The organism is Mesorhizobium sp. M8A.F.Ca.ET.218.01.1.1 (assembly GCF_004791165.1).
GTDB lineage: Bacteria > Pseudomonadota > Alphaproteobacteria > Rhizobiales > Rhizobiaceae > Mesorhizobium.
Window position 1 is genome coordinate 1 of record NZ_SRUZ01000010.1, and the last position, 54,473, is coordinate 54,473.

Here is a 54,473-nt window from a genome sequence, read left to right on the forward strand (position 1 = left end):
AACAAACCGTAGCCGCTCGTCCATGATCCCAGTTTCTCGCCAAACCATCGCCGGTCCTCCCGGCGGACAAGAAAACTGTCACCCATGCTATCGGTCCATTCTGTTACCTATCTATCCGGTTCGGACACCGGGACCTTCTCCCCGTATAGTGACGGGGAGAGGGGCGCTATCCCTGGTGGTTTCGCCAACCTCCGACGTTGCAAAAAAGCGCGGCTTTGCGGACGGCTTCTTTCTCCCCGTCTACGGGGAGAAATGTCCGGCAGGGCGATGAGGGGCAGCGCAAACCCCGGCAATTGAGCAGCCATTGCAAAAGCCGCCTAATCCCCCAGCACCACCGTATCCATGATCTCGAAGCGCTCGGACACACCAATGCGGATCATGTTGAGTTTGCCTTCCCTGGTGAAGCGGAAGTCGCTGCCGGCGTCCGAGCTTGCCGGCAGGCCGGCATCGAAGGAGATGACGCGGCTGCCGCCATCGGGCCAGGTCACGGTCACGTCGGCCTTGTCCGTGCCCTTGCGCGTCACGTTCGCCGCGCAGAGCGCCATGGGCTGTCCAACGTAGCGGGCGCAGGGAATTTGCAGGGTTCCGTCCGCCGCCAGCGCCAGGCCATAGGCATCCTGCATGGCGATCTCCGCCGCGGATTTCGGCTTGGTTTCGGGGCTGGCCGGCTGGGTCGTGCTGCCCAGCCGAGCGGTCAGGTCGGGTGCATCTGGCGTCGCGCCGGTACCTCCTTCGGCGGGCGCGACGGCAGACGTATCCGCGGCCTGGTCGGGCACCGTCGCCGGATTGAGGGGAACGAGATAGCGTGCTGGCGTCCAGCCGGTTGCCTTGGGATTGTCCGATTCGATCTTGCACCAGGGGTGGCCGTCAATGTCGTTGCAGCCGAGGTTTCGGACGCTCGCACCGGCGGCCAGGCGGGCCTCGGTCTTGCCGATCGGCGATGGCTTGGCGCGGACATTGAGCAGGTCGTCGGGAGCGAGCCCGGTGACAACGGAGATGAACGGCGCCTCCTCGGCGACAGCCGGCCACGCCGCCATCATCAGCGGAGCGGCAATCAGCGCATGCAAACTTTGTCGGAGCGTAATCGTGCGCCTCATCATTTGGCCGTGCGCCGTACTCAAATCACCCTGCCGCGGCGGTCTCGCCGCATGCCCGGCCGGTTTTATAAGGGACGACGCGCCGCCATGTAAGTCGGAAAATTCAGGCTAACCATGGTGCTGGGCGGCTTCCGGCATGAAGCCGGTGCGCAGGCCGTGCGCCCATTCGGCGCGTCCCGCCTGTTCGGCCTGACGCGCCGCCGCCTCGTGGTCGTAGTCCACCGCGATCATCTCGAAACGATCCTGCCGACCGGCGTCGCCCAAGGTGACGATCCCGTAGCGGGCGTGCGGCGAGCCCTGTTCGGAGACATGCGCCGGAGGCGTGTCGTCGTCATAGGCAGGGCAGCCGATGCTGCCCGGATTGAAGATGACTGGGCCATTCGGGATGCGGATCAATTCCGCCCGGTGGCTGTGGCCGCAGAGCGCGATGCGGCAGGCCGGGTCGAGTGCCTTCAACCGGCGCCGGATCGCCGCCAGCGGCGCGCGCACCAAATGGCCATCGGTCACGGTATCGAGCAGATATTTCTCGTCATGGTCGGGGCGGGCATGGAAGGCGATGACGCCAGGCGCGATCTCAAGGGTCAGCGGTTGGGCGAACAGCGCATCGCGCTGCGCCTGCGTCAGTCGCTCCTGCGCATAGACGTCGGACGCCCACATGGTTTCGTCGGGGGGATCGGCGGCGACGCGGCGGTCATGGTTGCCGCGCACCGTCGGCAAGTTGAGCGCTTGCAGCCGCTCCATCGTCTCGCGCGGCCACAGCGGCCCCGAAACGCAGTCGCCGAGATTGACGGTGAGGTCGGTGCCGCCGCGCCGCGCCAGGTCCTCGAGCACGGCGTCCAGTGCGAGAACGTTGCCGTGGATGTCGGCGAGGACGGCTATGCGCATGAGGAGGTTCCCGGTGGGTGGCAGGACCTGGTCTCCTCACCCCGCTTCGCGACTGAGAGGAAAAGTTCAGGCCGGCATTTCCAAATCATGGCCGCCGACCGCGGGCAGGGCGGTGTCGTCCGCGGCCGCGGCGATGACACTGTCGAGCAGGCCGGGGAAGCGGGCGTCGAGATCGGCCCGGCGGAGCGTGATCATGCGGTTGGTGCCGACCACCTCGGCGCGGGTGACGCCCGCCTCGCGCAGTTTGGCGAGGTGGTAGCTGAGATTGGTCTTGGAGGCGAGGTCGAGGAAGCGGCTGCAGTTCAGTGGCAGGCCTTCCTTGCTGGCCAGATAGCGCACGATGGCGAGCCGCGTCGGGTCGCCGAGCACGCCGAGCACGATGGGCAGGCTGATCTGGTCCGTATTGGGGTGTGGCAAGGTCATGGCAGGAACCTAAGCACAGTTCGGGCCGATTTCAACGCGTCGATCCTGCTCGGCCCATACACACTGTTTCTCCTTTCGCGTGACCGTCCTGACACAGGGCTGTCAGCATGGTTCAGCTATTTTGCCCTGGCTTCATTGACATCATGGCCTGTTATGTCCAATTGTTCAATAACTTTTGAACTAAGGACGCATCCCCATGGACAAGAGAATCTTCTGGCTGGCGCTTGGATCGTTCGCGATTTCGACCGAAGGCTTCGTCATATCAAGCCTTCTGCCCGACATCGCCAGGGATGCCGGCATCTCCGTGCCGCTCGCCGGCTCGCTGATCACCGCCTTCGCGCTTGCCTACGCGATCGGCACGCCGATCCTGGCAACGCTGACCGGCGAATGGGACCGGCGCCGCGTCATCCTGTGGACGCTGGTGTTCTTCGTCATCGGCAATGTCGTCGCCGCCCTGAGTTCGTCCTTCGAAGTGCTTCTCGTCGCGCGCATCATCATGGCGCTGTCGTCGGGCCTGTTCGCGGCGACCGCGCAAGGCACGGCGGTAGCGTTGGTCGATGACCATCACCGGGCCCGCGCCATTGCCGTCGTCGTCGGCGGCACCACGGTGGCGGTCGCCGTCGGCGCGCCGCTTGGCGCGCTGGTCGCGGCCATCGCCGGCTGGCGCGGCACTTTCTACGCCATTGCCGGCCTTGGCGCGCTGTCCGGCGCCATCCTGTGGTACCGGCTGCCACGCGGCATCATAGGCACCAGGCTGCCGCTGAAGCGCCGGCTGGCGGCGGCGATGCGTCCCGGCGTTATGCCGATCCTGGTGACGACGGCGCTTGCCCTCATCGGCGCGTTCACCGTGTTCAGCTTCATCGCGCCGCTGGCCATCGAAGGCGCCGGGCTGTCGCCGATCGCGCTTCCGGGCATGCTGCTCGCCTTCGGCGCAGGCGCCGTCATCGGCAACATTGCCGGCGGCCAGGCCGCCGATCGTTTCGGCGCGACGCGTACCGTCGCCTGGTCGCTGGCGCTCTCCGCCGCCATGCTCGTCACCTTCTCGCTGATCCCGACCTTCCTGCCGCATCACCTCGCCGGACCGGCGCTGATGGGCATGATGGTGCCGTGGGGCATCGTCGGCTGGGCCTTCCCGCCGGCACAGGCGAGCCGCATCATCAAGCTCGCGCCGGACGCGGCGCCGATCGTGCTGTCGCTCAATGCCTCGGCGCTCTATCTCGGCGTGGCGCTGGGTGCTGTGGTGGGTGGAGCGGTATTGCGCTACGGCGCGCCGGCCGATCTCGGCCTGATCGCCGCGGCCTTCCCGGTCATCGGGCTCGGCATCGTGCTGGCGGGGCGGATGTTTGCCAGACCGGTAGCGATGCCGGCGGAGTAAGACTGGCCCCAGACTTCGATCTATGTTTTTACGCGGCCGCTTCTTCAGCTGGAAGGAGTGGCCGCGGGCAGTTCCAGGTTCAACGCGGCCACTTCATCGAGCGTGGCCCGCAGTTTCGCGGCCTGCTCGGCGCCGATCATGGCCTCGAATTGCCGCTGGGCAACGCTCCATAGCTTGATCGCCTCGTCGAGCTTGGCCTGGCCGGTCGGCGTCAGCCGCACGCGCTTGACGCGGCGATCGTCCTTGTCGGCGAAGGTTTCGACATAACCGTCGCGAACCAGAGGCTTCAACGTGTGGCCGAGTGCCGAGAGATCCATGATCAACGCCTCGGCAATGGCCCCCATCGCCGGCTCGCCGCCGACACTGATCTGGAAGAGCAGGCCGAACTGCGTGCCCTTCAAGCCGGAAGGCGCCAGCGCGTCGTCGTAGAAGCGGCCGAGCCTGCGCGCGGTGCGCCGCAAGGTGGCATTGTTGCACCGGCTGAATCCCGGCTCCTGAACGTCGGTCATGTCAACTCCTTGCCGGAGCATTTCCGGCGAAAACGGCATCGCCTCCAATGCTCTCGCTCTCTTCTTACGCAATTCCGGGCGAAAAACCGCTGAGCGCTTTTGCTGGAATTGCTCTGGCAGGGGCGCCGGCCCTGTCGCAGAAATAGTTTTCGCGGCTGCCGTTGACAAGATAGTGGCATATACCTATTTCGCCGAAAGTGGTATATGCCACTAATTGATATCAGGACAATGGGCTCGACCGCCGGCGCGTTCGTCGAAGCCGAATAAGAGCCAACAGAAGGAACGTGACAATGAGCAAGAACGACAACAAGGGGACAGCTGTGGTAACAGGCGCTTCCTCGGGCATCGGCGCCGTCTATGCCGACCGGCTGGCGGGGCAGGGCTATGACCTGGTGCTGGTGGCGCGCCGCGCCGATCGGCTCGGGGAATTGGCCGAGAAGCTGCGCCATGCCTATAGCCGCAAGGTCAGCGTGATCGCGGCCGACCTGTCCGACGACGACGATGTGCGCCGCGTCGAGAAGGCGATATCAGCCGACGAGAGTGTGACGCTGCTGGTCAACAATGCCGGCCTTGGCGGTCAGGCAGTGGTGGCAACCGCCGACGCGGATGCCGCCGAGCGCATGATCAAGGTCAATGTCGTGGCGCTGACCCGGCTGACCCGTGCAGTGCTGCCGGGGCTTTTGGCGCGCAACCGTGGCGGGATCGTCAACATCGCCTCGGTACTGGCTTTCGACACCTCCTTCGGGGGCATCTACAGCGGCACCAAGGCCTATGTCGTCAACTTCACCGAAGCGCTGCATCGCGAGGTCGCGGGCACCGGGGTGACGGCACAGGCGGTGCTGCCGGGCGCGACCCGGACCGATTTCTGGGAGCTTTCCGGCAGCGATATCGACCAGCTTCCGAAGGAAATCATCATGACCGCCGACGATATGGTCGATGCCGCCCTTGTCGGCCTGGCGCGGGGCGAAGCCGTCACCGTGCCGGCGCTTGCCGATACGGGAAAGCTGGATACGTTCCTCGGCGCCCGGCAGGCCTTCTATGGCAGCTTGCACGCCGACAAGCCGGCAGCCCGCTACGCGGCTTGAGGCCACTTCGGTCTGGGACTCTGGCGCTTGTGCACATCTTCCGCGACTAGCGTGGCCGATCGGCCCGAGGCTTGATTGCCACGTGGTTCCCCCAATCCGTCGCGGCTTCGCCGCGCCACCTTTCCCCCCTCCGGAGGGAAAGGAAGGGAGCGCTACTGGGCGAGCATTGACGGCAAAAAGCCTGGCGCTTTTCCTCTCCCCCGTCGATCGGGGGAGAGGTGGCTCGGCGAAGCCGAGACGGAGTGGGGGTCGACCAGCGCGGCACAAGACAATTCACGCGCTAAGCCGTCATGCCACGCGATCGCCGCTACCAGCCGCCTGGAAATGCGCGCGTCCCGTAGCGCTATGGCGGGGCAAGAAACCCAACTCCTGGAAGGCCGACGCTTCTAATGCGGCTGCCACATCGGGATGATCGAGGCGGCCAGCACCAGCGCCAGCACGATGTTGAGCGCGCGCCATTGCCATTCGGTCTTGAGCAACCGTGCCAGCACCATGCCGGCCGCGCACCAGGCAGACAGCGAGATGGCCGCGGCAAGGCCGAAGGTCGAGCCGAGCAGCAGCGCCAGTTGTCCTGGCCCGTCGGCAAGCGCGGCGAAGGAGGCCGCCGCGCCCAGCCCCATCGCCCAGCCCTTCGGGTTCATCCACTGGATGCCGGCGCCGCCCAGGAAACTGTTGGGCCTGGCCATCGCCACATCGAGATTGGGTGGGCCGGCACGGCCGATCTTGATCGCCAGCCAGACAAGATAGAGCGAGCCGATGATTTTCATCGCCACCTGTAGCGACGGCATGGCCAGCAGCAGGCCGGCCAGTCCAGCGCCGGCCGCGCCCGTCACCGTTGCGAGGCCGGTCGCACTTCCGACCAGCAGCGGAACGGAGCGGCGGAAGCCGAACCGCGCGCCTGAAGCGGTCGACAGGGTGGTGGCGATGCCCGGCGTGGCGGTGGCTACGAAGGCAAACAGTATCAGCGGCAGAATAGGCTGGAGCATGGGGCATCCTCGTCGGGAGATCCATGGTAGACGCGGGCTTGCATCAGTAAATGCAATGTTTGCGATGGTCCGCATTAGCGTCTATAATGCAACATGATCCGCAATCTCGACACCAGCCTCGTGCGAACCTTCGTCACCGTCGCCGACAAGGCCAGCATGACGGCGGCGGCGAACGCGCTGCACCTGACCCAGGGCGCGGTCAGCCAGCAGGTCAAGCGCCTGGAGGAGACGCTCGGCTGCAGCCTGTTCGAGCGCGACCGGCGCGGTCTGCGCCTGACCCATTCCGGCGAGCGGCTGTTCGACAAGGCCAGGCGCCTGCTCAGCCTCAATGACGAGATCTGGTCCGAGATGGCGGGGAGCGCTGTCGCCGGCCAGGTGCGGCTCGGCGTGCCCTACGACCTTGTCGGCACCTTGCTGGCGCCCGTCCTGAAAGCCTATGCCGAAGCCTATCCGCAGGTCGAGATATCGCTGCTCTGCGCCTCCTCGCCGGAACTGGCGGCGGCACTGGCGGCGGGAACCATCGACCTCGCGGTGATCGAGGAGCGGGTCGGCCCGACCTCGGGCGAATGCCTGGCCGTCGACCGGCTCGTCTGGGTCGGGGCGAGGGGCGGGGCGGCCCGCGCCAAGCGGCCATTGCCGGTCTCGATCGTTGCCGACACCTGCGCCTTCCGGCCGGTGGTGCTGTCTGCACTCAACGCGCATGGGCTGGAATGGCGCAGCGTGTTCGAGAACGGCAATATCGACGCGACCACGGCGACGGTGCGCTCGGACCTGGCCGTCACCACATGGCTGGCTTCCACCGTGCCGGCGGATCTCGACATATTGCCGTTCGACGCCGGCCTGCCGCCGCTGCCGAATTTTGCCATCAACCTGCATCTGCCGGGGCATGGCGTGGGTACGGCTGCGCGGGAGTTCGCGCGGCATATCCGTGAGGGGCTGGGGCGGCGGGCGCAGGCGCTTGATGGTGCGCCCCTTCTCCCCGTATAGGGACGGGGAGAAAGAACCACTCACTTCCAGTTCTTGCGGCGCTCGAGTTCGGCGTCGGATGGCTCGCCCGTGACAAAGGAGCCGACTTCGATTTCGCCCGCGCGCTCATAGGTCGCCATGATGACGCCGGTGGTGGAAGCCTGCGATTTGACAAGCTTGAAGGCGGCCGGCATCGCGGCATCGCCGAACAACCGCTTGCCCTTGCCCAGCAACAGCGGGAAGGTCATCAGCCGGATCTCGTCGATCAGCCCGTTGGCGAGCAAGGTCTGGATCAGATTGCCCGATCCCTGGATGAGCAGGTCAGGTCCATCTTCTTGGCGGAGGCGGCGCAAAGCCGCGATGATATCAGGCCCGAGCGCGTGCGTGTTCTGCCAGGCCAGGGTATCCGGCCGATGCGTCGCCACATATTTGGTCGCGGGGTTGAAGGCATCCGCGATCGGATCTTTCTGATACGGCCAGTACGCGGCGAAGATGTCGTAGGTTCTGCGGCCGAGCAGCAGGGCGAACGGTTTGGAGAACAGGTCCTCAATTGCCGCGCCCGCCACCTCGTCAAAGTAGTGGAACGTCCAGCCGCCGAATTTGAAGCCGCCGACCGGATCTTCTTCCGGCCCGCCCGGCGCTTGCATGACGCCATCGAGACTGACGAAGGTCGCGGCGATGATTTTTCTCATCCGTCTTCTCCTTTTTGCGATCCGCGCCGTCACGGCCGGGTTCAGCCTTATGACGAACGGCAGGCTTCCTTTTCGACACGCGACGACAAATTTCTAGCCGTTGTCGCCGGCGTGAACGGGGTCGGAGGAGAACCAGACTTCGCCGAGGATTGCCGTGGCGGTGCTGTCTGGCTGCCTGTCCTCAATCAGCCAGACAGAACGGCTGCGCGTGGCTTCTTCGCGTGTCGGGATCTTCGCCTCAGGAGGGATCGCCGAGGCGCCGACGCAAGGGATGAACCACGAGCGCATGAAAGGATGGCAGGCAAAGCCCTTTTCGCTGTGGGTCACCATCACCGCGAACGGAATGCTCTCGGCCGGACGCCACGGGAAGATCATGCGGCCACCGGGGCGCAGCGCCCTCAGCCATCCGGCGGGAGGAGCCACGACGCCGGCATTGACATAGATGATGTCGGATGGCGGCAGGGGCGAGGTCACGGCATCGCCATGGACAACAGTCGCATTGCCATAGGCTTCGAGATTTCTGCGCGCCAGTTCGGCCATCTGGTCGTCGACCTCGAAAGCGGCGACGGTGCCGCCCGGCGAAACCAGCATGGCCAGCAAAGCCGTGTAGTAACCGCTGCCGGCGCCGATATGCGTGACGGCCTCGCCGGGTCTTGGCGCCAGCTTTCCGATCCACATGGCGTGCAGGAACGGCTCGCCATTGTTGATGCCCTTTTCGGCGTCGAGCGTCACCAGCACATTCTGGTAGACATGGGCCGGGTCGGCGCTCGGCGTCGTGATCTTGGCGTTGCCGGCAATGACCGTCCATGGCCCCGGACCGAGAAAGGCCTCGCGCGGCACGCTGGCGAACACCTCTTCCAGGCGGGGATCCGATGAAGCGGCGTTGGCCGCCATCAGCCGCGCGTAGAATCTCCTGATGTCTTCGATGTTGCTCATGGCATCGGGAAAGATAGAGCGATCTGGCGGTTTGTCCCGGGATTAGACGGAGCTTCAACCAACCCCGGACATGGTGTCGTAGAGCAGCTTGAAATTGAGCACCAGGATGATGGCCGCGACCACCCAGGCCAATGCCGCCACGCCGCGCGGGATGGCGAGGTTGCCCATCTTCTTCTTGTCGGAGACGAACTGCACCAGCGGGATGACCGCGAAGGGCAGTTGCATTGACAACACCACCTGGCTGAACACCAGCAGCTGGCCGGTGCCCTTCTCGCCATAGAGCGCGGTGACTACCACCACAGGGACGATAGCGAGGCCGCGCGTCAGCAGCCGCCGTGCCCAGTTAGGGATGCGCAGCCGCAGAAAGCCTTCCATGATGATCTGGCCGGCGAGCGTTGCCGTCACCGTCGAGTTGAGGCCCGAGGCGAGCAGTGCCACGGCAAACAGGATCGAGGCGATGCCCAGGCCAAGCAGCGGCGACAGGAGCTTGAAGGCCTGGTCGATCTCGGCGACATCCTGGTGGCCGGTGTCGTGGAAGGCGACCGCCGCGACGATCAGGATGGCGGCGTTGACGAACAGAGCCAGCATCAAGGCGATCGTGGAGTCCGCCGTCGCCCATTTGATGGCATCGCGCTTGCCCGCTTCGGTGCGTTCATAGGCGCGGGTCTGCACGATCGAGGAGTGCAGATAGAGATTGTGCGGCATGACCGTGGCGCCGATGATGCCGATGGCGATGTAGAGCATCGCCGGGTTGGTGACGATCTCGGAGGATGGCACGAACATCGAATGCAGGATCGTGCCGGCCGGCGGGGCGGCAACGAAGATCTGGATGGCAAAGCAGCTGAAAATGATGATCAGAAGCGCGACGACGAAGGCTTCGAGATAGCGGAACCCCTTGTTCATCAAGAGCAGCACGAGGAAAGCGTCGAGCGCGGTGAGTATGGCGCCTCCGATAAGCGGGATGCCGAACAAGAGTTGCAGCGCGATCGCGGTGCCGATCACCTCGGCGAGGTCACAGGCGATGATGGCGAGCTCGCAGGCGATCCACAGCACGAAGTTGACCGGGCGCGGGTAGTAAGCGCGGCAGGCCTGGGCGAGGTCGCGGCCGGTGGCGATGCCAAGCCGCGCCGCCAGCGCCTGCAGCAGGATCGCCATCAGGTTGGACAGCATGATGATGAACAGCAATGTGTAGCCGAACTGGGCGCCGCCGGCGAGGTCGGTCGCCCAGTTGCCCGGGTCCATATAGCCGACCGAGACCATGTAGCCGGGGCCCATGAAGGCGAACAGCCGGCGGAACCAGACGCCCGAACTCGGCACCGCGACGCTGGAATTGACCTCGCGCAGACTGGGCTGATCGTCCTCCTCCCGTTTGGCGAACCGCCATGCGGACCGGGGGGCTGTGACGTCTGCTTCTGACATGAAAAGGCTTTCCGCAGGTTCCGGAGAATGCCCATAAGCTATGCCATGGCTCAACATTATGCAATAGGCTATATTTCATTGTCGGTGCTTGTTGTGACGGGCGGGCAGCCGGAGACGCTGGTTGCACCTCTCGCGGAATGCAAATAAACGGCCTGAAGAATCAGAGCCTGTGCTATAAAAGCAGCGACGGCTAAACTTCCGAGGAGGAGCGCGCATTGGCGCTGAAGAACAGACCGGTCCCGCGTGAGCCGCTGCTCGATGCCGATGTCCATTCGGAAGGGTTCCGGCAGACGCGCGAAGCGCGCCGCAGCGCGCTGGTCGAGGATTATGTCGAGCTGATCGCCGACCTGATCGAGGATGGCAACGAGGCGCGGCAGGTCGACATCGCCGCGCGGCTCGGTGTCGCCCAGCCGACGGTGGCCAAGATGCTGACGCGGCTGTGCGCCGACGGGCTGGTGTCGCGAAAACCCTATCGCGGCGTGTTCCTCACCGAAGCCGGCCGCAAGGTCGCACAGGAAAGCCGCATCCGCCACCAGACGGTGGAAGCCTTCCTGCGCTCGCTCGGCGTCAGTGCCGAGACGGCGCGCATCGACGCCGAGGGCATCGAGCACCATGTCAGCGCCGAGACGCTGGACGCGTTCCGCAAGGCGATGACGGCGCGCTGAGGCGCGTCATTGCCGGGTTGCCCGACAGCGTTAGCCGCTGGAACCGCCGCCGCTCATGCGCGTTGCATCTCATCGCGCGCTTGTTGCGCGCCAGGGAGGAAGCAATGGGCGTCGAGCAGGCACCGACCGCGAAAGGCAAGCAGGCAGCCACAGGACTGAAACAGGCGGCGGCCAGGGATGAGCGCAAGACCGAGGCCGAAATGGGCCATCCGCTGAAGAAAGGCGCCGATCGTTTCGAGGAACGCTCGAAAAGCTCGGACGGCAAGAGCGCCGGCGCCAAGCAGAAAGAGTAGGCCGGCAGCAATTCTGGATCGATGCTGATGACGATCGAGTGGCGCCCGCCCGAACGCTTTGTCTTTCAAGGACATTCAATTGCCTGGGGCGTGATGGGGGAAGGACCGCCCGCCGTCGTTCTTCACGGTACCCCATTCTCCTCGGTGGAGTGGCGCCGCATCGCGCCATGGCTCGCGAAGCAGCGACGCGTCCACTATTTCGACATGCTTGGCTATGGCTGGTCGGACAAACCTGACGGCGACGTGTCGCGCGGCATCCAGAACGAATTGTTCGCGGCGCTCTATGCCCACTGGAAGCTGGAACGGCCCGACGTGGTCGCGCATGATTTTGGCGGATCGACCGCTCTGCGCGGTCATCTGCTCAATGGGTTGGAGTTCCGCTCGCTGGTGTTGATCGATCCGGTGGCGATCAGCCCGCAAGGTTCGCCGCTGGTCCAGGCAGCCAAACAGAACGAGAAGGTTCTTGCCGAGCTGCCAGCGTATGTTCACGAAGCGATCCTGCGCGCCTACATCAACGGCGCGACGTACAATCCGTTACGCGAAGACGAGATGCAGGCCTATCTGCGCCCATGGCTTGGCGACGAAGGCCAGAAGGCATTCTGGAGGCAAGTCGCGCAGATGGATGACAAGTACAGCGAGGAGGTGGAGTGGCGATATGGCGAGGTTCGATGCCCGGTCACCATCCTCTGGGGCGACAATGACGATTGGATCCCGGTAAAGGACGGCCGGGAACTGGTGCGGCGCATTCCCGGCGCGACGTTTCAGACAGTCCCCGATGCGAAGCATCTCGTCCCGGAAGACGCGCCAGAAGCGATCGCCGCTACGGTCCTTCAGTTCTGGCGGAGCATGGAAGCCGGCTAGGGGACCGATCAACCCTTTGTTTTGGCGTAATTCCCGTGCTCCTATCGGGTCTCCGCGTAGGCCGTCTGCTGGACGGTCGTCACGGTGCCTGTCGTCAGCGATGACACCAGCGGTTCGCGGCCGCGGTGGCCGGGCACCAGCCGCACCACCTTGTAGCCCTTGGCTCTGAGGTCGGCGAGCAGGTGCGGCAGCATCTGCGCGGTGCGCGGGTGGATGTCATGCATCAGGATGATGCCGGAGCCGCGCTGTTCGATACCCGCCATGGTGCGCTTGCGCAGCTGGTCCGGCGTCGACGGGAAATAATCCTTGGAATCGATATCGGCGTCGATGACGACGATGCCGCGCGCCGCGAGTTGACGGCGCAGCGTCGCCGTCGAGGCGAGATAGGGGAAGCGGAAGAAGGGCGCGACGCCGTGCATGGATGGCACCAGCGCTGCCGACACGCTCTTGATGCCGCCGTCGATCTGCGCTTGCGCTCCCGTCGCACTCATATGCGTCAGGTTGGCATGGTTCTGGGTGTGGGTGCCGATCGTGTGGCCGTGCGCGGCGACCTCGCGCACCAGGGCAGGGTAGGAGCGGGCCATCTGGCCGACCATCATGAAGGTTGCCTTGACGCCGGCATTGTCGAGGACTTTCAGGATGTTCTCGGTGCGGCCGGGCATCGGGCCGTCATCGAAGGTCAGCACCACTTCGTGGTTGCGCAGCCTGAGGTCGGCGATGCTGTTGACGGTGACGCTGCGGCCGGCAAGGCCGCTGAAGGAATGCGAGGAGAAGAAGCCGCCGGCGCCGGTCTCCTTCGGCTCTGTCGCATAGGCGAGCTTGCCACCCTTGGCGTCGGTCGCAGGTTTCGCCGTCGTGCAACCGGTGGCCAACGCGCCCAAGGCGACAATACCAAACAGCTGCGCCAGACGGCGCCCGGACACGAAAGCCATGGCGGAAGGATCCCTTTGAATCGCTTACGCTTTTATTCCGCTTATGGTTAATGAAGGTTTACTTCCGGGCTTGCCCAGTCCGCCGACAGCTCACTCGCTGACATCCTGCTTCCAGCTGCGCGGATGGCCGTCGACGCGGAACTGGAAGATGAAGTAGGGCGGGATGCAGGTGCCTTCGCCAGGCTTGGCCTCGGGCAGATCGTCATATCCGGCGGTGCAGATATAGTCCTCGCGGCAGGGATGCGCCTTGTCGCAGGCGCGCAGGCCGGCGGTCTTGGTGAATTCCTTCGTGCAGAATTTATGGTCCTTGCCGGACGCGATACAGTCGTTGAAGCCCGTCTTGGCGAGGCGGCCGCAACTTGCCTCTTCTGGAAGTTTGTCGCAGCTCGCCTTGCGCAGCATGCCGCCGGGAAAGCCGCCGGTCTTCTGCTCGGGGTTGTCGTAGCGCTGGCGCGCGGCGCCATAGCCGGCGAGCTTGACCACCGGCTTCCTGTCGCGCACCGGGTCGATGCCACAATCCTTGGCGGTGGCGGGCGACAGGCGGCAATACCGGTCGCTGCCCCAGGTCGACATCCTGATCTCGCCGAATTCCACGGGGTCGCCGACCGCGGTGCCTTTCTCGCTGACGCAGGTGCCGAAACCAGGATGGATGGCGCTTTCGTGGACCCCGGCGCAGCGCAGGCCGGTGCCGCAGGTCCAGTCCTTGAAGCTTTCATCCTCGCCGCGATAGCAGATCGAGCCCCAGCCATTGTAGAGATCGGTGCCTTTCAGCGCGTCAGCGTATTTCTGGTCGGGACGGGCGGCGAAACCCCTGGTGAAATCGGGATGGCCGCCGGCGGCGAATTCCTCGACGATGGCGCGGCGGCGCGGCAGGTCGGCGAAGAAGACGGCCGAGCCCGGCACGAAGACGGCATTGCGGCGCGGCTCGCTGGCCGGGTCGGCGCCGGTATAGTGGAAGCCGGCAATGCCATGCGTCTGGTGGCAGCCGGTGCAGGACATCTCGTTGAGGCGCAGGTTGAAGCCTGCGGCCGACCTGATGGTGGCGAGCGTGTTGCCGCTGGCGACATAATCCTTCAACGCCTTGTCAATGTCGGCGTCGTCGACCAGCCCATACACGATGTTGTTCTGCGAGCGGCTCAACCCGCCGGGTGCCACCGAGACGGCGCTCTTGGCCAGGAATTTCTCGTCGACGACCAGCCGGCCATGGTCGAGATCGTAGATGTTGCGGTCGGTGAGCAGCCATTTGGCGAAGGCTGGCCTGTCGGCCAGCACCGTCGCCCGGTCGATCTCGTTTTCCATCCTGGCTTCATAGAAGCTTGAAATGGCCGGATCCCATTTGAAGATCTTCAACAGGTACTCGGCATGGCCGCCGAAATCGCGCCGCGTCGACGCCGACAGCCTGAGCACCTGCATGTTGAGCTCGAGCCGCATGATCTGCGAGGAATTCAGCATGGCGCCGGACAGCGGGCCTTCGTCGGAGCGCAGCCAGGCGGCCAATTGCTCGGGTGGCAAGTCCTTTCGACCGGCGGCCAGCCAGCGCCGGGCGACGTCCGCGCAGGACGCGTCGGTGGCGCTGGGAAGGTCCTTAGAAGCGCGGGCCTGCGCCTTCCCAGGCTTGGCGTTGAAGACCAGGCTCATGGTCAGCGGCAGGCGCGATGAAATGCGCTGGCCGGGCTTGCCGTTCGCCGGTTTTTCCTGGACCGAATAGTGGAAGCGGTAGATCAGCCGGATCTCGCCGCATTCGGTGTGGCCGAGATAGCCTCGGTCCATGCGGTTGACGACGCCGGTGAGGTCGAGCGTCGAGCCGTCGTCATCGATGTATCTGGGATTGAATTTCTGGCTGGTGTCGTTCGATTTCGCCATGGCCGCGACATAGGGGTCGGGGCTGGTCTTCGGCTCGTCTGATATCTCGCGCTTGACCGTGTCGCGCACCGTGGCCAGTGCCGGCACCGAAAACAGGCCGCGATTGTCAACGTCGCGGGTGAGGCCGAGGGCGGGGCCGAGCAGGCGGCTGATCGACAGGCCGCCACGCTCCAGCGCTTGCAAGGTGGCGGGATCGGTGACCGCGACGCTGGAATCGAGCGTCACCGCGCCGGCATTTGCAAGCCCAAGGCACAGCACCAGCAGCGACAGGAAACCTGCGATCGTCCTCAAGCCTCGAACCCCTCCGATCCCGGCGATGCTACAGGCCTCGCGCGCTCCCGGCCAGTGCGGTGAAACGGCCACCCAGCGCTGCCGCCCTCACGAAAAATGCTGTGACTTGGCGCAACCATTACGATAATTGTTTGTTGGATTGAGCCGGCCTGCCGGAACAACGGGAAAGTTTGCAGCGAGGAGTTGCCATGCTCTGGAGAGGCCGTCGTCAGAGTGACAATATCGAGGACGACCGCAGCGACAGTGGCGGCGGCGGGATCGGTGGCGGCGGCGGTCAGTTCCAACTGCCCATCGGCGGCCGGACGGGTGGCGGCGGCAGTATCATCCTCGTCATCCTTGTCGTCATCGCCGGCTGGTATTTCGGCTTCGATCCCTCGGCGATCCTGGGCGGTGGCGACGGCGGCCTGCTGCCGGGCGGCGGTGGCCAGATCACGGACAACAGCGGCGGTGGTCAGGATAGCAGCGCGGGTAGCCCGGCCAATGACGAGATGAAGCAGTTCGTGGCGACCGTGCTCGCCGAGACCGAGGACACCTGGACGGGCATCTTCAAGTCGCAAGGCCTGACCTATGAGGACCCCAAGCTGGTGCTGTTTTCCGGCCAGGTCCGCTCCGCCTGCGGTTTTGCTTCCGCCGCGGCCGGACCGTTCTATTGTCCTGGAGATCACAAGGTCTATCTCGACATGACCTTCTTCCAACAACTCGACCAGCAGTTCGGCGCTACCGGCGAGTTCGCCCGTGCTTACGTCATCGCGCATGAGGTCGGCCACCACGTACAGAACCTCACCGGCATCATGGGCAAGTTCGACCAGATGCGCCAAGGCATGAGCGAAGTCGATGCCAACCAGCTGTCGGTGCGCATCGAACTGCAGGCCGACTGCTTCGCCGGCGTGTGGGCGCACTACACCGGGCAGAAGGGCATATTGGAGCAGGGCGACTTCGAAAGCGCGCTGAACGCGGCCAAGCAGATCGGCGACGACACGCTGCAGAAGAAGATGCAGGGCTATGTCGTGCCGGAAAGCTTCAACCACGGCACCTCGCAGCAGCGGCAGACCTGGCTGACGCGCGGCTACAAGAGCGGCAAGCTGTCGGACTGCAACACCATGAGCGGGCCGCTCTAAGCAGTCGTTTTCGGAAAAAGACCTGACGGCGAGACGCCGTCAGGGAGTGTCAGGATCAAAGCTTCCTGCCTGTTCCCTCATTGTTCCTTTTTGCTTGCTCGCCTATAAGGTGCGTCCGCCCGCGCCCCAGGGCGGCCAGAGGAGCTTGACCATCATGATCGACCCCAAAACCGCCAGGCGGGGCCTCGCGCTCGTCTTCACGACGCTGCTGCTCGACATTATCGGCTTCGGCATGATCATGCCTGTGCTGCCGGCCTTTCTCAGGGAGTTGACTGGCGTCGGCATCAGCGAAGCGGCGATCGAGGGCGGTTGGCTGTTCTTCGTCTATGCGGCCATGCAGTTCTTCTTCGCGCCCATCATGGGCGGCCTGAGCGACCGGTTCGGACGGCGGCCGATCCTGCTCGCCTCGGTGCTGACCTTCTCCATCGACAATCTGATCTGCGCCATTGCCTGGTCCTATCCGATGCTGTTCATCGGACGTGTGCTGGCCGGCATTTCGGGCGCCAGCTATTCGACGACGTCGGCCTTCATCGCCGACATTTCGAACGACGAGAACCGGGCGAAGAATTTCGGCCTGCTCGGCATTGCCTTCGGCGTCGGCTTCGTCATCGGGCCGGTGCTGGGCGGCCTGCTCGGCACGTTCGGCCCGCGCGTGCCGTTCTTTTTTGCCGCCGGGCTCGCCTTCGTGAACTTCCTGATCGCGATGTTCTTCCTGCCCGAGACGCTCGATGAAAAGCATCGCCGCCGCTTCGAGTGGAAACGCGCCAATCCGGTCGGCACGCTCCTGCAGATGCGCCAGTACCAAGGCATAGGCTGGATCGGGCTGGTCTTCTTCCTGATGACGCTCGGCCATATGATGTATCCGGCGGTGTGGTCGTTCGTCTCCAACTACCGCTATGGCTGGAGCGAGCAGCAGATCGGCTTCTCGCTCGGCGCCTTCGGCCTGTGCGGCGCGATCGTCATGGGCACGGTGCTGCCGCGTGTCATCCCCAGGCTCGGCGAGTGGAGAACGGCGGTCATCGGCCTGACCTTCACCGCGGCCAGCGCCTTCGGCTATGCCTTCGCCTCGCAAGGCTGGATGGTCTATGCGGTGATCGTCGTCGGTTGCCTGGAGGCGCTGGCCGATCCGCCGCTGAGAAGCCTCGCCGCCGCCAAGGTGCCGCCTTCGGCACAAGGCGAGCTGCAGGGCGCGATGACCTCGATCTTCTCGATCACCTCGATCATCACGCCGCTGCTCTATACCGCGATCTTTTCCTGGTTCACTGGACCCAGCGCGCCCGTCACCTTCGGCGGCGCGCCCTATCTGGTCGGCGCGTGCTTCCTGGTGCTGGCGGTCATCGTCTTCGTCACCAAGGTGACGAGACCGGCGACAATCGGAAACGCCGCCGCCGATGTGGCTGAAGACGGAGCACTGGCATGAGCCATGACGGCCGCATCGCGCTGACCAGTGACGGGCTGTCGCTGTCGCGCCTGGTCTTTGGCGCGTGGCGCCTGCTGGATGGTGGCGTGCGCTCGGACGCCGGTGCTCGGTTCGATGAAGCCGGAACGTCTGGCTTCCATGGCCAAAGCACTGAATATCGTGCTCGACCGCCAGCAATGGTTCACTATCCTGGAAGCCAGCGAAGGCCGGCCGGTGGCGTGAGGTTGGGGATCAGGCTTCAATCCATTCGCCGGGGACATCCAACGCCTTTGCCAGCATCGTGCTGGTTTGCGCGGAGGGTTTGCGGCGATTGGATTCAATGTCCGACAGGAAGCCCTGACTGACCCCAATGGTCCGCGCCAGGTCGGCTTGCGTCAGCTTGCGCCAGTTGCGCAGCGCCTTGAGGCGGCTGGAACCTCGCAAAATATCCATGGTCACCTCGGCGGGCAGGGCCTTTTCAGCTTTGAACTCAGACTTCCGCTCATCGTAGATAGCCACATCCGCAGCGTCTTCCTGGGCTTCTTCGGCCGCATGCAGCAATGCCTCGTAATCCGCCTTCGGGATAACGACCAGTTCTTCGCCGGTCGAGGTCCTTATGATTTGAGGGGCGTTCATGATGTCCTGTCCCATGGCCTGCTGTAGGTCGTCGTTTCACGCTTGCCGATATAGATCGCAAGGATCGTGGTGCGATCTTCATCGAATATGACGCGGTAGCGGCCAATCCGGAGCCTATAGCCGTCCCCGCCGGAAAGGCGCTTTACATCTCCACGGCCGCTGGCCGCGTAAGCGATCAAACCCTCGGAAACCTGCTCGCGGACATCAGCCGGCAGGTTGTCGAGATCGCGAGCCGCCGGTGCCGAAAGAACGATCGTCTTCACGAGTACAAATATCGCATAAATATCGCTCTTTGTTAAGCGATATTATCGCAGCCGCCGATTTTGCGGGATCAGGCCCGCTCGGCCAGCAATTCCTCACCGCGCTTCTGGCGGATCAGGTTGACGAAGCGGCGGAACAGATAGTGCGAATCCTGCGGGCCGGGCGAAGCCTCGGGGTGGTGCTGGACGGAAAATACCGGACGGCCGGTGAGCGCGATGCCGCAATTCGAGCCGTCGAACAGCGAGACATGGGTTTCCTCGACACCCGCGGGCAGCGAGTCGGCATCGACGGCAAAGCCATGGTTCATCGAGACGATCTCGACCTTGCCGGTTGTGTGATCCTTGACCGGGTGGTTGGCGCCGTGATGGCCCTGATGCATCTTGGCGGTCTTACCGCCCAGCGCCAGCGCCAGCATCTGATGGCCGAGGCAGATGCCGAACACGGGGATGTCGGTCTTGAGCAGGTCCTGGATGACCGGCACGGCATAGTCGCCCGTGGCTTCCGGATCGCCGGGGCCATTGGAGAGGAAGATGCCGTCGGGCTGCATGGCGAGGATTTCCTCCGAACCGGTGCTGGCCGGAACCACCGTCACCTTGGCGCCGAGGCCGGCGAGCAGGCGCAATATGTTGCGCTTGACGCCGTAGTCGATGGCCACGACGTGCAACGAAGGCTCGTCCTGCTCGCCAAAGCCTTCGTTCCAGACCCAGGGCGTCTCGCGCCAGACCGAGGACTGGCCCGACGTGACCTCCTTGGCGAGATCGAGCCCGATCAGGCCCGACCATGCGGCGGCGCGCCGCTTCAGGTCGGCGAGGTCGAAGACGCCGTCGGGCGCGTGCGCGATGACGGCGTTGGCCATGCCTTTTTCGCGGATCAGCGCGGTGAGCGCGCGGGTGTCGATGCCCGAGAGCGCGACGATGCCGCGCTTCTTCAGCCATTGATCGAGATCGCCGGCGGCGCGGTAATTGGACGGGTTGGTGACATCGGCCTTGAACACGGCGCCGACGGCGCCGGCGCGGGCGGCCGGGTTGAGGTCTTCGATGTCCTCGCCATTGGTGCCGATGTTGCCGATATGCGGGAAGGTGAAGGTGACGATCTGGCCGGCATAGGAAGGGTCGGTGAGGATTTCCTGGTAGCCGGTGAGTGCCGTGTTGAAGCAGACTTCGGCCACCGCCGAGCCGGTGGCGCCGAGGCCGCGACCCTCGATGACGGTGCCGTCTGCCAGCACCAGAAGGGCGGTCGGCTTTTCAGTGGCCCAGGGTGGGGTCAGCGCGGGCGTCATCTCGGCCATGGCGGCACTCCTATCAGGCCGCGCTGCAACGACCCTGGCGGGCATTCGCGCGGCAAAGGGCGCGAAGCAGCGATTTCGCAGCCTCCACGCAGTCAAGCTTCAGTTCATGCAAGGCCCAGTACATAGGGGAAGGGGGCAGGGCGGTCAATGATCATGCGAAACGCCGCCGCGATTTATTTCATTGAGGAATATCATAGGCTTGCCCTGGCATATGAGGGTTTGCGTTGGCCTGTCCCCGGCGCTATTGTCCGCGCCGACCGAAGGAGAGAGATCAATGCGCGCGAAAATCGCCGAATCCCTGAAGACCGCGATGAAGGCGCAGGACAAGCACCGGCTGCCGACATTGCGGCTGATCCAGGCCGCCATCCACGATCGCGACATCGCCAATCGCGGTGCCGGCAAGGACCCTGCCAGCGACGAGGAAATCCTGCAGATCCTGGCCAAGATGGTGAAGCAGCGCGAGGAATCGGCCAAGGCCTTCGAGGACGGCAAGCGGCCGGAACTGGCGGCTCAGGAGCGCGGCGAGATGGAGATCATCCGCGGCTTCCTGCCGACGCAGCTTGACGATGCGGCGGTCACGGCGGCGGCGCGCGAGGCGATTGCCGCCACCGGTGCGGCCAGCCAGAAGGACATGGGCAAGGTGATCGCCGCGCTCAAGCAGAAATATGCCGGCCAGATGGATTTCGGCAAGGCAAGCGGCATCGTCAAGGGGCTGCTGCAGTAGGGCTTTTACCCGCGCGTCGGCAGGCGTCCAACACGGCCACTCACGGCAAAGCCGTAGCTTGCTATTGGGTTGATTTCCCAGGCTCCAACGCACGGCGCAAAGCCGGCGCTTCCTGCTGGATATGGTTCCACAGACGGTGGGCGACCGGCCCGTGCGGCCGGTCGCGGCGGCGCGCCACGACCAAGTCGTCGGTGCGGCCCGGCAGATGACTGCCGGCAATGGACAGGAGCTGCCCGTCGCGCAGCTCTTCCGCGATCAGGAAATGCGGCAGGTGGCCCCAGCCGAGGCCTTGGAGCATGATTTCCTTCTTCATGGCTTGATCGGGGACCAGACATTGCGGCGCGCCTTCGACCACGAAGTAGTCCTGTCGTGGTGAATGCAGGGCGGTGTCGCGCATCACGCATTGGGTGAATGCCTGCATCTTCTCCAGTGTGATCGGTCGTTCGATGCACTCGGGCAGGAAGCCCGGCGCCACCACGGGAATGAAGGGCACCTTGCTGAGGTCGATCCATTCGATCCGTGCGTCGCCCTTGTCGATCCAGTGCAGGATCAGATCGGCTTTGTCGTCGAAAAGACGCTCCGACGGGCCGCCGACGGCTTCGAAATGGAGATGCAGCCGGGTGCCGGGGCATTGGGCGAAGAACCGTCCGAGCATGCCCAGCACCCGCGGGCGCGGGCAGAGGTCGCCGATCACGACATGGATTTCGCTTTCCTCGCCCATCGAAAGCTGGGCGGCATGGACGCGCAGGCCGTCCAGTTCGCGCAGCAGCTGCTGCGCGCGCCGCTGGAACGACAGCCCCGCTTCCGTCGCACGAACGCGATAGCCGCTGCGGTCAAGAAGAACCAGATCGAGCTGCCGTTCGAGCTTGGCGACAGCGGCGAACACCGCCGGGTGCGAGCGGTGCAGCATGGCCGCGGCCGGCTGAAAGCCGCCGGTGCGGATCACGGCTTCGAAGCACTGAAGATCGTGCAAGGTGAACTCGGCCATGTCAGCTTTGATTACAGAGATTGTCCTATCTTTGTAATATCACTAAAGCCCGACCACGGCTACGCTTTGCCTCATTCAACGTTCCAAGAGGATCTTCAACATGAGCGAGCTGAATTTCGTGACTGTCGGCGACGGCACGCGCATCGCCTATCGCTTCGACGGCGACGCCGGAAAGCCGGTGCTGGTGCTGTCCAACTCCATCGCCACCACGCTGCATATGTGGGATGGGCAGGTCGGCGAACTGTCCAGGCATTTCCGCGTTCTGCGCTACGACTTTCGTGGTCATGGCGGGTCGAGCGCGCCAGTCGGCGCCTATTCCCTCGACCGGCTTGGCCGCGACGTGATCGAACTCATCGATGCGCTCGGCCTCGGGCGCGTGCATTTTCTCGGCCTGTCGCTCGGCGGTTTCGTCGGGCAGTGGCTTGGCGTTCATGCGCCCGAGCGGATCGACCGGCTGATTCTGAGCAACACCTCGTCTCACCTTTCGCCAGCAAGTTATTTCGACGAGCGGATTGCCGTCGTGCGGCAGGCGCCGGACATGTCGGAAACGGCCGAAGTGTTTCTCAACAACTGGTTCCCGGCGGACATGGTGGCGGCCAACGAACCCGTCATTGAGGAATTCCGCACTATGCTGCTTGCGATCGACCGGCAAGGCCTGGCCGGCCTGTTCGCGGCGGTTCGTGATGCCGATCTTCGCCGCACCATCGCGCTGATCTCCCGGCCGACGCTGGTGATCGCCGGCGAGCACGACACGGTGACGGCGGCGAGCCATAGCGAGCTGATCGCGGCCGCGGTGCCCGGCGCGAAGCTCGTCGTGCTGCCCGCGGTCCACTTGTCGAACGTGGAATACCAAGCTGAGTTCATGAAGGCCGTGCTCGATTTCCTGCACTAAGCCGGTGCAGGGCGCCGTGGGTACCGTCTCACGGCTCCTTGCAGATCGGCAGTGGCTGCGCAGGTGGTGCGGGATGATCCTGCTTATATTGGGCGATGACAGGCTCGAGGGTTTTTCGCGGCCAGAATTTCGGCGTACCGATCTCCTTCAGGCAGGATGCGTTCCAGTAGGTGCCTGAAGCGGAATGGCCGCTCGCAATGGCGGCGATGTCGCGCGATTCCGGGTAGATGTAGAGCGTCGTCGGATTGTCCTTCACCATCGAGATGAGTTGCCTGGCATCGGCCGGGGACCAACTGGTGCAGCCATTGCTGCGGCCGCCGGCATAGTCCACCAGCTTGCCGAACGGCACCATGCCGTCGTGGTCGGCATAGGCGCTGTTCGGGGTCTTGCGCATGCACATGGTGCGCAGCACCTGCGCCGCGTGGCCGCCGATCACGCGCTGCCTGGCGTTGGCGGCCTCGCCTTCGCCGTCGAACTGGATGAAAGTGCGCTGGAAAGCCACGTCCTGTTTCGCGCCGGTGCGATAAAAGCCCTTGAACGAGGTTTTCGCTTCGCGGGTCATGTAGGCGCCGCCGGCGGTCAGTTCCGAATCCATGGCGTTGCCGAAGTTCTTGGCGCAGCGCCTGCCGTTCGAAAAGTTCACGGTGCCTTTCAGGTTCCGGCCGCCGCCATGGCCCGCCGAAATCGCGCGAAACGACTGGCTGGCTTCGCACACGACATAGTAGCGGCGTCCCAGCACGCCATTGCCGAGATCGCCGGGACGGGTGGCGTCCATGGCGAAATAGCAGGGGTTCCGGACGGCGCCCTGCGCCACTTTCTGCAGGTAAAGCGAGCGCGCCCGCTCCAGCACCACTTGTGAAATCTGGCCGTCGGCGTTGCCGACGTGGGCCTGCAGCCAGGCGGGAACGGCCGATGGCGCGGCAAAGGATCGGGCCGATGCCGTCAGGGCAATGACGACGACGAGGAGGCCGAGGAGCGTAACGACACCCAACGGGACAGATCTCAACCGCACCGGACCCATTCTCCTGTCGAAGCCGTTCGTGATTCCCCACGATGAATCACCCAAGCACAATCATAAAACGCCGCGCGCCATCAGGCGAAACACATCTTGTTTAGCGCGCCGGCAAGTATGCGCGAAAAGCCGAGGGAGACGCGCAACCAGCCATGCCGGCCCAAGGCGGCTGTGGAAGCCTGAAAAACGTCCCCCGATTTTCGATCCGCCGAGATCCGCTTTCAGGCGGCTTGAGCGCTCTGCTGTCCAAGGGTATGCCTGCTTCGTTTTTCAGGAAGCATCGACCATGATCGAGATCGTCAAACCCCCGCTCGAACATCTGCCGTCCTACAAGGCGGCGCTCGAACGCGGCTGGTCGCCGGACAATGTGCGGCTCATGGAGGCAACACGCGCGGAGCTTGCGGCGATCGACGAGGACCCCATGGCATTCCTCGCCAGCCTCGACGATCCCGAGGCCAAGGGGCCGCGCATCGCCTTGCCAGACGGCACACAAGTGCCACGCCTGCCGGGTTTCCGCCGCTGGATCTGGGACGGCGAGGCGTCGGGCTCGATCGGCTTTCGCTGGCAGAAGGGCACGGCGGAACTGCCGCCGCACGTGCTTGGCCATATCGGTTATGCCGTGGTGCCGTGGAAGCGAAAGCGCGGCTACGCCACCGAGGCGGTGAAGCTGATGCTGGACGAGGCGAGGGCGGTCCGCCTGCCCTATGTCGAGCTCACTGCCAAGCCGGGCAATCCGGCCTCGCACAAGGTGATCCTGGCCAATGGCGGCAGACTCGTCGAGCGCTTCTTCGAGGACGCCGCCTATGGCGGGGTAGAGAGCCTGCGGTTCCGGATCGATTTGTAAGCCTATCGCCTTTCAACCTGATCGCCGAACCAGTCGGCGAGCGATGCGCGGTGCGTGCCGGCCCGGCCGGTGAAAGCGTCGGCGGAAAGCATGGAGTTCAGCACCGCCTCCTGCGTCGCTTCCGCCGCCGCCCTGAAAAGAATGTCGATGCGCGCTTCGTTGAGCGCGAGCAGCGGCACCAGATCGCGGTTTTCATCATGGTCGATCAGGCTGCCGGTGCTGAAGGCGATGGCGATGTCCCCGCTGCCATTGCCCCAGAAGGAGCCAAGCCTGGCGATGCCGGCCCCGGTGCGGCGCGCCACGCGCTCGAGCTGGCGGTGTTCGAGCGGCACATCCGTCGCCAGAACGATCATGATCGAGCCGCGTTCGGGCTCGGCGTGCCGCCTGGGATCGGGCCGGCGCCCGTCGGGCAGGACGAGGTCGCCGGGCCTGCCGAAATTCGACAGGACCAGAACGCCAAGATGATGTCCGCCGCCAAGCGCGATCTTCCTGGAGGCCGAGCCGATGCCGCCCTTGAAGCCGAAGCAGCTCATTCCCGTTCCGGCGCCGACATTGCCCTGTTCGACGGCGCCCTCACGCGCATCGGCGAGCGCGGCAAGGGCATGCTCCTCCGATATCGCCAGGGCTTGGATGTCGTTCAGCGGGCCGTCATTGCACTCACCGACCACCGGATTGACGGTTCCGGTGGTGCGGCCGATATCGGGGTTCTGGCGGATGGCGTCACGGATCAGCGCCGTGGCGCAGATGCCGACCGAGAGCGTGTTGGTCAGGAGAACAGGCGTCTCGATGGTGCCGAGTTCCTGCACCTGCATCAGCCCGATGGTCTTGCCGAAGCCGTTGATGACATGGCTTGCCGCCGTCACCTTTTTGCGGAACAGATTTCCGCCATGCGGCAGGACCGCGGTCACGCCGGTGTTGATGTCGCCGTCGCGCAGCGTGCAGTGACCGACGCGCACGCCAGGCACATCGGTGATCGCATTGTGCGTGCCCGTCGGCAAGGTGCCGCAGGTCAGGCCGAAATCAGCGACAGTCCTTGCCATGTTATTCGGCGGCCACCGGTACCGGCGGGCTGATGTCGCTGCGCCGTTCCCAGAGATGGGAAATGACAGCCACGATGACGGCAACCGCCATCGCGAAGGCGCCAACAACCGGCAGGCTGCGATAGCCGTAGCCGGCATTGAGCATGGCTGCTCCGAGCGACGCGGCCAATGCGATGCCGATATTGAAGCCGGACGGGATGAGCGAAGCGGCGAGACCGGAGGCATCCGCCGTCCAGGCCAGGATGCGGGTCTGGATGGGGGTGCCGATGGCGAAGTTGAGACCGCCCCAGACGATGATCGCGACAACCATCGGCAGGGGGTAGGGGCTGACGAGATAGATGATGGCCAGCGTCACCGCCTGCAGGGCGAGCATGGAGATCAGCGACGGCATCAGTTTCCAGTCGGACAGTTTGCCACCGAGGAAGACGCCAAGCGTGGCGCCGACGCCGTTGAGCAGCAGCACCCAGGGCACCAGGTTTTCGTCGAGCCCTGTGACCTCCAGCAGCGTTGGGGTGATGTAGGTGAACAGGCAGAACTGGCCGAGCATCAGCATCAGCATCAGGATCAGCGAGGTCCAGACCTGCTGGCGCGCCAGCACCCGAACCTCGCTGGCAAGGCTCGCCGACTTGGCCTGATATCCGGTAGCGCGCGGCAACAAAGCCGCCATGGCAAGAGTTGCCGCCACGCCCAGTGCGCCCATCACCCAGAATGTCGCGCGCCAGCCCCAGATGTTGCCGATGGCGGTGCCCGCCGGCACACCGATGACGTTGGAGACGGTGAGGCCCGACAGGATGACGGCCACCGCCATGCCGCGCTGATCCTCGCGCACCAGGCCGACGGCAACCACCATGGCAACGCCGAAATAGGCGCCATGCGCGACGGCCACGGCAATGCGCAGCAACAGCATGGAGGTGAAGTCGGGCGCCAGCGCGCAGGCCGCCTGACCGATGGTGAAGGCGACAGCGAGGCCGAGCAGCAAGGCCTTGCGCGACAGGCTCTTGGTGGCGAGCGCCAGCAGCGGCCCACCGATGGCGATGCCGCAGGCATAGCCGGAGACGAGGTAGCCGGCGGAAGGAACCGAAACGCCAAGCCCTTGCGCCACCTGCGGCAGCACGCCGGCGATGACGAATTCGGTGGTGCCGAAAGCGAAAGCGGCGATGAACAGGGCGATGAGCGGCAGCGACATGAGAAACAAACCCTCGAAATGGAAGGCTCAAACCATGGATGGCCGTGGCGGGCAATCCAGAAATTTTTGTCGCCGGTTTAGGTTTTCTTGAGCGGGGTGCAGCGATGAAGCACCAATGTCCCCCCCGAGGGGGAGATTGGCAACTTTGTCAGCTCGCCTTCAGTCTGGATCCAAAAAGCAGGCCGCGCTCTTCCAGCACGGGATAGGCCATCGACGCCAGCAGCGAGTTGATCTGCTTCAGGTCGCGGATGGTATCGAGGTGGATCGAGCTGGTTTCGACGCTTCTGGCGGTGCCTTCGCGCAGGCGCAGGAAATGGCTGGCGCTGGTTTCCTTCTCGCGGTCACGCAGCCGGTCCTTCTCCAGCACAAGCTGGCGAGCGGTCTCGGGGTCTCGCGACACCAGCACGTTGAAGGCAAGACGGGCATTGGCCAGCACCGAGCCATGGAAGGCGCACAACTCGCTCCAGCCTTCGTCGGTGAATTCCAGGCCGCGCTCGAATTTCTTCTTCACATGCACAAGCATGTTACGCACGATGATGTCGCCGACCTGCTCGAGCTTGACACAGGCGCCGATCAGCTCCTGGCAGCGCAGCGCCTCGTCTTCGGTCATCGGGTTCCTGGTCACCTTTGCGAGGTAGAGCTTTATGGCCGCGTGCCTGCGGTCGACACGGTCGTCGAGGGCCGCCAGCGCCTTGATCTTGTCCGAGTCGGCGTCCTCATAGAGTTCGATGATGCGCTTGAGCATGATCTCGACCGTCTCGCAGACCCGCACCACCTCGCGTGTGGCGTTGGCCAGAGCCTGGCTCGGCACATCGAGCGCGCTTTCGTTGAGCGCCGACAGTTCGACAACCTCGAGCGTGGCGGCAGGCGCCGGCTTGGCGCCGAGGGCCACGATCCTTTCGGAGGCTCGGTAGACCAAACCGGCCAGAGGCAGGCCGGCGAGCAGGATGATCACATTGAACAGGATATGGGCGTTGACGATCTGATCGGCCGCCGTCGAGCCGAGGAAGGCGACATGCGGCCGGAAGATCATGAACAGGATCAGCATGACCAGCGAGCCAAGCCCGCGCATCAGGAGGTTGCCGACCGGCACGACACGGACTTCGGGGCTGGCCGAGCGTGTCAGCATCGGCGCGATCAGCGACGAACCGAGATTGACCCCGAGGATAAGGACGAGGCCGAGTTCAGGGCTGATCAGGCCGCGGCCGGCCAGCGTCGCCATCAACAGCACCGCCGCGATGCTCGACTGGAACAGCCAGGTGATCATTGCCGCCAACAGGTAGGCGGTGATGGAATCGCTGGAGAAATAATTGAGGATGACCGGCAGCAGCTGGCTGTTGCGCAGCGGCTCGGACGCCTGGCCGATCATTTCCAGGGACAGGATCAAGAGGCCGATGCCGACCAGGATGCGGCCGGTCTGTCGCCAATCGCGCCGCTCGGTGGCCATGAACATCACCGTGCCCGATATCAGGCAGAGCGGCACCAACAGCGTGAGATCGAAGGTCAGCAGCTTGACCACCAGAGCAGAGCCGATCTCGGCGCCACGCACGGCCAACTGGCCGGCGGCGCCCGAGACGATGCCGGAACCGGCGAAGGAGCCGACCAGCAGCGTGACCGCGGTCGAGCTTTGCAGCGCGATCGCGAGGCCGGTGCCGGCCAGCACCGCCATGATCGGGTTGCGCATGGTGGCGCGCAGGCGATGACGCAGCACGTCGCCATAGGCGCGCTCGACGCCGGTCTTGACCATGCGGGTGGCAAACAGCATCAGCGCGACGGCGCCGGCCAGATGCAGGAGGACGACGGAACCGCTCATCGCGGCGCCTGCATGCGTGCATGGCGCTCGCTGCGGCCGGCATGGCGACGGGGGGAGAAGGCGAGGGTACGAATCATGGTCATGACAGCCTTGGAATATAGCCGGAATATTTTAGCCGAATAATAAAAATTTGTCGATTTCAAGGGGCCGCCGCGAGGCGACAGCCGGTGTCAGAAAATGGACGGGTCCGCTAGGGGTTGCACCGGCTTGAGCGGGGATCGGCCGGATCTGCGATGTTTTGGCGCCGATCTTTGTGATGATGTTCAAATCTTTTTTATAAGCAGAGGAATTCATTACACAATTGTAATGCTGCCGTTCAGTTTCGGTTCATCCCCTGGCCGTTATCCCTCCCGGCATCGACAACCAAGGAGACCTCTGATGAAACGCATTGTTCTTTCCGCCCTCGCTTTCTCGATTCTGGCCGCCACCTCGCTTGCCGGCCAGGCAGCGCCGATGAACGCGCCAGTGGCGCCGCAGTCGAACTACACCAAGGTCGACTGGCAGAAGCCTACCCACCGGGACGCCAAGAAGCGCGTCATCCAGAAGCGGTTCGTCCAGAAGAAGGTCGTCGTGAAGCGGAACAACTGGCGCAATGGCCAGAAATATTCTGGCTGGAGGCGGTACCAGCCGATCCGCGACTATGGCCGCTATGGCCTGCATCGTCCCGGCCGCGGCCAGGAATGGATCCGCGTCGGCAATGACTATGTGCTGGTCGGCATCCTCTCCGGCGTCATCTTCGGCGCGCTCGCCGCGCAATAATCATTGACGATGGCCGGCATCTCGCCGGCCCTTCGATAGAAGGCGGCCCGCGAGGGTCGCCTTCTTTTTGACTATCCGGTCTCATGCCGACCCGCCTTGCTGAAAATATCACAATATGCGATATTTAAACGGTGAAGAGGGTCATACTTCTGCCCTTGGCGGCAAAAGCGTTGCGAAAGCATCGGGTCGATGCCGAGAGGATTTTATCGAAGATCGAAACCTATGCCAGGGACGCGAGTACGCTTGCCAACAGCGTCAAGGCCTTGCAGGGATCGTCGGCGCTGCGCTTAAGGGTCGGCGACTATCGCGTGATCTTCGAAGAGACGGATCAAGAGATCATCGTGACCAAGATCGGACCGCGTGGATCGGTATATGATTGAAGGAATGCCGGGATGAACAACATCGCCTATGTCACGACGCCAGGTGGCGAGGAACTGGCCATCCTGCCGCGCAGCGAACTGGAAGCCCTTCGTGAATCGCTGGAGCATGCGCAGGCGCTTGGCGGGTTTCGTGCCGGGCAGCTTCCCGGTCTTACGCCCGATGAAGCACGAGCACTTGTTGGCGCGGTCTCTCCGCTGGCCTTCTGGCGCAGATACCGCAAGCAGACCCAGGCCGTTCTCGCTGCCTCCGTGGGCGTGACCCAGAACTATCTTTCGGATATCGAGAACGGAAAGCGCGGTGGGGACGTCACGCTTTGGCTGCGGATTGCCCGTGCTCTCGAATTGCCGATCGAGAGTTTGGTCGACGACGGCGACTGATCAGCGGACCGCGGAGTGGCCTTGCCCTGTGGAAACCGGGTATGGCCTCTATTGGGGGTCGTCTGAAATCGCGGGCATGATTATATGGTGGCGAAACGAGTTCCCCGATGCGATTTCCGCCTGCCTTCCTCGACGAGATACGCGACCGCGTGCCGATTTCACAGCTTATCGGCCAGCGCGTGGCGTGGGATCGCAAGAAGACCAACGCATCGCGCGGCGACTATTGGGCGTGCTGTCCGTTCCATGGCGAGAAGAGCCCGTCCTTCCACTGCGAGGACAAGAAGGGGCGCTATCACTGTTTCGGCTGCTCGGTCTCGGGTGACCATTTCAAGTTTCTCACCGAACTCGAAGGACTGAGTTTTCCCGAGGCGGTCGAGAAGATCGCCGACATGGCCGGCGTGCCGATGCCGGTCCGCGACGAACGGGAGGAACAGCGCGAGAAGGAACGCGCCAGCCTGACCGATGTCATGGAGATGGCGACCGCCTTCTTCCAGGAGCGTCTGCAAGGGCCGGAGGGCGCCAAGGCCCGCGCCTATCTCAGGGATCGTGGGCTGACGCCGGCGACACAGCAGTCGTTCCGGCTCGGCTTCGCGCCCGACAGCCGCAATGCGCTGAAGGAGCATCTGGCGGCCAAGGGTGTGCCGAAAGCCGATATCGAGGCCTGCGGGCTGGTGCGCCATGGCGACGACATTCCGGTCTCCTATGACTGGTTCCGCGACCGCATCATGTTCCCGATCCCGGATTCGCGCGGCAAGATCATCGCCTTTGGCGGCCGCGCCCTGGCCCCCGATGCGCTCGCCAAATACATGAACTCGCCCGACACCGAGCTCTTCCACAAGGGCAATGTGCTCTACAATTTCGCCCGCGCCCGCAAAGCCTTGGCGAAAGGCGGCACGGTCATCGCCGTCGAAGGCTATATGGATGTGATCGCGCTGGCGCAGGCGGGTTTCGAGAATGTCGTGGCGCCGCTCGGCACAGCGCTCACGGAAAACCAGCTCGAATTGTTGTGGCGCATGGCGCCGGAGCCGATGCTGTGCTTCGACGGCGACAAGGCCGGGCTGAAGGCGGCATGGCGGGCAGCCGACATGGCGCTGCCGTCAGTGCAGGCCGGACGCTCGGCGCGCTTCGCGCTGCTGCCGGAAGGCAAGGATCCCGACGATCTGGTCAAGGCCGAGGGGCCCGACGCCTTCCGCGCCGTGCTGGCCGATGCGCGGCCGCTGGTCGACCTGTTGTGGATGCGCGAAACGGCCGGCGGCGTCTTCGACACGCCGGAGCGGCGGGCCGAACTCGAGAAGACGCTGCGCGAACTTACCAGCCGCATCCGCGACGAAAGCCTGCGCTACCACTACCAGCAGGAGATGCGCGAGCGGGTGCTGAGCTTCTTCGGCTCCCAGCGCAATGCGCGGCAAGGTCGTCAGGATGGCGGCCGGCCCGGTCAACGCGGCCAGGGCAAGCCCGCGCCCGGCGGCCAATTCGCCAAGGCCGGTGGCGGCCGGATGCCGATCACCGAAAGCCTCGGCCAGTCGGCGCTGGTCAGGCGCGGCGAGGGGATGTCGGTGCGCGAGGCGACGATCATCGTGGCACTGGTCAACCACCCGGCACTGATCGACGAGAATTTCGCCCATGTCGAGTTCCTCGACCTCGCCAATTCCGACCTGACGCGGCTGCACGCCGCCATTCTCGACGCGATGGCGCATGACATGGCCAATGACCGCCACGCCGTGGTGGCGACGATCGAACGCGCCGGCTGCGCCGAGATCTGGGAGCGCGCCGTCGGCCTGATCAAGCGGGCGCGGCAATGGCCGGCGCTGGAGACGGCGGCCCTCGAGGATGCCCGCGACGCTCTGAACCAGGCGTTGCACTTGCAGCGCAGCGCGCGCACCTTACATAAGGAGCTGAAACAGGCGGAAGCGGCCCTCGAAGCGGACCCTTCGGACGAAAACTTCCGCCATCTGATCGAAATTCAGGCGCAATTTCAGGATGTACAAGCGACGGAAGCGCTGATCGAAGGATTCGGCGTTTCGTCGGGCAGGGCTGGGCGAGCCTAAGTGCAGCTGAGTGCGGGAATGAAGGCGCGGCCACGCTTCCCTTGGGGGCGAGGCGCGCTAAGTCGGGTAATTGATTCGCTTTTTTCATGCGAATCATGCCAGAGGCGCTTGACCTTCGGACAGAATGGCGGAATCAGGACGATTCGAAACGTTAACCCGCACCCGCATCGACGGGAAACAAGCGATGCAAGGTACTTGATCACTGGACAGGCGGCCCGCCTGCCACAGATATTAGGGTTAATCTGGACTTAATGTATGCTGCCCAAGAGTGGAACCCGGTTTTGGGGCAACGGCATGCACCAAACAAAAGAGTGGATGCAGTTCATGGGCCGGGTAAAGCGCGTTTAGAAAAACGGGCGTATCCGATTTGACTGGTCCGACAGCTTACGCGGCCCCGATGGCCGGCCGCTAGGAGAAGATAAAGACTATGGCGACAAAGGAAAAGGAAGAGGTCGAGACCGAACGCGAAGGCGCCACCGATGGGCCCTTGCTCGACCTTTCCGATGATGCTGTCAAGAAGATGATCAAGGCCGCCAAGAAGCGCGGCTATGTCACCATGGACGAGCTGAATTCGGTGCTGCCTTCCGAGGAAGTGACCTCCGAGCAAATCGAGGACACGATGGCGATGCTGTCCGACATGGGCATCAACGTCGTCGAGGATGACGAGCAGGGCGAAGAGGCCGAGGCGGGCGACACGGCCGCCGATGCCGAGGAAGACGCCAACGAGCTGGCCGAGCAGACCGGCACCGCCGTCGCCGCCACCACGACCAAGAAAGAGCCGACCGACCGCACCGACGATCCGGTGCGCATGTATCTGCGCGAAATGGGTTCGGTCGAGCTCCTGTCGCGCGAAGGCGAAATCGCCATCGCCAAGCGCATCGAGGCCGGCCGCGAGACCATGATCGCGGGGTTGTGCGAAAGCCCGCTGACCTTCCAGGCCATCATCATCTGGCGCGACGAGCTCAACGAATCCAAGATCCTGCTGCGCGAGATCATCGATCTCGAAGCCACCTATGCCGGCCCCGAAGCCAAGCAGGCCCCCGTTGTCGAACGCATCGAGGAAGCGCCCAAGGCCGAGGAAAAGCCGCGCCGCGGACGCGACGATGAAGACGACGTCACCAACGTCGGCGCCGACACGCGCGGCATCGGCGACGACGACGAGGAAGACGAGGACGAGGCGAGCCTGTCCCTGGCGGCGATGGAAGCGGAACTGCGCCCGCAGGTGATGGAGACGCTCGACGTCATCGCCGACACCTACAAGAAGCTGCGCAAGCTGCAGGACCAGCAGGTCGAGAACCGTCTGGCCGCCGCCGGTACTTTGTCGCCCAGCCAGGACCGCCGGCTGAAGGAACTGAAGGACCAGCTGATCAAGGCGGTGAAGTCGCTGTCGCTCAACACGGCGCGCATCGAGGCGCTGGTCGAGCAGCTCTACGACATCAACAAGCGCCTGGTGCAGAACGAAGGCAAGCTTTTGCGCCTCGCCGAAAGTTATGGCGTGCGCCGCGAGGAGTTCCTGAAGGAATATCAGGGCTCCGAGCTCGATCCGAACTGGACGCGTTCGATCGCCAATCTGACCTCGCGCGGCTGGAAGGAATTCACCAAGAACGAGAAGGATGCGATCAAGGACCTGCGCGCCGAGATCCAGCACCTGGCCACCGAAACGGCGATCTCGATCCTGGAATTCCGCAAGATCGTCAACCAGGTGCAGAAGGGCGAGCGCGAAGCCGCGATCGCCAAGAAGGAAATGGTCGAGGCCAATCTGCGCCTCGTCATCTCCATCGCCAAGAAATACACCAATCGCGGCCTGCAGTTCCTCGACCTGATCCAGGAAGGCAATATCGGCCTGATGAAGGCGGTCGATAAGTTCGAATACCGCCGCGGCTACAAGTTCTCGACCTACGCGACATGGTGGATCCGGCAGGCGATCACGCGTTCGATCGCCGACCAGGCCCGCACCATCCGCATTCCGGTGCACATGATCGAGACGATCAACAAGATCGTGCGCACCTCGCGCCAGATGCTGCACGAGATCGGCCGCGAGCCGACGCCAGAGGAACTGGCCGAAAAGCTTGCCATGCCGCTCGAAAAAGTGCGCAAGGTGTTGAAGATCGCCAAGGAGCCGATCTCGCTCGAAACGCCTGTCGGCGACGAGGAGGATTCGCATCTGGGCGACTTCATCGAGGACAAGATGGCGATCCTGCCGATCGACGCCGCGATCCAGGCCAATCTGCGCGAGACCACCACGCGCGTTTTGGCCTCGCTGACGCCGCGCGAGGAGCGCGTGCTCAGAATGCGCTTCGGCATCGGCATGAACACCGACCACACGCTGGAAGAAGTCGGCCAGCAGTTCTCGGTCACCCGCGAGCGTATCCGCCAGATCGAAGCCAAGGCGCTGCGCAAGCTCAAGCATCCGAGCCGCAGCCGCAAGCTGCGCAGCTTCCTGGACAGCTGAGTTCATTTTTGTCGCGAAGAGTTAAGGGCGCCGGTTGGCGCCCTTTTTCGTTTCAGGTGTCAAAGCAGCGGCACGTTCAGCCGCGCGCCCTTGATGATGATGCCGCCCCGGTCGCCGATCTCTATCGAGCCATAACGCTGCCGGAAGCAGTCCGGCAGCGGCCGGTCGCCGGGGATAGACAGCCACAGGCGCAGCATATGGCGCCGCTTGCCCGGTTCAGGCCAATCGCGAAAACCCGTGCGGTCGTGAAGCAGCGAATGATTGTAGACGAACTGCATGTCGCCGGGCCGAAGCCGCATCGACAGGTTCAACCGGGGATCATTGGCGAGGCTGTCGAAGAGATCCAGCGCTTCGACATGGGCGGCGGTGAGTCGCATGGCATCGGGAAAGCGTTGCGCGCTGTCGACGTACTGGCGCTGATAGATGCCGGTCAGCAGTCCGGCATGCCAGTTGAGCACCGGGATTTCGAAATAGGGCTTTTGCCCTTCCGGTATTTCGCCGCGCCGGTCGGTGGCGATCGGATCAAACAGCATGCGGACGAGATCAGGCCGTCTTTTTCGCATCTCGTTGTAGATCCTCACCGTGCTGACCAGCAGGGACTCGCCGCCTTGCATGGCGTCTTGCAGGCAAAGCAGGCCGACGACATCGGCGGAATCGGTGTGAAATGTCTGGCGCTCCGCCGTCTGGTAGATGCGCGTCCTGGTGTCCCTGGCGTCGGCGCCGATGTCGCGGACATGGCCGAGGATATGGCCCTGGGCATTCTGGGACCGCGCGCTACCCAGATGGGCGCCAACCCCGCAGAAGATCGTTGCCGCCATCTCGGCGGAATATCTTTCGACCGGGAGACCGCGCAGCACCTCGAAGCCAATACCGGCAATCAGTTTTTCGCGAAGCGCGGCAAGATGGCAGTCAAGCCGGGGCAAAGGGAAATCAGCCTGGGTCAGGCCGCCGATATCATGCGAGCCGGCAAGGAAGCTGGTTGCGGCGGCTTCCAACTCGGCTACGTCCTGCGGCTCCAGTTCGACGAGCCATGTCTCGGTGTGCCTGGCCATGTCCTCACCAGTCCACGCGGCGGGAATGTCGATCTGTACCGGTGGCAGGTCTGTTGTCTCGCGCATGAAGCTCTCCGGCGGCTGGACGGGCCTCGGACGTTTTGCCGGGCTGACGCCACGACGGAGATTGCCGCAATCAAGCGGGTTTTCAAACAGGGCTTCAACTGGCCGCGCTCACTGCAATGGGGCCGGCGCGGTAGCGCTTGCAGGACGTCGGCAGCGGGAGGATAATCCGACGTCGGATGCATTTTTCGGGCGACAACCCCGGAAGCCCGCCCCGGTCGAGACCGTGTCGACAGACCAACGGCCTCGTTGCCGTGCTCCGTGGCCCCGGAGGGAGGTGTGCCATGACAAGCTACATCGTGCTGATGAACTGGACCGAGCAGGGCGCCAAAAATTTGCGCGAGTCACCGAAGCGGCTCGACGCCGCCAGGAAGCAATTGGGTGAGATGGGTGGATCGTTCAAGGCGTTCTACCTGACCATGGGCGAGTACGACATGGTGGCGGTGGTCGAGGCGCCCGACGACGCGATCCTGGCGCGTTTCTCGCTGATGCTGGCGGCAGCCGGCAACATCAGGACGCGGACGATGAAGGCCTTCCCCGAATTCGCCTATCGCGAGATCATCACCTCACTTGGATAATGAGGTTTCCGACGGCCGGGTCAGGTGCCGCCTCAACGGCACCTGATCCGGCGTTCCGACAAATTCGACATCTGCCTCGGGACAGGGCGCCTCGCCATGGTAGACGCGGCCAGGAGAGATCGCGATGAACATTTTTTCGACACCGGCCATCGGCCTTGCCTTGATATCCATGATGCCCGTCGATGCCGGCGCCGCGCAAAAATCGGTCGCCATGGCCAATCCGGCATCGGTCCATTGCGGTGCGATCGGCGGCCGCTTCGTGGTCAGGAAGGACAAGGCCGGCAACGAATACGGGTTTTGCCGCCTGCCCAATGGACGCCTGTGCGAGGAGTGGGCGCTGTTTCGCGACAACAAATGCGTCGGGCCGAAGGCCGCGATGCGTCGGAACTGACGCGTCTGTTGGAAGCGGCGCAAGCCGTGTCGTGCGGTCCCGTCGATGACATGGCGCGCCGCCGTGATAGGGTGAGCCATGTCCGAAGCACAGTCCCATTCGCATCTGTGGCCAGGCGTGCCGCTTGCCCTTGGCTCGGCCGCCTTGTTCGGCGCGACGCCGCCGCTGTCCAAATTGCTGCTCGACAGCGTCAGCCCGTTCATGCTGGCGGGTCTGCTGTATCTCGGCGCCGGCATTGGCCTGGCGCTCTACCGGCTCTTGCGCGGCAGGCAAGCCGGCGCCGGCGAAGCGCGCCTGGCCGCCGGGGACATTCCGTGGCTGGCGCTGGCGATCGGCATGGGCGGCATCGTCGGGCCGGTGCTCCTGATGTTCGGCCTCACCCTCAACACGGCGTCCAGTTCCGCCCTGCTGCTCAATCTGGAGGGGCTGGCGACGATGGCCATTGCCTGGCTCGTCTATCGCGAGAATGTCGACCGGCGCCTGCTTTTCGGCGCCTTCGCCATCCTGGCGGGCGCGCTGCTGCTGTCCTGGGCGGGGCAAGGCGTTGCCTTCAATCTTGGCGCGCTGCTTGTCGCGGGGGCCTGCCTGGCATGGGGCCTGGACAACAATTTCACCCGCAAGATATCGGCGGCCGATCCGGTGGCCATCGCCATGCTGAAGGGATTGGTGGCGGGCGCCGCCAATGTCGGGCTGGCGCTCGCCTCCGGCGCGGCGTTTCCAGCCGCGACGACGGTGATGGCCACGGCCGCCGTCGGTTTCTTCGGCATCGGCGTCAGCCTCGTGATGTTCATCCTCGCGCTGCGGCATCTCGGCACGGCACGCACGGGAGCCTACTATTCGCTCGCTCCCTTCATCGGCGCGTTGCTGGCGATCCTGATGCTGGGCGATGCCGTCACGCTCAAGCTCGGCATTGCCGGCCTGCTGATGGGGGTTGGCCTGTGGCTGCATCTGTCCGAGCGTCATGATCACGAGCACGACCATGAAGCGCTGGAACACGAGCACAGCCATGTGCATGACGAGCATCACCAGCATCATCATGACGGGCCGGTCAGCGAGCCGCATTCGCACTGGCACCGGCATGCGCCGCTGCGTCACAAGCATCCGCACTATCCCGACCTGCACCATCGGCACGATCACGGCTGACCGATGCCAGGGCCAGCGCTGACCGTCTGGTACAACACGCGCTGCCCGGTCTGCGATGCCGGCATCAGCCGGCAGAAGCGGCGGCTAATCGAGGCGGTCAAGGCCGGGCGGATCGCGTTTCGCGACATCAACCTGGAGCCCGATGCGCTGTCGTCGCATGGCGCCTCGCTGGAGGATATCCGCCGACGGCTGCATGCGACCGATGCCGAGGGTGGATTGCTCGTTGGCGCCGACGTCGCGGTCGCGGTCTGGCTGGCAACGCCGGGCGAGGGCTGGCTGGCGAGCCTGTTCGGCAATCGGCTCGTGCTGCCGCTGACCCGCCTTGCCTATGATCGCTTCGCCGATCTGCTCTACGCCTGGAATCGGCGCAAGGCCCGCTGGTAGCCTCCCTCCACACTATCCAACCCAGCCGGGCCTGACGCGTCGACGCCATGGATGTCGCTTGGCTCATGGCCAGATACATCGTAAGATATATCTTGACTCAGCAGTTTGGTGTGCCTAATTAAGATATATCGTAAGATAGAACTCAAGGAGCAATCAAATGCACAGACACAATCATTCCGACCATCATCATTTCGGCGAGCGCATGTTCATGCACATGGCCGGCAAGTTCGGTGGCAGAGGCGGCGGCGGCTTCGGTCCGTTCGGGGGCAGGGGCGGCGGGCGCGGTGGCCCGGGCGACATCTTTCGCGCCGGGCGGATGCTCGCCGATGGCGACCTCAAGCTGATCACGCTGTCGCTGCTGGCCGAGGCGCCGCGCCATGGCTACGACATCATCAAGGCGCTGGAAGAGCGCACCAGCGGCATCTACAGTCCGAGCCCTGGCGTGGTCTACCCGACGCTGACCTTCCTGGAAGAGGCCGGTTATGCCGTCTCGTCGAGCGAAGGCAACAAGAAGGTGTTTTCGATCACCGAGGCCGGGCAGGCGCATCTGGCCGACAACCGCGAGATGATCGACGGCGTGCTCGAACACCTCGAACGCTTCGGCCGCAAGATGGCCAAGGCGCGCGACTGGTTCGGCTGGAGCGACGACGGCGAGGACCGTCGCGGCGGCCGTGGCGGTCGTGGCGAACGCTCGGAAACGCGTGACGAATTCCGCGCCATCCGCCACCGGCTGCGCGCGGCGCTCGGCGACATCGTCGATGCCCCTGCCGAAAAACAGGCCGAGGCGATCGCCATTCTCGAAGCCGCCGCCGAAGCGCTGGAAGCGCTTACACACCGCTGAGCCAGCAAGACCGGTTCTTGCCAGTTAGACCGCAAAAAAGCCCGGGGAGACCCGGGCTTTTGTCGTGGGGCCATGCCGGCATCATTCCTTGCCGACATATTCGCTGATCAGCTTTTCGTTGCGCGCCTTTTCGATCTTGGCGGTGGTCTCGGCGGAGATACGCTCGTCGGTGCGATACTTGACCAGGTTCACCAGGCTGCCGGTGAGCAGCAGGATGCCCATGCCCCAGTAGCCCTTGGTCGACAAGTCGACGGGCGCCAGCCACAGCGACAGGCCAAGCATGAAGTAGGCGGCGCCGACCGAGACGGTGTTGAACATGATGTAGGTCTGGTTGCTGTTCATTGTCGTGTTCCTTTGATTGGATCGAAGTCGGGTTTGACAGGATTGTGGTCAGGTCCAAGGTCTTCAGTTGATGGTCTTCATGCGTTCCAGCACGTCCCTGGCGCACACCTTCACCGCCGGGCCGTGCCCGGCGTCGGCAAGGCGGTCGCGGATCGCGTCATGACGCAGCTCGCCGTCGATCTCGTCGAGAATGCCGGCCTCCTCGAACGGATCGCTGGCTCCCTTGATGCGGGCTAAAAGCTCCTCGGCGTCGTTGAGGCTCGCCGAATGGCCGATCGACCTGACGAGGCGCGACTGCGCCTTGCGCTCGGCATCGATGGCCCGGGCCGAGATCATGCCCTGGTTGAGGTCGATGATGCGGCGGTGCGCCCGCTCCACCGAGACGCGCATCCGCAAGGTCTTTTCGCCAAGGCTTTGCACCGTGGCACGGCGGACCTCGCGTTCATTTTCCAGTTCGGCGATGGCCGCGGCCCCGCTTTCGGCTAGCCCGTCGTTGCTGGCGGCCAGTGCGCTGATCGTGCGTGTCTCCAAGTCGGCGTGGCGGCGGTCGAGATGGTCGAGGCCGGCCTGCTCGGCACGTTGGCGCACGATCAGTGAGGCAAGCGTCTGCTTGGCGGCGGCAAGTCCCGTCTCGGCATCGCGAATGCGCTGCGCCAGAAGGTCGATGGCGAAGCGATCCTTCAGGCCGTCCTCGGCCCGTGCGCTCGCGCCGTCGAGCAATGTTCTGATCAGGCTAAGCATGGTTCTTCTCCCTTCGAAGTTTCTGTGAACAATGTTCACGATGCCAACGTAACAGGAAATGAACACTGTTCAAGAGCTTTTTTGAACGCTGTTCACGATGCGCGGCATATGGTAAACGAAGCGGCATCGGGTCGCGAACAGCAGGCCATCCGCAAGGCGCGCTCATTCAGAAGGAAAAGCATGGCACTGGACAAGGAAGAGGCGGGCGAGCGGGTGCTGGCCATTGCCGAGACGCTGCTCAACGAAGGCGGCATGGACAATCTGAAGGCCAGGACCATCGCCGAACAGGCGGGCATCTCGGTCGGCTCGGTCTACAATCTGTTTTCCGATCTCGACGGTGTGCACCGCGCCGTCAACATGCGGCTGCTCGACCGGCTGGGTGTCGCGGGGGCGGCGGCGATGGCCGACCTTGGCAGGCGCGGCATCACCGACGTGCGCCAACGGCTGATGGCACTGGCCGGCGCCTATGTGCGCTTCGTCGAGGCTCATCCCGGCAGCTGGCCGGCGCTGCTTGCCTTCAACAGGCGGCGTCCGGTGCTGACCGAGCCCGATGTCTATGAGGCGCGGCTCGACCAGTTGTTCGAGATCATCGCCAGTGTCCTTGCCGATGGCGGCTTCGATCTCGACGAGGACACGCGCCGGATCGCCGCGCGAACCCTCTGGTCAAGCGTGCACGGCATCGTCACCAGCGGTTATGCGGCCAGGTCCGTGCGCCGGCAGGCGGACGAGATCGACCAGCAGATCGCGCTCCTCGTCTGTGTCTTCATCAGGGGGCTGGAACGAGGCGGCACATTCGCGCATGCTGGGAAAACAACGTCGTGAATCGCATACCGACGGCGGTCGTAGGCGACAAGGAGATTTGAGCGATGTCTTTTCTGAAACGTCTTTTCGGCGGCGGTGGCGGCGAAGCGGCCGAGCCTGCAAGTGCCGCGCCCGCCAAGCAGGTCGAACACAAGGGGTTCACGATCAGCGCCACGCCCTACAAGACCGAGGGCCAGTACCAGACCTGCGGCGTCGTCTCCAAGGAGGTCGATGGCGTGGTGAAGGAGCACAAATTCATCCGCGCCGACCGCTTTGCCGGGCTGGACGATGCCGTCGATATCTCGATCAAGAAGGGCATCCAGCTCGTCGACGAGCAGGGCGAGCGAATTTTCGGCTAGGGCACAAGACGCGCCATACCTTACCGAAGCAGATGCATCAGTTCGTCCGGGATTGAGTGACCGCCGGCGCGGGAGCAACCGTCGGCGTCGGTGCGGCCGTCGCCGGGGGAGTGGCCTTGGCCTCAGATCCACCAATGACATAGCCCGGCTCTTCCGAGTACGAATAGACCTTCGTTACGATGCCTGATTTGAGCGCTTCAGCGTCCCAGACGTTATATAGGCCCTGCGGTGTTGCCAGCCCCATCATGGCGAACACATCGGCGCTGTTGAGGCCCATTTGGTCGAAATAATCTGACATCATCTGCTTCAGCGCCGGATCAGCCACGGTCGAAATTTCATCGAGATTTCTTCTGCCGTTGTGCATTCGGGGTTTGTTCCGGCCGTTCGTTATCTGATGGACGGCGATACGGGCAGTGGCAGCCGCGGCGCGAACCCGGCCTCCGGCCAAGGCCCATGGGCAAGCCGAGAAACAGTACGCCCCGCCAGAATGAACTTCCCCTTCCGACCAGCCGTCCCTAACGATCTTTTCCGGACAGCGCGGAACCAGCATCGGGCAGCCATTCAACTGCGTCCTGCCTATCGCGGTTTCGAGGTTGGCGTCCCGGATCATGTGCCCGATCGCAAGCGCCGCATCCACGTTTCCGCCGCCGGACTGAAACACGATCGGAAGTCTCTGGCCCTTCAGACTCCGCAGAAACTTCTCAAATTGTCTATCTGTATCAGGTTTAATGATACCTTCTGCGGATATCCATTGAATGCAGCTTACATTGCAATCGCCGTTCCGAACCAAAATGAAATTCATAGGCCATTCTTCGGGCGCTTTCTGCTTTGCGGCGCCCGACGAGGTGCCAACCAAGGTCAGGGACGCAAGGAAACCTGCGACAATCAAGCGAAAGACTGCCCGCAAGCCCAGGCGAGTTGCCATGATGGAAAACCCCCACAAACAAAAGAAGAACCCTCGAGCACTCCGTTTGAAGCGCTCGAGGTCCCCATATCAGCCGGTGTGCCGTCAGGGTATCATCCGCGCTTTTGGATGACGCCGTAGAGCACGTTGCGGTTCTCGCCGAAGTACACCTGCGCCTCGACGGTGTTGCGGTCGACGCTGGCATTGATGATGTTCCACATGTCGACCTCCGACCGCAGCAGCAGCACCCAGTCCATGAACGTTTCCCGGTAGCCGGCGTCAGGAGTGCCCTCGGCGTAGTTCGCAAACAGGAATGTCCCGTTCGGCTTCAGCATCTGCAGGCATGTCTTGGTGAGTTTCACGGCGACATTGTGCTGGAGGTAGTCGTAAAGGCCCGACGCATAGATGAGATCGAACTTGCCAAGCTTTTGGCTCCTGGTGAGCACGGTGCGTACCGAGCCGTCGATGGCCTCGACCGCGGTGCCCTGGAAGTCGCGCGCGATCAGTCCGACGCTCTGGGGATCCTGGTCGAGCGCGACCCAGCGCTTGAGGCGGCCCTCGGCCAATGCGGTCGAACGGTTCGCTTCGCGCAGATGGCCGGCCGCGATCGCCAGGACTTCGGTTTCGGGTCCATTCTTGGCCGCGGTTTCATCGACATAGCGGGTCAGCAGATCGCGGCGTTCCCGTGCCGCGACGCATGACGGAACGTTCTGGGTATGGCTGTAAAGCGCCTTGCCGATCTCCGAGGCGCTTGCCACGCTCTCGGCCACGTGCGGGTCACAATAGATGTAGTCGAGCAACTGCGCGTCGCCGGAATACCCCCTGGGCTTGGTGAAGGACCAATGCGTCAGCGGATCCTCGAGAAAGTACTTCTGGAGCGGGTGGTTCTGCACCAGCGGTATCAAGGCTTGCCACACGTCGGGATGGACCTTAGCACGCAGCGCGTTGAGGAGCGACAGCAGGCGGCGAACAATCTCGGCGGGAGATTTTTGCTGCTCGACCTGTTGCTGTGTCGTCTGGAGGATGAGCGCCAGCTCCGCGCGAGCGGTTTCGAACGCTTCGCCGTGATGCTCGGGCTTTCCGCGACGGAGACCACCGGCAATCGCCTCCGCCGTAATCAGACTCTGGCCGTCAAAGACAGTTTGCACACCAAGGCTCCATAGTTAACAGTCAGTTAACTTATTGCTTAGAATACTCGGTTTGCCAATGTCGGCTCGCGGGCATTTTATCGGTATGATTAATTTCCCGCTAACCATGTCAATTCTTTGAGGTTTTTAAGGAGGGGATTCCGGGTTCGAGTTAACGGAAACTTGTCCTGCATCATTGCATTTGATCGCGCGGCAAGACGTGTCGTGCCCAAGGAGTCGGTCTGCGTTGGGGGCAGAAGCTGCAAAAGAATTCGGAACGCGAGATGCCCTTCAGCCGGGATTCGTCGTGAACGAACGCGCGTCGTCCAGAGTGGCAGATGCGGTGGATTCGGAACCGCACGACCCGCGCCAGGAACTGGGGGCGGCTGAACTTCGCATCCTTTACCGGACGGAAGCCCAGGCGAAGCGAAGAAAGGAGGCCAGGCCGGGCCTTTGGATCGCCGTCGTCATCTATGTCTTGTTTTCGGTATCGGATCTGCTGCTGATACCGGATGTCGCGGCCCTTACGATCACGGCCCGCTTCGCTGTCGGACTGACCGCACTGTTGGTTCTGGAAGCACAGCTTCGCCGGGGAGTCGCCACGGACTGGCTTGACGTGACCTGCGCCGGGGCCATCATCTTCGGTTATCTCGGCTGGCTTTGCCCTGCCTCCATGGGCGAGAACAAGGAAAGCGTCGCCTATTACATGGTCTTCGGCACCATCTTCATGATGAGTGCCAATCTTTTCTTCACGTTCCGGTTCAAAGTGTCGATCATAACGTCGACCATAATTTTGTGTATCTTGTATGTGGTGAACTACTTTCTACCGGCGTCGCTGACATACAAGATGGTATTCGGCACTTTCTACGTTTCGTGCTTCACGTTCACGTCCTATGTGAACTGGAAGCTGAACGAAGAGCGCTACAACGTCTTCCTGAACGCGCTGGAAGCCAAGATCCAGCACAATGAGGCCACCGAGCGCGGCAAGGCCCTGCTCAGGCTGTCGCGGACGGATCCGCTTACAGGTCTGGAGAACCGGCGCGCGATCGACGAGAAACTGCGCGACTACTGGAATGACTGGCAAAAGCTTGGCCATGGTTTTGCGGCGATCCTCATCGACGTCGACTTCTTCAAGAAGTTCAACGACTGCTATGGCCATCAGGAAGGCGATCGTTGCCTGATCCAGGTCGCCAATGCGCTCAGCGAGTTGATCAAGCAATATGACGGCTCCATCGGCCGCTATGGCGGTGAGGAATTCATCGTCCTGGCCCGCATGGGCAGGAAAGACCAGGTCGCGGATCTCGCGGAAGCCATTTGCCGCACGGTCGAGAACCTGGCGATCGCGCACGAGTTGCGGCGGGACGGCATCGCGATCGTGACGGCGAGCGTGGGCGCCGCATTCACCAGGAAGCAGACCGCCGCCAAGCTGGAAAAGATCATCCACGAGGCCGATCGAGCGCTCTATCTGGCAAAAGCCAGCGGCCGAAACTGTGTCCGGCTGTTCGATCCGACCGATCCCCAGAGCAGCGACGAGAGCGAGAACCTGGCGGCTTTGCTGAAGATCGCGATCGGCCAGGATCTCGTTTCGCTCGTCTATCAGCCCATCCAGGACGTCGCGTCGGGCAGGGTCGAGGCCGTGGAGGCGCTGATGCGCCTCAAGATGCTGGACGGCACCCTGGTTCCGCCGAGCCTGTTCATTCCCGTCGCGGAGCGAACCGGCGCCATCCTCGAGCTCGGGCGTTGGGCAATAAGGACGGTGTGCGCCGAGCTCCTGGCGCAGGATCACGTGCGCGTCGTCAGCGTCAACGTCTCGCCGATCCAGCTCAAGACGCCCGGCTTCGCGACATCGGTCGCGACCATTCTGGGCGAGACCGGCGTGACCGGCAACAGGCTGGCCTTCGAGATCACCGAAGGGCTGGAGATGGAGATGCACTCCGACATCCTGCGCTGCATCAGCGACCTGAAGCTGCTCGGGATCAGGATTTGGCTCGATGATTTCGGGACGGGCTTCGCCGGCCTTTCGTGGCTTCGTCTCATCGATTTCGATACGGTCAAGATCGACCGCTCGTTTCTCCACGACTGCGGCACCCCCAAGGGCATGGCGATGCTGCAGGACATCATCGCGCTGGTCAGAAATCGCGGCCACAAAATCCTGGTCGAAGGGGTGGAGACCGAGGAGCAGATGCTCCTCATGCGCCAGTTCGGCATAGACAAGGTCCAGGGCTTTCATGTCGGCCGCCCGGCTCCGGCCGCGATTTTCCAGGCCAAACGGGCCGTTCAAAAACGGCCGTTCACGGTCCTCAAGTCGGCGTGACGCCGAAGCAGGCGGTGGCTTGACCGGCCATTGGCCCGTCAAGCCCGCGTGTTTCTGGCCGCGATTGCCGTCCGGTCGTGCCTACAGCATGTCGCGGCGAATAGGATTCGCCCGACCTGCTGTAGGTGATTTTATGCATGTCGTTATGCCGGAACCGAGGACACTTCCGGGCGGCATGCATTATGCCGTCTGGAACGTCCTGCGTGGCAGCGGCGGGAAGGCGATGGCTATGCCCGCGGCGCCCAGTCCGATGAGAGCCGAGCCGATGAACAGCCAATGGTAGCTGGCATAAGCGTCGAAGATCATGCCGCCGGCAAGCGGCCCCAGCGCCATGCCGAGGCTGGAGAGCATGGTGGCGGCGCCGAACACGGTGCCGAGGATGCGCTGGCCGAAATATTCACGCGCCAGCACCGCGTAGAGCGGCATGACGCCGCCATAGGTGGCGCCGAAGATGACGGCCAGCATATAGAACTGGTCGAGCTGGCTGATCGAGAGATAGGCGGCAATGACGATCGCCTGGATCGCCAGCCCGGCGATCAGCACCGGCTTGACGCCGAGCCTGTCGGCAAGCACGCCGTAGAGCAGCCTGCCGCCGAGCCCAGCCAGACCCTCGACACTGTAGATCGAGACAGCGGCCATCGGGGCGACGCCGCACAGCATGGCGTAACTGACCATGTGAAAGATCGGGCCGGAATGGGCCGCGCAGCAGGCGAAGAAGGTCAGCCCCAGCACGATGAATTGCGGCGAGCGCAGCGCCTGCCCGACCGTCAGGCCGGCGCCTTCGGCGACTGGCGCCGCGGCCGCATCGGAGGCGGCGGGCTTCGGCGGCTGGCGCACCAGAAGGACGGCGGGCAATAGGAGCACCCAGGCCAGGAGGCCGATGTCGAACATGGCGGTGCGCCATTCATAGGCCGAAATCAGCCAGCGGGCCAAGGGCGAGATCGTCATCGGCGCCACGCCCATGCCGGCCGAGACCAGCGATACCGCCAGCCCGCGATTGGTGTCGAACCAGCCTGAGGTCAGCGCGATCATGGGCGCGAAGAAGGCGCTGGCCGCAAGCCCGACGAGCACGCCATAGGTGATCTGGAAGGTGAGAAGCGAACCGGCGCGGCTTGCCAGCACCAGCGCCAGCCCGAGCAGCACGGCACCGATCGTCACGACGATTCGGGCGCCGAAGCGGTCAGACAGGGCGCCCCAGGCGAATCCGCCGAGGCCCATCACCAGGAAGTTGAGCGTCATGGCGCTCGAAATGCCCGCGCGCGACCAGTTGGTATCGAGCGCCATGGGTTCGAGGAAGATCGCCAGCGAGAACATGGTGCCGATGGCGACGCAGGACATCAGCGCGCCAGCCGCGACGATGACCCAACGGTAGGAAAGGTTCATGGTTTTCTCCCATGCCGGAACGCAGTCTTGAGGCGGCACGGTCCAGCTTCGCCGTGCCCTTGCGTCCGTAGGACGCCGGCATCGGCGTTCATCCTACAATCCGGTTGCATTTTTTATCCAGTCTGGATGCCCGGATTGCGGCGGTGCCCCGAAATACTGGCTCCCTGAATTTGACCTCCATTTTCGATCGTGCTTTCGAGTTGCAAGCTGCTGCATTCCTGGCCTGTCCTAGATCGGCAGTTCCGACGTGTATTTGATCGTCTGGCTCGGCACGTCGGTCTTGACGTTCTGCACGCCCTTGATGCGGCTGAGATGTTCCGACTGGAAGCGGCGGTAGTCGTCGATGCCGGCTGCCACCACGCGCACCATGGCGTCGCAGTCGCCCAGCATGAGATAGCATTCCATCACTTGCGGCAGCTTGGCCACCTCGGTGGCGAAATGTTCGATCGTGTCCTCGTCCTGCGCCTTCAGCCAGATGCGGGTGAAGAAGGTGAGGCCCTTGCCGATGCTGGCCGGATTGATCACGGCGACATAGCGGTCGATGATGCAGGCTTCCTCCAGCAGCTTGACGCGCCGCAGGCAAGGCGAGGGCGACAGGCCGACCTCATTTGCCAGATCATTGTTGGCCATGCGGCCGTCGCGCTGCAGCGCCCGCAGGATGCGCTTGTCGATGTCGTCGAGCTTCATGGTGTTGAATTCCATTTTCCTGGCAATATGTGACAGTGAATGCCAAAATTGGCTCAAAGACAACAATCTTCGCAACCAAATTGCCGAGAAGTGTGGGTATGTTTTGCTCCTGACACCCAAGAAATTTCAAACGCGGGGCAGGGCGGCTGTGAGGCTGGCCTGTGGCAGACCATGAGCATTTCACAGGCAGTCGAAGCGGCCGGCAATGGTTCGCAATCCGAGTTCCGTCGTGGTGTGACGTCCTGCGCGCCGGTGCAGGTCGGCACCATTCCCTACGCGCTGGTGCTTGGCGCCCAGGCCACGCAGAAGGGGCTGAGCACGGTCGAGTTATCGATGATGACCGGGCTGAACTTCGCCGGCGGCTCGGAATTCGCGGCGATCCAGCTGTGGACGTCGCCGCCGCATATCCTCCTCATCGTCGCCATCACCTTCCTGGTCAACAGCCGTCATTTGCTGATGGGAGCGGCGCTGGCGCCATTCCTGCGCGAACTGCCGCGGCGCAAGGTTTTCCCGGCGCTGTTCCTCATGTGCGACGAAAGCTGGGCGCTGGGCCTGGCCGACGCCAAGCAGCGCGCCGCCGCGGGCATCGGCCCGGCCTTCAGCCCGCGCTACTATATGGGCGCCGCGCTGGCGATGTATCTCACCTGGGTGGCTTTCACCTCGCTCGGCGCCTTGCTCGGCCCGATGCTGGGCGATGTCGGGACCTATGGTTTCGACATGGCGTTTCCGGCCGTCTTCCTGGTGCTGATGCGCGGCATGTGGAAGAGCGTGGCGGCGGCGCGGCCCTGGCTGGTCAGCCTAGTCGTCGCGGCCCTTGTCTATCTCTTCATTCCCGGCGCCTGGTATGTCGCGGCGGGTGCGGTGTCGGGGCTGCTTGCTGCCTGGTTGATGGCAGGTGATGCATGATCGACATGACAACCCTTTTCACCATCGTGCTGATGGCCGGAGTCACCTATCTCACACGGATCGGCGGCTATGTCGTCCTGCGCAACCGTGTGCTGAGCGCGCGGGCGACCGCGGTGATGGAGGCGGCACCCGGTTGCGTGCTGATCTCGGTCATCGCGCCGGCCTTCGTGTCGCGCAATCCCGCCGACCTTCTGGCGCTGGCCATCACCTTCATCGCCGCGACGCGGCTTTCGATGCTGCCGACCGTGCTGATCGGCGTCGCTTCGGCGGCCCTGCTCAGGCTTTTCATTGGCTAAAACGAAAAAGGCAGGCGCGAACGCCTGCCTTTCGAGTTCAGATGATCGCGAGCCTTACGCGGCGGCAGCGGCCTGCTGGCTGGCCACCACGGCATCGACCTTGGCGGTCGCCTTGGCGAGCGCCGCGGTGACCGCGTCGGGCCCCATGCCGACGCCTTCGATGCGGATGACATCGACATCGGTCATGCCGAGGAAGCCGAGCACGCCGCGCAGATAGGGAATGGCGTGATCGAACTGCACGGCCGCGCCCTCGGAATAGATGCCGCCCGAAGCCAGCACGATATAGACCTTCTTGCCGGTGACGAGGCCCTTGGGGCCGTTCTCGCCATAGGCAAAGCTCCGGCCGGAGCGGGCGATGTGGTCGACCCAGGACTTCAGCGTCGAGGAGATGTTGAAGTTGATGAAGCCGGTGGCGAGGATCACCGTGTCGGCGGCGAACAACTCGTCGAGCACGACGTCGGAAACGCCCACCACTTCGGCCTGGCGCGGGGTGCGCGCTTCAACCGGGGTGTAGATGCCGGTCGCATAATCGGTATCGATATGCGGCAGCGGGTTGGCGACGAGATCGCGCACGACCAGCGTGTTCGACGGGTCGGCGGCCAGAAGCTTCTGGGCGAATTCGGTGGCGATGCGGGTCGAGTGCGAGGCAGCGCCGCGCGGGCTCGAGGTAACAAGAAGAATGGACATAGCGGGTCTCTCCAGTGGAATGAATTGTCCCGCTCCATATGGGGCTATCGATCCATCAGATAAACTGGTATATTTTCTATATGATCCATCTATCGAATGGATAGGATAAATGCAGCCGAACCCGACCCTCGACCAGCTCCAGATCCTTGTCGCCGTTGCCGACACCGGCAGTTTCTCGGCCGCAGGCCGCAAGCTCAACCGGGCGCAATCCGTCATCAGCTACGGCATCGCCAATCTCGAGGCGCAGCTTGGGCTGAAGCTGTTCGAGCGCGAGGGCACGCGCGAGCCGCAACTGACCGAGATCGGCCGGGCCATGCTGGAAGACGCGCGGCGCATGGTGAGCGTGCTGCAGCGCATCCGCTCACGCGCCGACGGCCACCATCATGGGCTGGAGGCCGAGGTGGCGCTGGCGGTCGACGTGGCATTGCCTTCACCCGTGCTGGTGCGGGTGCTGAAGGCGTTCGAGAAGCAGTTCCCGACCGTGACGCTGCGCCTGCATATCGGCACGCTCGGCCTCATTCCCGATCTCGTCGTCAGCGGCCAGGCGGATCTCGGCATTGGCGGCTTGCTGGGCGATGTCGACGTGCACCTCGTGCGCATCGGCTTCATGTCCCTGGTGCCGGCGGCCGCACCCAACCATCCACTGGCGCTGCTGCCGAAGCCGGTGGCGCTCGAGGATGTGCGCGAGCACACGCAGCTCGTCGTCATTGACCAGTCCGAGCGCACCAAGGGACGCGATTACGGCGTCTTCGCCTATCGCACCTGGCGACTGACCGACATGCGCACCAAGCACATATTGATGCGCGAGGGGCTGGGTTGGGGCGGGCTGCCGCGCTGGCTGATCGCCGACGATCTGGCCAGTGGCCGCCTGGTGGAACTTGATCTCGAACCCTACAAGGAAACGAGCTCGCCCTTGTTTGCCATGCACCGCAACGACCGCAGCCCGAAGCCGGCGGCCGCGTGGCTGATCGACCGCTTCAAGCGCGGGCTCGGCTGCTTCAACGAATTCGAGCCCGGCGAGGTGCCCGAGGACGAGCCGGAGACCCATGGCGCTTCTGGTTCCGGTATCTGACCTGGCAACTCGCAGCCGAACTTCTAGGTCCCGCCGCGGACATCACCGGATCACCGTCACCCCGGAAACCACGATCTGCGCCGTGCGGGCCGTCAATCTCCCACGTCTGCGTAGCGTCGGTTTTTCATAGGTCTTTTTCATCTGTCGGTCCCAATGTAAGCCTCGAGGGATGAGTTGAGCCCTGACATAACGAGATACGAGCGTTCCGGTTGCGTCGCCATTCCATCCTCTGCCGCGGAGGGAGGGATTCAAATTAGATTGCGTTCAAACTCTATCCTTGTTATAGATGTCGAACGAAATCTAAATTGGGAGTCGAGATGCGAGTCAGTCGCACACAGGCGGAAGCAAATCGCGACGCGGTCATCAACGCGGCGAGCCGGCTTTTTCGAGAGCACGGCTTTGACGGTATCGGGCTGAAGGATCTGATGAAGGGTGCCGGGCTGACCCAAGGCGCCTTTTACAAGCAGTTCGACTCCAAGGAGGATCTGGCAGCGCAGGCATCGCGGCGAGCGATGGAACACGCGACCCGCAGATGGTCGGCTGTTGCTGCCGGAAGCCCCGACCCCCTTGAAGCCCTTATCGGGCTCTACCTTTCAACAGGGCATCGCGAAGAGAAGAGCGACGGTTGTCCGATCGTGGCGCTTGGTTCGGACGCGGCGCGCCAAGGCGAAGAGGTCAGGGCGCCATTCCAGGATGGCATAGCAGCCCACCTCGAGGTTCTCGACGAATTGATGCCGGCGGCAAAAGGTCCAAAAACCCATCGCAAGGCGATGGCGATGCTGTCTCTGATGGTGGGTGCCGTGACGATCTCCCGTATCCTCAAGGATGAAGAGATGTCGCAGGGTTTTCTCGATGCCGCCGCCGGCGAAGTCAGGCGAATTGCGGCCGCGCAGGAATAGAGGCGGTTATCGCGACCGGGCGCCCGCGCTGCGCCATCACGCGAACGGATCAAGCAGAATGACAGCTGGAGTAGAGATGCGTCGGATCGTTATTACAGGCATGGGAGCAGTCAGCCCTCTTGGGGCCAGCGTGGCGACGTCCTGGTCCCGGCTCCTGGCTGGCCGCTCGGGCATAAGGAGCCTGCCGGCCGAAATGGTGGGAGACCTGCCGGCGAAGGTCGGCGGAACGGTTCCCTCGTTGCAGGAAGACCCCGAAGCCGGCTTCGATCCAGACACCGTCCTGGCCCCGAAGGAACAGCGCAGGGCGGACCGCTTCATTGTCTTTGCACTGGCGGCGGCGGAAGAGGCGCTGGCCCAGGCGGGGTGGAAGCCGGTCTCGGACGATGACAGGGCTCGCACCGCGACGATCATCGCTTCGGGTGTCGGAGGATTTCCCGCGATAACCGAAGCCGTGCGAACCGTCGACCAGCGCGGTGTTCGGCGTCTCTCACCGTTCACCGTGCCATCTTTCCTGGTGAACATGGCAGCGGGACAAATTTCGATCCGACACGGGTTCAAGGGTCCGCTCGGCGCTCCGGTGACGGCCTGCGCGGCCGGCATCCAGGCGATCGGCGATGCGGCGCGTCTCATCCGCGCCAATGAGGCCGACATCGCGGTCTGCGGCGGAACGGAAGCCTGCATGAATGCGGTCAGCCTCGGCGGCTTTGCCGCGGCACGCTCCCTTTCGACCTCCTTCAATCACCGTCCCGATCAGGCGTCCCGTCCGTTCGACATGCTGCGAGACGGCTTCGTCATGGGCGAAGGAGCCGGAATCCTGGTCGTCGAGTCCTTGAGCCATGCGCTTGCGCGCGGCGCCAAGCCGCTGGCCGAGCTCGTCGGCTACGGCACGACGGCGGATGCTTATCACATCACGTCCGGACCCGAGGATGGCGACGGTGCGCGCCGAGCCATGGAGATCGCGATCGCCCAAGCCGGCATTTCGGCACGGGAAGTCCGCCATCTCAACGCGCACGCGACCTCCACGCCGGTCGGCGATGCGGGAGAGATCGAGGCGATTAAAAGGGTCTTCGGCGCGGACTTCGGCATAGCGGTCAGCGCAACGAAGTCGGCGACCGGACATCTGCTCGGAGCCGCCGGCGGGCTGGGGGCCATCTTCACGGTGCTGGCGCTCAGGGACCAGGTCGCACCGCCGACGCTCAATCTGAGCGCCCCCGATCCGGCCGGCGACGGGATCGACTTCGTCGCAAACCACGCCCGGCCAATGGAGATGGACTACGCGATCTCCAATGGCTTCGGCTTTGGCGGGGTTAACGCCAGCGCGTTGTTCCGGCGCTGGACGGACTAGCCAGCCGGTACGACCGCCGGAGCGGCCGCTGATGAGCCGCTGGCCCTGGACGACCAGCGGGCCACATTTTCGAAACGCAACCCTGGCCTAAGAAAGAATTTCCATGAACAAAACCAATCTCGGCGTCGCCCTGGTCACCGGGGCGTCCTCCGGCATCGGGCACGCAACGGCCAAGGCCCTGCTCGAGGCGGGCTTTCGCGTGTTCGGAACCAGCCGTCGCGAGGCGGGCGAGAGGACCGACGGCGTCACCATGCTGACCTGCGACGTGACCGATGACGCGTCCGTGGCGAAACTGGTCGATGACGTTCTGGCCAAGGCCGGACGCATCGACCTGCTTGTCAACAATGCCGGGATGGGTCTGTTTGGCGGCGCGGAGGAGTCCTCGACTGCGCAGGCCCAGGCACTGTTCGACGTGAACGTCTTCGGCGTGTTGCGCGTGACCAATGCGGTGCTGCCGGCAATGCGGCGCCAGGGAAAGGGCAGGATCGTCAATTTGAGTTCGGTACAAGGGTTCATCCCGGCTCCCTATTTCGCGCTTTATGCGTCGACCAAACATGCCATCGAGGGCTATTCCGAATCACTCGACCACGAACTGCGCCCGTTCGGCATTCGCGTTGCATTGGTCGAGCCCGCCTATACACGCACCTCGTTCGAGGAGAATCTCGCTGCTCCCGATCAGGTGCTTGATATCTATGACTCCGCGCGCGCCGGCATGACCCTAGCCGTGCGGAAATCGATGGAAAGCGGCGATGCGCCCGAAGCGGTGGCGGCGACGGTCTTGAAAGCGGCCACCGATCCCGCTCCGAAGAGGCGCTATACGGCGGGAAAGATGGCGCGCCAGGTCAGTCTCCTGCGCCGTTTCGTCCCCGCGACCGCATTCGACAAGAGCCTGCGAAAGCAGCTCGGGTTGCCGGTCTGAGAGGGGGCTTTACTCGCGAACACCGAGCTGACCAGGAACCAACTTCAGGCGCGCGACAGTCCGTCGATCAGCGCCATAAGGACGGCGCGGTAGTCCTCGGCTGATGCGCCCGCCTCGATGGCGAGCGCCGCCCGATCGAAAGCCGAGCCGAGCAGGGCTGTCAGCGCCTCCGCCGGCAGCTTTGTCATCGATCGTGCGCGCATGGCCGCGACAAGGCCTTCACGCAGCGAGCGGTTGCCGTGGCGGTTATCGATGGCATCCATGGCGGCACGGCCGAGTACGGCCGGGCCGTCGAGCAGCAAGAGCCGCGTGCGGCCGGGCGCGCGCATGGCGGTGAGATAGGCTTCTGACCCGGCAATCAGCGCATCGCGGGGGCTGAACGAAGGCGGGGAGGCGCGGTCGATCTCTTTCGCCACCGCCGCGGCCTCCTGTTCAACCACGGCGGCGAATAGCGCCTGCTTGTCGGCAAAGTGGTGGTAGAGCGCGCCGCGCGTCACGCCGGCGGCGGCGACGATCTCCGGCGTGCCGGTCTCGGCATAGGACTTCTCCGTAAACAGTTTGCGCGCCGCCGCGATCAGGTCGGCGCGTGTCGCCTCGGTGCGGTCGCGGTTCGAGCGGCGTCCGGATTCCTGTTGCATACATGCAGCCTGTATGTTAATCCACTTTACATGCAGACTGTATGTTAATTGACGGGAGAAGGAAAGATGAAGACGACGAGCTACTATCCGGTGCTGATGACCGGC

Annotated in this window: 59 protein-coding genes (1 of these 59 running past the window's edge); 31 read left to right on the forward strand and 28 right to left on the reverse strand. The window is 63.8% G+C overall.

Annotation, left to right across the window (positions count from 1 at the left end; genetic code table 11):
• Positions 1-317: 317 nt before the first annotated feature.
• The 3 genes from EN861_RS29280 to EN861_RS29290 form a co-directional block, all read right to left on the reverse strand.
• Entirely contained in the window at positions 318-1,100 is a 783-nt protein-coding gene (locus EN861_RS29280; protein ID WP_127280847.1) for an SH3 domain-containing protein, read from the reverse strand.
• A 105-nt stretch (positions 1,101-1,205) separates the two neighbouring features.
• Complete coding sequence (locus tag EN861_RS29285) at positions 1,206-1,982, reverse strand: metallophosphoesterase family protein (RefSeq protein ID WP_127280846.1); 777 nt, start codon at positions 1,980-1,982, stop codon at positions 1,206-1,208.
• A gap of 66 nt (positions 1,983-2,048) precedes the next feature.
• A complete protein-coding gene (locus tag EN861_RS29290) occupies positions 2,049-2,405 on the reverse strand; it encodes a helix-turn-helix transcriptional regulator (RefSeq protein WP_127280845.1) in 357 nt (118 codons plus the stop codon).
• Between the two features lie 196 nt (positions 2,406-2,601).
• Here EN861_RS29290 and EN861_RS29295 point away from each other — a divergent pair, with 196 nt between their 5' ends.
• Positions 2,602-3,780, forward strand: a complete 1,179-nt coding sequence (locus EN861_RS29295) for an MFS transporter (RefSeq protein WP_135867264.1) — start codon at positions 2,602-2,604, stop codon at positions 3,778-3,780.
• A 44-nt stretch (positions 3,781-3,824) separates the two neighbouring features.
• Here the strand turns inward: EN861_RS29295 and EN861_RS29300 are convergent, their stop codons facing one another.
• Positions 3,825-4,289, reverse strand: coding sequence for a MarR family winged helix-turn-helix transcriptional regulator (locus EN861_RS29300; RefSeq protein WP_135867265.1), 465 nt, complete (start codon positions 4,287-4,289; stop codon positions 3,825-3,827).
• A gap of 290 nt (positions 4,290-4,579) precedes the next feature.
• Here EN861_RS29300 and EN861_RS29305 point away from each other — a divergent pair, with 290 nt between their 5' ends.
• Positions 4,580-5,374: an SDR family oxidoreductase gene (locus tag EN861_RS29305; protein ID WP_127280987.1), complete on the forward strand. Its 795-nt coding sequence runs from the start codon at positions 4,580-4,582 to the stop codon at positions 5,372-5,374.
• Positions 5,375-5,760: 386 nt separating this feature from the next.
• Here EN861_RS29305 and EN861_RS29310 read toward each other — a convergent pair whose 3' ends face one another.
• The gene (locus tag EN861_RS29310; protein ID WP_135867266.1) at positions 5,761-6,360 is read right to left on the reverse strand and encodes a LysE family translocator; all 600 of its coding nucleotides are present in this window, start codon (positions 6,358-6,360) and stop codon (positions 5,761-5,763) included.
• Positions 6,361-6,453: 93 nt separating this feature from the next.
• Here EN861_RS29310 and EN861_RS29315 point away from each other — a divergent pair, with 93 nt between their 5' ends.
• Complete coding sequence (locus EN861_RS29315) at positions 6,454-7,347, forward strand: LysR family transcriptional regulator (RefSeq protein WP_135867267.1); 894 nt, start codon at positions 6,454-6,456, stop codon at positions 7,345-7,347.
• 20 nt (positions 7,348-7,367) lie between these two features.
• Here the strand turns inward: EN861_RS29315 and EN861_RS29320 are convergent, their stop codons facing one another.
• The 3 genes from EN861_RS29320 to EN861_RS29330 form a co-directional block, all read right to left on the reverse strand.
• Positions 7,368-8,018 carry a dihydrofolate reductase family protein gene (locus tag EN861_RS29320; RefSeq protein ID WP_135867268.1) on the reverse strand — a complete coding sequence of 217 codons (651 nt, stop codon included), beginning with the start codon at positions 8,016-8,018 and terminating at the stop codon, positions 7,368-7,370.
• A 93-nt stretch (positions 8,019-8,111) separates the two neighbouring features.
• Positions 8,112-8,954, reverse strand: coding sequence for a protein-L-isoaspartate O-methyltransferase (locus EN861_RS29325; protein WP_189343772.1), 843 nt, complete (start codon positions 8,952-8,954; stop codon positions 8,112-8,114).
• 54 nt (positions 8,955-9,008) lie between these two features.
• Entirely contained in the window at positions 9,009-10,373 is a 1,365-nt protein-coding gene (locus EN861_RS29330; protein ID WP_135867270.1) for an Nramp family divalent metal transporter, read from the reverse strand.
• A gap of 215 nt (positions 10,374-10,588) precedes the next feature.
• On the opposite strand from EN861_RS29330, the gene mntR reads away from it, so the two are divergent.
• From mntR to EN861_RS29345, 3 genes are all read left to right on the forward strand, one after another.
• Positions 10,589-11,038 (forward strand): manganese-binding transcriptional regulator MntR, encoded by a 450-nt coding sequence (gene mntR / locus EN861_RS29335; RefSeq protein WP_127279594.1) that lies wholly within the window; start codon positions 10,589-10,591, stop codon positions 11,036-11,038.
• A 104-nt stretch (positions 11,039-11,142) separates the two neighbouring features.
• Complete coding sequence (locus tag EN861_RS29340) at positions 11,143-11,331, forward strand: hypothetical protein (RefSeq protein ID WP_127870038.1); 189 nt, start codon at positions 11,143-11,145, stop codon at positions 11,329-11,331.
• Positions 11,332-11,352: 21 nt separating this feature from the next.
• Positions 11,353-12,192 carry an alpha/beta hydrolase gene (locus EN861_RS29345; protein ID WP_245512146.1) on the forward strand — a complete coding sequence of 280 codons (840 nt, stop codon included), beginning with the start codon at positions 11,353-11,355 and terminating at the stop codon, positions 12,190-12,192.
• 41 nt (positions 12,193-12,233) lie between these two features.
• On the opposite strand, the gene EN861_RS29350 is transcribed toward EN861_RS29345, so the two are convergent.
• Both EN861_RS29350 and EN861_RS29355 read right to left on the reverse strand, forming a co-directional pair.
• Positions 12,234-13,124 (reverse strand): polysaccharide deacetylase family protein, encoded by an 891-nt coding sequence (locus tag EN861_RS29350; protein ID WP_135867271.1) that lies wholly within the window; start codon positions 13,122-13,124, stop codon positions 12,234-12,236.
• A gap of 90 nt (positions 13,125-13,214) precedes the next feature.
• Entirely contained in the window at positions 13,215-15,278 is a 2,064-nt protein-coding gene (locus EN861_RS29355) for a hypothetical protein (RefSeq protein WP_135867272.1), read from the reverse strand.
• A gap of 188 nt (positions 15,279-15,466) precedes the next feature.
• Here EN861_RS29355 and EN861_RS29360 point away from each other — a divergent pair, with 188 nt between their 5' ends.
• The gene (locus EN861_RS29360; RefSeq protein WP_135867273.1) at positions 15,467-16,396 is read left to right on the forward strand and encodes a neutral zinc metallopeptidase; all 930 of its coding nucleotides are present in this window, start codon (positions 15,467-15,469) and stop codon (positions 16,394-16,396) included.
• Between the two features lie 154 nt (positions 16,397-16,550).
• Positions 16,551-17,816, forward strand: a complete 1,266-nt coding sequence (locus tag EN861_RS29365; RefSeq protein ID WP_135867274.1) for a TCR/Tet family MFS transporter — start codon at positions 16,551-16,553, stop codon at positions 17,814-17,816.
• 231 nt (positions 17,817-18,047) lie between these two features.
• Here EN861_RS29365 and EN861_RS29375 read toward each other — a convergent pair whose 3' ends face one another.
• The 3 genes from EN861_RS29375 to carA form a co-directional block, all read right to left on the reverse strand.
• The gene (locus EN861_RS29375; RefSeq protein ID WP_127279690.1) at positions 18,048-18,431 is read right to left on the reverse strand and encodes a helix-turn-helix transcriptional regulator; all 384 of its coding nucleotides are present in this window, start codon (positions 18,429-18,431) and stop codon (positions 18,048-18,050) included.
• Complete coding sequence (locus tag EN861_RS29380; protein ID WP_135867275.1) at positions 18,428-18,694, reverse strand: type II toxin-antitoxin system RelE/ParE family toxin; 267 nt, start codon at positions 18,692-18,694, stop codon at positions 18,428-18,430. The genes EN861_RS29375 and EN861_RS29380 overlap by 4 nt, the downstream gene beginning before the upstream one ends.
• A gap of 68 nt (positions 18,695-18,762) precedes the next feature.
• A complete protein-coding gene (gene carA, locus EN861_RS29385) occupies positions 18,763-19,980 on the reverse strand; it encodes a glutamine-hydrolyzing carbamoyl-phosphate synthase small subunit (RefSeq protein WP_135867276.1) in 1,218 nt (405 codons plus the stop codon).
• A 274-nt stretch (positions 19,981-20,254) separates the two neighbouring features.
• Here carA and EN861_RS29390 point away from each other — a divergent pair, with 274 nt between their 5' ends.
• Entirely contained in the window at positions 20,255-20,704 is a 450-nt protein-coding gene (locus EN861_RS29390; protein ID WP_127279693.1) for a GatB/YqeY domain-containing protein, read from the forward strand.
• Positions 20,705-20,765: 61 nt separating this feature from the next.
• Here the strand turns inward: EN861_RS29390 and EN861_RS29395 are convergent, their stop codons facing one another.
• Positions 20,766-21,692, reverse strand: a complete 927-nt coding sequence (locus tag EN861_RS29395; RefSeq protein WP_135867277.1) for a LysR family transcriptional regulator — start codon at positions 21,690-21,692, stop codon at positions 20,766-20,768.
• A 100-nt stretch (positions 21,693-21,792) separates the two neighbouring features.
• Here EN861_RS29395 and EN861_RS29400 point away from each other — a divergent pair, with 100 nt between their 5' ends.
• Positions 21,793-22,584, forward strand: a complete 792-nt coding sequence (locus tag EN861_RS29400) for an alpha/beta fold hydrolase (protein WP_135867278.1) — start codon at positions 21,793-21,795, stop codon at positions 22,582-22,584.
• Positions 22,585-22,612: 28 nt separating this feature from the next.
• Here the strand turns inward: EN861_RS29400 and EN861_RS29405 are convergent, their stop codons facing one another.
• On the reverse strand, positions 22,613-23,596 hold the full coding sequence (locus tag EN861_RS29405) for a hypothetical protein (RefSeq protein ID WP_127279696.1): 984 nt from the start codon (positions 23,594-23,596) through the stop codon (positions 22,613-22,615).
• Between the two features lie 286 nt (positions 23,597-23,882).
• Between EN861_RS29405 and EN861_RS29410 the strand changes: the two genes are divergently transcribed.
• Positions 23,883-24,440, forward strand: coding sequence for a GNAT family N-acetyltransferase (locus tag EN861_RS29410; protein ID WP_135867279.1), 558 nt, complete (start codon positions 23,883-23,885; stop codon positions 24,438-24,440).
• Positions 24,441-24,442: 2 nt separating this feature from the next.
• Here EN861_RS29410 and EN861_RS29415 read toward each other — a convergent pair whose 3' ends face one another.
• The 3 genes from EN861_RS29415 to EN861_RS29425 form a co-directional block, all read right to left on the reverse strand.
• The gene (locus EN861_RS29415; RefSeq protein ID WP_127870049.1) at positions 24,443-25,480 is read right to left on the reverse strand and encodes a P1 family peptidase; all 1,038 of its coding nucleotides are present in this window, start codon (positions 25,478-25,480) and stop codon (positions 24,443-24,445) included.
• Between the two features lies 1 nt (position 25,481).
• The gene (locus EN861_RS29420; protein WP_127278338.1) at positions 25,482-26,666 is read right to left on the reverse strand and encodes an MFS transporter; all 1,185 of its coding nucleotides are present in this window, start codon (positions 26,664-26,666) and stop codon (positions 25,482-25,484) included.
• A 148-nt stretch (positions 26,667-26,814) separates the two neighbouring features.
• Positions 26,815-28,479 (reverse strand): Na/Pi cotransporter family protein, encoded by a 1,665-nt coding sequence (locus EN861_RS29425; RefSeq protein WP_127278337.1) that lies wholly within the window; start codon positions 28,477-28,479, stop codon positions 26,815-26,817.
• A 378-nt stretch (positions 28,480-28,857) separates the two neighbouring features.
• Between EN861_RS29425 and EN861_RS29430 the strand changes: the two genes are divergently transcribed.
• The 5 genes from EN861_RS29430 to rpoD all read left to right on the forward strand — a co-directional run bounded on the left by EN861_RS29430 (position 28,858) and on the right by rpoD (position 34,496).
• Positions 28,858-29,238 (forward strand): RcnB family protein, encoded by a 381-nt coding sequence (locus tag EN861_RS29430; protein WP_127278336.1) that lies wholly within the window; start codon positions 28,858-28,860, stop codon positions 29,236-29,238.
• A 131-nt stretch (positions 29,239-29,369) separates the two neighbouring features.
• Positions 29,370-29,618 (forward strand): type II toxin-antitoxin system RelE/ParE family toxin, encoded by a 249-nt coding sequence (locus tag EN861_RS29435; RefSeq protein WP_127278335.1) that lies wholly within the window; start codon positions 29,370-29,372, stop codon positions 29,616-29,618.
• Positions 29,619-29,630: 12 nt separating this feature from the next.
• The gene (locus EN861_RS29440; RefSeq protein WP_127278334.1) at positions 29,631-29,996 is read left to right on the forward strand and encodes a helix-turn-helix transcriptional regulator; all 366 of its coding nucleotides are present in this window, start codon (positions 29,631-29,633) and stop codon (positions 29,994-29,996) included.
• Between the two features lie 107 nt (positions 29,997-30,103).
• Positions 30,104-32,044 (forward strand): DNA primase, encoded by a 1,941-nt coding sequence (gene dnaG, locus EN861_RS29445; RefSeq protein WP_127870053.1) that lies wholly within the window; start codon positions 30,104-30,106, stop codon positions 32,042-32,044.
• A gap of 427 nt (positions 32,045-32,471) precedes the next feature.
• On the forward strand, positions 32,472-34,496 hold the full coding sequence (rpoD, locus tag EN861_RS29450; RefSeq protein ID WP_127278332.1) for an RNA polymerase sigma factor RpoD: 2,025 nt from the start codon (positions 32,472-32,474) through the stop codon (positions 34,494-34,496).
• A 59-nt stretch (positions 34,497-34,555) separates the two neighbouring features.
• Here rpoD and EN861_RS29455 read toward each other — a convergent pair whose 3' ends face one another.
• Complete coding sequence (locus tag EN861_RS29455) at positions 34,556-35,614, reverse strand: TauD/TfdA family dioxygenase (protein WP_135867280.1); 1,059 nt, start codon at positions 35,612-35,614, stop codon at positions 34,556-34,558.
• Between the two features lie 281 nt (positions 35,615-35,895).
• Here EN861_RS29455 and EN861_RS29460 point away from each other — a divergent pair, with 281 nt between their 5' ends.
• The 5 genes from EN861_RS29460 (at position 35,896) to EN861_RS29480 (ending at position 38,948) form a co-directional block, all read left to right on the forward strand.
• Positions 35,896-36,189 carry a GYD domain-containing protein gene (locus EN861_RS29460; protein WP_127280454.1) on the forward strand — a complete coding sequence of 98 codons (294 nt, stop codon included), beginning with the start codon at positions 35,896-35,898 and terminating at the stop codon, positions 36,187-36,189.
• Positions 36,190-36,313: 124 nt separating this feature from the next.
• The gene (locus tag EN861_RS29465) at positions 36,314-36,580 is read left to right on the forward strand and encodes a DUF333 domain-containing protein (protein ID WP_127280453.1); all 267 of its coding nucleotides are present in this window, start codon (positions 36,314-36,316) and stop codon (positions 36,578-36,580) included.
• Positions 36,581-36,658: 78 nt separating this feature from the next.
• Positions 36,659-37,723 carry a DMT family transporter gene (locus EN861_RS29470; protein WP_127280452.1) on the forward strand — a complete coding sequence of 355 codons (1,065 nt, stop codon included), beginning with the start codon at positions 36,659-36,661 and terminating at the stop codon, positions 37,721-37,723.
• Between the two features lie 3 nt (positions 37,724-37,726).
• A complete protein-coding gene (locus EN861_RS29475) occupies positions 37,727-38,107 on the forward strand; it encodes a DCC1-like thiol-disulfide oxidoreductase family protein (protein WP_127280451.1) in 381 nt (126 codons plus the stop codon).
• 157 nt (positions 38,108-38,264) lie between these two features.
• On the forward strand, positions 38,265-38,948 hold the full coding sequence (locus EN861_RS29480; RefSeq protein WP_127280450.1) for a PadR family transcriptional regulator: 684 nt from the start codon (positions 38,265-38,267) through the stop codon (positions 38,946-38,948).
• Between the two features lie 81 nt (positions 38,949-39,029).
• Here EN861_RS29480 and EN861_RS29485 read toward each other — a convergent pair whose 3' ends face one another.
• Both EN861_RS29485 and EN861_RS29490 read right to left on the reverse strand, forming a co-directional pair.
• Complete coding sequence (locus tag EN861_RS29485) at positions 39,030-39,290, reverse strand: YiaA/YiaB family inner membrane protein (RefSeq protein ID WP_127280449.1); 261 nt, start codon at positions 39,288-39,290, stop codon at positions 39,030-39,032.
• A gap of 63 nt (positions 39,291-39,353) precedes the next feature.
• Positions 39,354-40,031, reverse strand: a complete 678-nt coding sequence (locus EN861_RS29490) for a PspA/IM30 family protein (RefSeq protein WP_135867281.1) — start codon at positions 40,029-40,031, stop codon at positions 39,354-39,356.
• 180 nt (positions 40,032-40,211) lie between these two features.
• On the opposite strand from EN861_RS29490, the gene EN861_RS29495 reads away from it, so the two are divergent.
• Both EN861_RS29495 and EN861_RS29500 read left to right on the forward strand, forming a co-directional pair.
• Entirely contained in the window at positions 40,212-40,853 is a 642-nt protein-coding gene (locus EN861_RS29495; RefSeq protein WP_127278828.1) for a TetR/AcrR family transcriptional regulator, read from the forward strand.
• Positions 40,854-40,897: 44 nt separating this feature from the next.
• Complete coding sequence (locus EN861_RS29500) at positions 40,898-41,191, forward strand: HlyU family transcriptional regulator (RefSeq protein WP_127278827.1); 294 nt, start codon at positions 40,898-40,900, stop codon at positions 41,189-41,191.
• A 37-nt stretch (positions 41,192-41,228) separates the two neighbouring features.
• On the opposite strand, the gene EN861_RS29505 is transcribed toward EN861_RS29500, so the two are convergent.
• The gene (locus tag EN861_RS29505) at positions 41,229-42,116 is read right to left on the reverse strand and encodes a hypothetical protein (protein WP_127278826.1); all 888 of its coding nucleotides are present in this window, start codon (positions 42,114-42,116) and stop codon (positions 41,229-41,231) included.
• Between the two features lie 92 nt (positions 42,117-42,208).
• Entirely contained in the window at positions 42,209-43,243 is a 1,035-nt protein-coding gene (locus EN861_RS29510; RefSeq protein ID WP_127278825.1) for a class I SAM-dependent methyltransferase, read from the reverse strand.
• Positions 43,244-43,529: 286 nt separating this feature from the next.
• On the opposite strand from EN861_RS29510, the gene EN861_RS29515 reads away from it, so the two are divergent.
• Positions 43,530-45,536 carry an EAL domain-containing protein gene (locus EN861_RS29515; RefSeq protein ID WP_135867282.1) on the forward strand — a complete coding sequence of 669 codons (2,007 nt, stop codon included), beginning with the start codon at positions 43,530-43,532 and terminating at the stop codon, positions 45,534-45,536.
• Positions 45,537-45,716: 180 nt separating this feature from the next.
• Here the strand turns inward: EN861_RS29515 and EN861_RS29520 are convergent, their stop codons facing one another.
• Together EN861_RS29520 and EN861_RS29525 are read right to left on the reverse strand one after the other, a co-directional pair.
• The gene (locus EN861_RS29520) at positions 45,717-46,919 is read right to left on the reverse strand and encodes an MFS transporter (RefSeq protein ID WP_135867283.1); all 1,203 of its coding nucleotides are present in this window, start codon (positions 46,917-46,919) and stop codon (positions 45,717-45,719) included.
• A 228-nt stretch (positions 46,920-47,147) separates the two neighbouring features.
• A complete protein-coding gene (locus tag EN861_RS29525) occupies positions 47,148-47,606 on the reverse strand; it encodes an Lrp/AsnC family transcriptional regulator (protein ID WP_127278829.1) in 459 nt (152 codons plus the stop codon).
• A 171-nt stretch (positions 47,607-47,777) separates the two neighbouring features.
• Between EN861_RS29525 and EN861_RS29530 the strand changes: the two genes are divergently transcribed.
• Positions 47,778-48,512: an AzlC family ABC transporter permease gene (locus EN861_RS29530; RefSeq protein WP_127278823.1), complete on the forward strand. Its 735-nt coding sequence runs from the start codon at positions 47,778-47,780 to the stop codon at positions 48,510-48,512.
• On the forward strand, positions 48,509-48,808 hold the full coding sequence (locus tag EN861_RS29535) for an AzlD family protein (RefSeq protein ID WP_127278822.1): 300 nt from the start codon (positions 48,509-48,511) through the stop codon (positions 48,806-48,808). The genes EN861_RS29530 and EN861_RS29535 overlap by 4 nt, the downstream gene beginning before the upstream one ends.
• Positions 48,809-48,862: 54 nt before the next feature.
• Here EN861_RS29535 and EN861_RS29540 read toward each other — a convergent pair whose 3' ends face one another.
• Entirely contained in the window at positions 48,863-49,495 is a 633-nt protein-coding gene (locus EN861_RS29540; RefSeq protein ID WP_135867284.1) for an FMN-dependent NADH-azoreductase, read from the reverse strand.
• A gap of 109 nt (positions 49,496-49,604) precedes the next feature.
• On the opposite strand from EN861_RS29540, the gene EN861_RS29545 reads away from it, so the two are divergent.
• The gene (locus EN861_RS29545) at positions 49,605-50,567 is read left to right on the forward strand and encodes a LysR family transcriptional regulator (protein ID WP_135867285.1); all 963 of its coding nucleotides are present in this window, start codon (positions 49,605-49,607) and stop codon (positions 50,565-50,567) included.
• Between the two features lie 42 nt (positions 50,568-50,609).
• On the opposite strand, the gene EN861_RS35610 is transcribed toward EN861_RS29545, so the two are convergent.
• Positions 50,610-50,708 (reverse strand): putative RiPP precursor, encoded by a 99-nt coding sequence (locus tag EN861_RS35610; protein ID WP_189343773.1) that lies wholly within the window; start codon positions 50,706-50,708, stop codon positions 50,610-50,612.
• Between the two features lie 176 nt (positions 50,709-50,884).
• Between EN861_RS35610 and EN861_RS29550 the strand changes: the two genes are divergently transcribed.
• From EN861_RS29550 to EN861_RS29560, 3 genes are all read left to right on the forward strand, one after another.
• Positions 50,885-51,466, forward strand: coding sequence for a TetR/AcrR family transcriptional regulator (locus tag EN861_RS29550; protein WP_127870067.1), 582 nt, complete (start codon positions 50,885-50,887; stop codon positions 51,464-51,466).
• 76 nt (positions 51,467-51,542) lie between these two features.
• On the forward strand, positions 51,543-52,811 hold the full coding sequence (fabF, locus tag EN861_RS29555) for a beta-ketoacyl-ACP synthase II (RefSeq protein ID WP_127276886.1): 1,269 nt from the start codon (positions 51,543-51,545) through the stop codon (positions 52,809-52,811).
• A 103-nt stretch (positions 52,812-52,914) separates the two neighbouring features.
• Entirely contained in the window at positions 52,915-53,730 is an 816-nt protein-coding gene (locus tag EN861_RS29560) for an oxidoreductase (protein ID WP_135867286.1), read from the forward strand.
• A 44-nt stretch (positions 53,731-53,774) separates the two neighbouring features.
• Here EN861_RS29560 and EN861_RS29565 read toward each other — a convergent pair whose 3' ends face one another.
• Positions 53,775-54,368 (reverse strand): TetR/AcrR family transcriptional regulator, encoded by a 594-nt coding sequence (locus tag EN861_RS29565; protein ID WP_127870069.1) that lies wholly within the window; start codon positions 54,366-54,368, stop codon positions 53,775-53,777.
• Positions 54,369-54,434: 66 nt separating this feature from the next.
• On the opposite strand from EN861_RS29565, the gene EN861_RS29570 reads away from it, so the two are divergent.
• Positions 54,435-54,473 carry the start of a VOC family protein gene (locus tag EN861_RS29570; RefSeq protein WP_135867287.1) on the forward strand. The gene runs 387 nt beyond the window's last position, so the window shows 39 of its 426 coding nt (coding positions 1-39); its start codon is at positions 54,435-54,437; the stop codon falls past the right edge of the window.

Excerpts from the sequence above, each read along its gene's own strand:
- EN861_RS29280 (WP_127280847.1), bottom strand. The coding sequence starts at position 1,100 with ATGATGAGGCGCACGATTACGCTCCGACAAAGTTTGCATGCGCTGATT.
- EN861_RS29285 (WP_127280846.1), bottom strand. The coding sequence starts at position 1,982 with ATGCGCATAGCCGTCCTCGCCGACATCCACGGCAACGTTCTCGCACTG.
- EN861_RS29290 (WP_127280845.1), bottom strand. The coding sequence starts at position 2,405 with ATGACCTTGCCACACCCCAATACGGACCAGATCAGCCTGCCCATCGTG.
- EN861_RS29295 (WP_135867264.1), top strand. The coding sequence starts at position 2,602 with ATGGACAAGAGAATCTTCTGGCTGGCGCTTGGATCGTTCGCGATTTCG.
- EN861_RS29300 (WP_135867265.1), bottom strand. The coding sequence starts at position 4,289 with ATGACCGACGTTCAGGAGCCGGGATTCAGCCGGTGCAACAATGCCACC.
- EN861_RS29305 (WP_127280987.1), top strand. The coding sequence starts at position 4,580 with ATGAGCAAGAACGACAACAAGGGGACAGCTGTGGTAACAGGCGCTTCC.
- EN861_RS29310 (WP_135867266.1), bottom strand. The coding sequence starts at position 6,360 with ATGCTCCAGCCTATTCTGCCGCTGATACTGTTTGCCTTCGTAGCCACC.
- EN861_RS29315 (WP_135867267.1), top strand. The coding sequence starts at position 6,454 with ATGATCCGCAATCTCGACACCAGCCTCGTGCGAACCTTCGTCACCGTC.
- EN861_RS29320 (WP_135867268.1), bottom strand. The coding sequence starts at position 8,018 with ATGAGAAAAATCATCGCCGCGACCTTCGTCAGTCTCGATGGCGTCATG.
- EN861_RS29325 (WP_189343772.1), bottom strand. The coding sequence starts at position 8,954 with ATGAGCAACATCGAAGACATCAGGAGATTCTACGCGCGGCTGATGGCG.
- EN861_RS29330 (WP_135867270.1), bottom strand. The coding sequence starts at position 10,373 with ATGTCAGAAGCAGACGTCACAGCCCCCCGGTCCGCATGGCGGTTCGCC.
- EN861_RS29340 (WP_127870038.1), top strand. The coding sequence starts at position 11,143 with ATGGGCGTCGAGCAGGCACCGACCGCGAAAGGCAAGCAGGCAGCCACA.
- EN861_RS29345 (WP_245512146.1), top strand. The coding sequence starts at position 11,353 with ATGCTGATGACGATCGAGTGGCGCCCGCCCGAACGCTTTGTCTTTCAA.
- EN861_RS29350 (WP_135867271.1), bottom strand. The coding sequence starts at position 13,124 with ATGGCTTTCGTGTCCGGGCGCCGTCTGGCGCAGCTGTTTGGTATTGTC.
- EN861_RS29360 (WP_135867273.1), top strand. The coding sequence starts at position 15,467 with ATGCTCTGGAGAGGCCGTCGTCAGAGTGACAATATCGAGGACGACCGC.
- EN861_RS29365 (WP_135867274.1), top strand. The coding sequence starts at position 16,551 with ATGATCGACCCCAAAACCGCCAGGCGGGGCCTCGCGCTCGTCTTCACG.
- EN861_RS29375 (WP_127279690.1), bottom strand. The coding sequence starts at position 18,431 with ATGAACGCCCCTCAAATCATAAGGACCTCGACCGGCGAAGAACTGGTC.
- carA (WP_135867276.1), bottom strand. The coding sequence starts at position 19,980 with ATGGCCGAGATGACGCCCGCGCTGACCCCACCCTGGGCCACTGAAAAG.
- EN861_RS29390 (WP_127279693.1), top strand. The coding sequence starts at position 20,255 with ATGCGCGCGAAAATCGCCGAATCCCTGAAGACCGCGATGAAGGCGCAG.
- EN861_RS29395 (WP_135867277.1), bottom strand. The coding sequence starts at position 21,692 with ATGGCCGAGTTCACCTTGCACGATCTTCAGTGCTTCGAAGCCGTGATC.
- EN861_RS29400 (WP_135867278.1), top strand. The coding sequence starts at position 21,793 with ATGAGCGAGCTGAATTTCGTGACTGTCGGCGACGGCACGCGCATCGCC.
- EN861_RS29410 (WP_135867279.1), top strand. The coding sequence starts at position 23,883 with ATGATCGAGATCGTCAAACCCCCGCTCGAACATCTGCCGTCCTACAAG.
- EN861_RS29415 (WP_127870049.1), bottom strand. The coding sequence starts at position 25,480 with ATGGCAAGGACTGTCGCTGATTTCGGCCTGACCTGCGGCACCTTGCCG.
- EN861_RS29420 (WP_127278338.1), bottom strand. The coding sequence starts at position 26,666 with ATGTCGCTGCCGCTCATCGCCCTGTTCATCGCCGCTTTCGCTTTCGGC.
- EN861_RS29425 (WP_127278337.1), bottom strand. The coding sequence starts at position 28,479 with ATGAGCGGTTCCGTCGTCCTCCTGCATCTGGCCGGCGCCGTCGCGCTG.
- EN861_RS29430 (WP_127278336.1), top strand. The coding sequence starts at position 28,858 with ATGAAACGCATTGTTCTTTCCGCCCTCGCTTTCTCGATTCTGGCCGCC.
- EN861_RS29440 (WP_127278334.1), top strand. The coding sequence starts at position 29,631 with ATGAACAACATCGCCTATGTCACGACGCCAGGTGGCGAGGAACTGGCC.
- dnaG (WP_127870053.1), top strand. The coding sequence starts at position 30,104 with ATGCGATTTCCGCCTGCCTTCCTCGACGAGATACGCGACCGCGTGCCG.
- rpoD (WP_127278332.1), top strand. The coding sequence starts at position 32,472 with ATGGCGACAAAGGAAAAGGAAGAGGTCGAGACCGAACGCGAAGGCGCC.
- EN861_RS29455 (WP_135867280.1), bottom strand. The coding sequence starts at position 35,614 with ATGCGCGAGACAACAGACCTGCCACCGGTACAGATCGACATTCCCGCC.
- EN861_RS29460 (WP_127280454.1), top strand. The coding sequence starts at position 35,896 with ATGACAAGCTACATCGTGCTGATGAACTGGACCGAGCAGGGCGCCAAA.
- EN861_RS29465 (WP_127280453.1), top strand. The coding sequence starts at position 36,314 with ATGAACATTTTTTCGACACCGGCCATCGGCCTTGCCTTGATATCCATG.
- EN861_RS29470 (WP_127280452.1), top strand. The coding sequence starts at position 36,659 with ATGTCCGAAGCACAGTCCCATTCGCATCTGTGGCCAGGCGTGCCGCTT.
- EN861_RS29475 (WP_127280451.1), top strand. The coding sequence starts at position 37,727 with ATGCCAGGGCCAGCGCTGACCGTCTGGTACAACACGCGCTGCCCGGTC.
- EN861_RS29480 (WP_127280450.1), top strand. The coding sequence starts at position 38,265 with ATGCACAGACACAATCATTCCGACCATCATCATTTCGGCGAGCGCATG.
- EN861_RS29485 (WP_127280449.1), bottom strand. The coding sequence starts at position 39,290 with ATGAACAGCAACCAGACCTACATCATGTTCAACACCGTCTCGGTCGGC.
- EN861_RS29490 (WP_135867281.1), bottom strand. The coding sequence starts at position 40,031 with ATGCTTAGCCTGATCAGAACATTGCTCGACGGCGCGAGCGCACGGGCC.
- EN861_RS29495 (WP_127278828.1), top strand. The coding sequence starts at position 40,212 with ATGGCACTGGACAAGGAAGAGGCGGGCGAGCGGGTGCTGGCCATTGCC.
- EN861_RS29500 (WP_127278827.1), top strand. The coding sequence starts at position 40,898 with ATGTCTTTTCTGAAACGTCTTTTCGGCGGCGGTGGCGGCGAAGCGGCC.
- EN861_RS29505 (WP_127278826.1), bottom strand. The coding sequence starts at position 42,116 with ATGGCAACTCGCCTGGGCTTGCGGGCAGTCTTTCGCTTGATTGTCGCA.
- EN861_RS29520 (WP_135867283.1), bottom strand. The coding sequence starts at position 46,919 with ATGAACCTTTCCTACCGTTGGGTCATCGTCGCGGCTGGCGCGCTGATG.
- EN861_RS29525 (WP_127278829.1), bottom strand. The coding sequence starts at position 47,606 with ATGAAGCTCGACGACATCGACAAGCGCATCCTGCGGGCGCTGCAGCGC.
- EN861_RS29530 (WP_127278823.1), top strand. The coding sequence starts at position 47,778 with ATGAGCATTTCACAGGCAGTCGAAGCGGCCGGCAATGGTTCGCAATCC.
- EN861_RS29535 (WP_127278822.1), top strand. The coding sequence starts at position 48,509 with ATGATCGACATGACAACCCTTTTCACCATCGTGCTGATGGCCGGAGTC.
- EN861_RS29540 (WP_135867284.1), bottom strand. The coding sequence starts at position 49,495 with ATGTCCATTCTTCTTGTTACCTCGAGCCCGCGCGGCGCTGCCTCGCAC.
- EN861_RS29545 (WP_135867285.1), top strand. The coding sequence starts at position 49,605 with ATGCAGCCGAACCCGACCCTCGACCAGCTCCAGATCCTTGTCGCCGTT.
- EN861_RS35610 (WP_189343773.1), bottom strand. The coding sequence starts at position 50,708 with ATGAAAAAGACCTATGAAAAACCGACGCTACGCAGACGTGGGAGATTG.
- EN861_RS29550 (WP_127870067.1), top strand. The coding sequence starts at position 50,885 with ATGCGAGTCAGTCGCACACAGGCGGAAGCAAATCGCGACGCGGTCATC.
- fabF (WP_127276886.1), top strand. The coding sequence starts at position 51,543 with ATGCGTCGGATCGTTATTACAGGCATGGGAGCAGTCAGCCCTCTTGGG.
- EN861_RS29560 (WP_135867286.1), top strand. The coding sequence starts at position 52,915 with ATGAACAAAACCAATCTCGGCGTCGCCCTGGTCACCGGGGCGTCCTCC.
- EN861_RS29565 (WP_127870069.1), bottom strand. The coding sequence starts at position 54,368 with ATGCAACAGGAATCCGGACGCCGCTCGAACCGCGACCGCACCGAGGCG.